The sequence below is a fragment of the uncultured Rikenella sp. genome (assembly GCF_910579375.1).
In the GTDB taxonomy this organism is placed as follows: Bacteria; Bacteroidota; Bacteroidia; order Bacteroidales; family Rikenellaceae; genus Rikenella.
This window is the reverse complement of record NZ_CAJTUJ010000002.1, coordinates 1-56302: the sequence shown is the minus strand read 5'-3', so window position 1 is coordinate 56302 and position 56302 is coordinate 1. Positions and strand designations below refer to the sequence as shown.

Annotated in this window: 57 protein-coding genes and 1 tRNA gene (1 of these 58 cut by a window edge); 39 read left to right on the top strand and 19 right to left on the bottom strand. The window is 57.0% G+C overall.

What is annotated here, in order from left to right:
- The 3 genes from QZ302_RS00570 to QZ302_RS00560 form a co-directional block, all read left to right on the top strand.
- Positions 1–2199, top strand: the 3' portion of a protein-coding gene (locus QZ302_RS00570) for a family 65 glycosyl hydrolase domain-containing protein (protein WP_294591323.1). 123 nt of this gene lie to the left of the window's left edge; only the last 2199 of its 2322 coding nucleotides appear in the window; its start codon lies beyond the left edge, outside the window; the stop codon is at positions 2197–2199.
- A 1-nt stretch (position 2200) separates the two neighbouring features.
- The gene (locus QZ302_RS00565; protein WP_294591321.1) at positions 2201–3532 is read left to right on the top strand and encodes an alpha-amylase family glycosyl hydrolase; all 1332 of its coding nucleotides are present in this window, start codon (positions 2201–2203) and stop codon (positions 3530–3532) included.
- Positions 3533–4178: 646 nt separating this feature from the next.
- The gene (locus QZ302_RS00560) at positions 4179–5015 is read left to right on the top strand and encodes a pentapeptide repeat-containing protein (RefSeq protein ID WP_294591319.1); all 837 of its coding nucleotides are present in this window, start codon (positions 4179–4181) and stop codon (positions 5013–5015) included.
- 91 nt (positions 5016–5106) lie between these two features.
- On the opposite strand, the gene dnaA is transcribed toward QZ302_RS00560, so the two are convergent.
- The gene (dnaA, locus tag QZ302_RS00555; RefSeq protein ID WP_294591317.1) at positions 5107–6516 is read right to left on the bottom strand and encodes a chromosomal replication initiator protein DnaA; all 1410 of its coding nucleotides are present in this window, start codon (positions 6514–6516) and stop codon (positions 5107–5109) included.
- A gap of 443 nt (positions 6517–6959) precedes the next feature.
- On the opposite strand from dnaA, the gene QZ302_RS00550 reads away from it, so the two are divergent.
- The 21 genes from QZ302_RS00550 (at position 6960) to nagA (ending at position 27956) form a co-directional block, all read left to right on the top strand.
- Positions 6960–8726, top strand: a complete 1767-nt coding sequence (locus QZ302_RS00550; RefSeq protein ID WP_294591315.1) for a phospho-sugar mutase — start codon at positions 6960–6962, stop codon at positions 8724–8726.
- A 13-nt stretch (positions 8727–8739) separates the two neighbouring features.
- Positions 8740–9513, top strand: coding sequence for an MBL fold metallo-hydrolase (locus QZ302_RS00545; RefSeq protein ID WP_294591313.1), 774 nt, complete (start codon positions 8740–8742; stop codon positions 9511–9513).
- Between the two features lie 444 nt (positions 9514–9957).
- Positions 9958–10761 carry an SDR family oxidoreductase gene (locus QZ302_RS00540; RefSeq protein ID WP_294591311.1) on the top strand — a complete coding sequence of 268 codons (804 nt, stop codon included), beginning with the start codon at positions 9958–9960 and terminating at the stop codon, positions 10759–10761.
- A gap of 36 nt (positions 10762–10797) precedes the next feature.
- Positions 10798–11262, top strand: a complete 465-nt coding sequence (gene bcp, locus QZ302_RS00535; RefSeq protein ID WP_294591309.1) for a thioredoxin-dependent thiol peroxidase — start codon at positions 10798–10800, stop codon at positions 11260–11262.
- Positions 11263–11579: 317 nt separating this feature from the next.
- Positions 11580–12650, top strand: a complete 1071-nt coding sequence (gene recA, locus QZ302_RS00530; protein ID WP_294591307.1) for a recombinase RecA — start codon at positions 11580–11582, stop codon at positions 12648–12650.
- A gap of 596 nt (positions 12651–13246) precedes the next feature.
- Positions 13247–13846 (top strand): hypothetical protein, encoded by a 600-nt coding sequence (locus QZ302_RS00525; RefSeq protein ID WP_294591305.1) that lies wholly within the window; start codon positions 13247–13249, stop codon positions 13844–13846.
- Between the two features lie 205 nt (positions 13847–14051).
- On the top strand, positions 14052–14303 hold the full coding sequence (locus tag QZ302_RS00520) for a hypothetical protein (protein ID WP_294591303.1): 252 nt from the start codon (positions 14052–14054) through the stop codon (positions 14301–14303).
- 19 nt (positions 14304–14322) lie between these two features.
- The gene (locus tag QZ302_RS00515; protein ID WP_294591301.1) at positions 14323–14958 is read left to right on the top strand and encodes a hypothetical protein; all 636 of its coding nucleotides are present in this window, start codon (positions 14323–14325) and stop codon (positions 14956–14958) included.
- Positions 14959–14967: 9 nt separating this feature from the next.
- Positions 14968–15666: a hypothetical protein gene (locus QZ302_RS00510; RefSeq protein WP_294591299.1), complete on the top strand. Its 699-nt coding sequence runs from the start codon at positions 14968–14970 to the stop codon at positions 15664–15666.
- A gap of 275 nt (positions 15667–15941) precedes the next feature.
- Entirely contained in the window at positions 15942–18152 is a 2211-nt protein-coding gene (locus QZ302_RS00505) for a RelA/SpoT family protein (protein WP_294591327.1), read from the top strand.
- A 27-nt stretch (positions 18153–18179) separates the two neighbouring features.
- Complete coding sequence (locus QZ302_RS00500; RefSeq protein ID WP_294591297.1) at positions 18180–18599, top strand: hypothetical protein; 420 nt, start codon at positions 18180–18182, stop codon at positions 18597–18599.
- Positions 18600–18633: 34 nt separating this feature from the next.
- On the top strand, positions 18634–19020 hold the full coding sequence (locus QZ302_RS00495; protein ID WP_294591295.1) for an HIT family protein: 387 nt from the start codon (positions 18634–18636) through the stop codon (positions 19018–19020).
- A gap of 499 nt (positions 19021–19519) precedes the next feature.
- Positions 19520–20038 (top strand): helix-turn-helix domain-containing protein, encoded by a 519-nt coding sequence (locus QZ302_RS00490; protein WP_294591293.1) that lies wholly within the window; start codon positions 19520–19522, stop codon positions 20036–20038.
- A 328-nt stretch (positions 20039–20366) separates the two neighbouring features.
- Positions 20367–20747: an START-like domain-containing protein gene (locus QZ302_RS00485; RefSeq protein ID WP_294591291.1), complete on the top strand. Its 381-nt coding sequence runs from the start codon at positions 20367–20369 to the stop codon at positions 20745–20747.
- A 95-nt stretch (positions 20748–20842) separates the two neighbouring features.
- Positions 20843–22132, top strand: coding sequence for an alpha/beta fold hydrolase (locus tag QZ302_RS00480; protein ID WP_294591289.1), 1290 nt, complete (start codon positions 20843–20845; stop codon positions 22130–22132).
- 44 nt (positions 22133–22176) lie between these two features.
- Positions 22177–23646: an LptF/LptG family permease gene (locus QZ302_RS00475; RefSeq protein WP_294591287.1), complete on the top strand. Its 1470-nt coding sequence runs from the start codon at positions 22177–22179 to the stop codon at positions 23644–23646.
- Positions 23639–24859: a bifunctional 3,4-dihydroxy-2-butanone-4-phosphate synthase/GTP cyclohydrolase II gene (locus QZ302_RS00470; RefSeq protein ID WP_294591285.1), complete on the top strand. Its 1221-nt coding sequence runs from the start codon at positions 23639–23641 to the stop codon at positions 24857–24859. The genes QZ302_RS00475 and QZ302_RS00470 overlap by 8 nt, the downstream gene beginning before the upstream one ends.
- A gap of 54 nt (positions 24860–24913) precedes the next feature.
- A complete protein-coding gene (locus QZ302_RS00465; protein ID WP_294591283.1) occupies positions 24914–25060 on the top strand; it encodes a hypothetical protein in 147 nt (48 codons plus the stop codon).
- Positions 25061–25309: 249 nt separating this feature from the next.
- Positions 25310–26299 carry a methionyl-tRNA formyltransferase gene (fmt, locus tag QZ302_RS00460; RefSeq protein ID WP_294591281.1) on the top strand — a complete coding sequence of 330 codons (990 nt, stop codon included), beginning with the start codon at positions 25310–25312 and terminating at the stop codon, positions 26297–26299.
- Between the two features lie 111 nt (positions 26300–26410).
- The gene (locus QZ302_RS00455; RefSeq protein WP_294591279.1) at positions 26411–26683 is read left to right on the top strand and encodes a hypothetical protein; all 273 of its coding nucleotides are present in this window, start codon (positions 26411–26413) and stop codon (positions 26681–26683) included.
- An 85-nt stretch (positions 26684–26768) separates the two neighbouring features.
- Positions 26769–27956, top strand: a complete 1188-nt coding sequence (nagA, locus tag QZ302_RS00450) for an N-acetylglucosamine-6-phosphate deacetylase (protein ID WP_294591278.1) — start codon at positions 26769–26771, stop codon at positions 27954–27956.
- A gap of 25 nt (positions 27957–27981) precedes the next feature.
- On the opposite strand, the gene QZ302_RS00445 is transcribed toward nagA, so the two are convergent.
- Genes QZ302_RS00445 through QZ302_RS00430 form a run of 4 tightly spaced genes read right to left on the bottom strand, consistent with a single transcriptional unit; the run spans position 27982 to position 31064 of the window.
- The gene (locus tag QZ302_RS00445; RefSeq protein WP_294591276.1) at positions 27982–28269 is read right to left on the bottom strand and encodes a septum formation initiator family protein; all 288 of its coding nucleotides are present in this window, start codon (positions 28267–28269) and stop codon (positions 27982–27984) included.
- Positions 28270–28307: 38 nt separating this feature from the next.
- Positions 28308–29108 (bottom strand): bifunctional hydroxymethylpyrimidine kinase/phosphomethylpyrimidine kinase, encoded by an 801-nt coding sequence (gene thiD, locus QZ302_RS00440; protein WP_294591274.1) that lies wholly within the window; start codon positions 29106–29108, stop codon positions 28308–28310.
- Positions 29109–29110: 2 nt separating this feature from the next.
- Positions 29111–30088: a thiamine-phosphate kinase gene (gene thiL / locus QZ302_RS00435; RefSeq protein ID WP_294591272.1), complete on the bottom strand. Its 978-nt coding sequence runs from the start codon at positions 30086–30088 to the stop codon at positions 29111–29113.
- A gap of 4 nt (positions 30089–30092) precedes the next feature.
- Positions 30093–31064 (bottom strand): nitronate monooxygenase, encoded by a 972-nt coding sequence (locus QZ302_RS00430; protein WP_294591271.1) that lies wholly within the window; start codon positions 31062–31064, stop codon positions 30093–30095.
- Between the two features lie 124 nt (positions 31065–31188).
- Between QZ302_RS00430 and QZ302_RS00425 the strand changes: the two genes are divergently transcribed.
- The 3 genes from QZ302_RS00425 (at position 31189) to QZ302_RS00415 (ending at position 36790) form a co-directional block, all read left to right on the top strand.
- Positions 31189–32217 carry an ATP-grasp domain-containing protein gene (locus QZ302_RS00425; RefSeq protein ID WP_294591269.1) on the top strand — a complete coding sequence of 343 codons (1029 nt, stop codon included), beginning with the start codon at positions 31189–31191 and terminating at the stop codon, positions 32215–32217.
- 7 nt (positions 32218–32224) lie between these two features.
- Positions 32225–34171: a 6-phosphogluconolactonase gene (locus QZ302_RS00420; RefSeq protein WP_294591267.1), complete on the top strand. Its 1947-nt coding sequence runs from the start codon at positions 32225–32227 to the stop codon at positions 34169–34171.
- 252 nt (positions 34172–34423) lie between these two features.
- Positions 34424–36790, top strand: a complete 2367-nt coding sequence (locus tag QZ302_RS00415; RefSeq protein ID WP_294591265.1) for an ABC transporter permease — start codon at positions 34424–34426, stop codon at positions 36788–36790.
- Between the two features lie 86 nt (positions 36791–36876).
- Here QZ302_RS00415 and QZ302_RS00410 read toward each other — a convergent pair whose 3' ends face one another.
- Together QZ302_RS00410 and QZ302_RS00405 are read right to left on the bottom strand one after the other, a co-directional pair.
- On the bottom strand, positions 36877–37782 hold the full coding sequence (locus QZ302_RS00410) for an alkaline phosphatase (RefSeq protein ID WP_294591263.1): 906 nt from the start codon (positions 37780–37782) through the stop codon (positions 36877–36879).
- 48 nt (positions 37783–37830) lie between these two features.
- Positions 37831–39027: a PatB family C-S lyase gene (locus QZ302_RS00405; protein WP_294591261.1), complete on the bottom strand. Its 1197-nt coding sequence runs from the start codon at positions 39025–39027 to the stop codon at positions 37831–37833.
- A 79-nt stretch (positions 39028–39106) separates the two neighbouring features.
- Here QZ302_RS00405 and QZ302_RS00400 point away from each other — a divergent pair, with 79 nt between their 5' ends.
- Positions 39107–40237, top strand: a complete 1131-nt coding sequence (locus tag QZ302_RS00400) for a pseudouridine synthase (protein WP_294591259.1) — start codon at positions 39107–39109, stop codon at positions 40235–40237.
- Positions 40238–40330: 93 nt separating this feature from the next.
- On the opposite strand, the gene QZ302_RS00395 is transcribed toward QZ302_RS00400, so the two are convergent.
- Positions 40331–40831, bottom strand: coding sequence for a DNA-deoxyinosine glycosylase (locus QZ302_RS00395; protein ID WP_294591257.1), 501 nt, complete (start codon positions 40829–40831; stop codon positions 40331–40333).
- Positions 40832–40874: 43 nt separating this feature from the next.
- Here QZ302_RS00395 and QZ302_RS00390 point away from each other — a divergent pair, with 43 nt between their 5' ends.
- The 6 genes from QZ302_RS00390 to QZ302_RS00365 all read left to right on the top strand — a co-directional run bounded on the left by QZ302_RS00390 (position 40875) and on the right by QZ302_RS00365 (position 45110).
- Positions 40875–43100, top strand: coding sequence for a heavy metal translocating P-type ATPase (locus tag QZ302_RS00390; RefSeq protein WP_294591255.1), 2226 nt, complete (start codon positions 40875–40877; stop codon positions 43098–43100).
- Positions 43101–43169: 69 nt separating this feature from the next.
- Positions 43170–43319 (top strand): hypothetical protein, encoded by a 150-nt coding sequence (locus QZ302_RS00385; protein ID WP_294591253.1) that lies wholly within the window; start codon positions 43170–43172, stop codon positions 43317–43319.
- Positions 43320–43388: 69 nt separating this feature from the next.
- Positions 43389–43604 (top strand): heavy-metal-associated domain-containing protein, encoded by a 216-nt coding sequence (locus QZ302_RS00380; RefSeq protein WP_294591251.1) that lies wholly within the window; start codon positions 43389–43391, stop codon positions 43602–43604.
- Positions 43605–43611: 7 nt separating this feature from the next.
- Positions 43612–44022 carry a secondary thiamine-phosphate synthase enzyme YjbQ gene (locus QZ302_RS00375; RefSeq protein ID WP_294591249.1) on the top strand — a complete coding sequence of 137 codons (411 nt, stop codon included), beginning with the start codon at positions 43612–43614 and terminating at the stop codon, positions 44020–44022.
- 11 nt (positions 44023–44033) lie between these two features.
- Positions 44034–44495, top strand: a complete 462-nt coding sequence (locus tag QZ302_RS00370) for a GNAT family N-acetyltransferase (protein WP_294591247.1) — start codon at positions 44034–44036, stop codon at positions 44493–44495.
- A gap of 9 nt (positions 44496–44504) precedes the next feature.
- A complete protein-coding gene (locus tag QZ302_RS00365) occupies positions 44505–45110 on the top strand; it encodes a manganese efflux pump MntP family protein (RefSeq protein WP_294591245.1) in 606 nt (201 codons plus the stop codon).
- Between the two features lie 247 nt (positions 45111–45357).
- Here QZ302_RS00365 and QZ302_RS00360 read toward each other — a convergent pair whose 3' ends face one another.
- Positions 45358–45588: a hypothetical protein gene (locus tag QZ302_RS00360; RefSeq protein ID WP_294591243.1), complete on the bottom strand. Its 231-nt coding sequence runs from the start codon at positions 45586–45588 to the stop codon at positions 45358–45360.
- A 16-nt stretch (positions 45589–45604) separates the two neighbouring features.
- On the opposite strand from QZ302_RS00360, the gene QZ302_RS00355 reads away from it, so the two are divergent.
- On the top strand, positions 45605–46636 hold the full coding sequence (locus QZ302_RS00355) for an endonuclease/exonuclease/phosphatase family protein (RefSeq protein ID WP_294591241.1): 1032 nt from the start codon (positions 45605–45607) through the stop codon (positions 46634–46636).
- A 63-nt stretch (positions 46637–46699) separates the two neighbouring features.
- Here the strand turns inward: QZ302_RS00355 and QZ302_RS00350 are convergent.
- The 4 genes from QZ302_RS00350 to QZ302_RS00335 form a co-directional block, all read right to left on the bottom strand.
- Positions 46700–46774: transfer RNA gene (locus QZ302_RS00350), tRNA-Pro, on the bottom strand.
- Positions 46775–46833: 59 nt separating this feature from the next.
- Positions 46834–47610, bottom strand: coding sequence for an inositol monophosphatase family protein (locus QZ302_RS00345; RefSeq protein ID WP_294591239.1), 777 nt, complete (start codon positions 47608–47610; stop codon positions 46834–46836).
- A gap of 4 nt (positions 47611–47614) precedes the next feature.
- On the bottom strand, positions 47615–48235 hold the full coding sequence (locus QZ302_RS00340; RefSeq protein WP_294591237.1) for a 7-carboxy-7-deazaguanine synthase QueE: 621 nt from the start codon (positions 48233–48235) through the stop codon (positions 47615–47617).
- A 19-nt stretch (positions 48236–48254) separates the two neighbouring features.
- The gene (locus QZ302_RS00335; protein ID WP_294591235.1) at positions 48255–48833 is read right to left on the bottom strand and encodes a phosphoribosyltransferase family protein; all 579 of its coding nucleotides are present in this window, start codon (positions 48831–48833) and stop codon (positions 48255–48257) included.
- A gap of 68 nt (positions 48834–48901) precedes the next feature.
- On the opposite strand from QZ302_RS00335, the gene purE reads away from it, so the two are divergent.
- The 4 genes from purE to QZ302_RS00315 all read left to right on the top strand — a co-directional run bounded on the left by purE (position 48902) and on the right by QZ302_RS00315 (position 51013).
- Positions 48902–49414 (top strand): 5-(carboxyamino)imidazole ribonucleotide mutase, encoded by a 513-nt coding sequence (purE, locus tag QZ302_RS00330; RefSeq protein WP_294591233.1) that lies wholly within the window; start codon positions 48902–48904, stop codon positions 49412–49414.
- A gap of 136 nt (positions 49415–49550) precedes the next feature.
- Positions 49551–50378 carry a zinc transporter ZupT gene (zupT, locus tag QZ302_RS00325; protein ID WP_294591231.1) on the top strand — a complete coding sequence of 276 codons (828 nt, stop codon included), beginning with the start codon at positions 49551–49553 and terminating at the stop codon, positions 50376–50378.
- 10 nt (positions 50379–50388) lie between these two features.
- Positions 50389–50544: a hypothetical protein gene (locus QZ302_RS00320; RefSeq protein WP_294591229.1), complete on the top strand. Its 156-nt coding sequence runs from the start codon at positions 50389–50391 to the stop codon at positions 50542–50544.
- 37 nt (positions 50545–50581) lie between these two features.
- Positions 50582–51013, top strand: a complete 432-nt coding sequence (locus tag QZ302_RS00315) for a hypothetical protein (RefSeq protein WP_294591227.1) — start codon at positions 50582–50584, stop codon at positions 51011–51013.
- A 24-nt stretch (positions 51014–51037) separates the two neighbouring features.
- On the opposite strand, the gene QZ302_RS00310 is transcribed toward QZ302_RS00315, so the two are convergent.
- From QZ302_RS00310 to QZ302_RS00285, 6 genes are all read right to left on the bottom strand, one after another.
- The gene (locus QZ302_RS00310) at positions 51038–51583 is read right to left on the bottom strand and encodes a 2-oxoacid:acceptor oxidoreductase family protein (RefSeq protein ID WP_294591225.1); all 546 of its coding nucleotides are present in this window, start codon (positions 51581–51583) and stop codon (positions 51038–51040) included.
- 9 nt (positions 51584–51592) lie between these two features.
- Positions 51593–52393 carry a thiamine pyrophosphate-dependent enzyme gene (locus QZ302_RS00305; RefSeq protein ID WP_294591223.1) on the bottom strand — a complete coding sequence of 267 codons (801 nt, stop codon included), beginning with the start codon at positions 52391–52393 and terminating at the stop codon, positions 51593–51595.
- Positions 52394–52396: 3 nt separating this feature from the next.
- A complete protein-coding gene (gene vorB / locus QZ302_RS00300) occupies positions 52397–53494 on the bottom strand; it encodes a 3-methyl-2-oxobutanoate dehydrogenase subunit VorB (protein ID WP_294591221.1) in 1098 nt (365 codons plus the stop codon).
- Between the two features lie 3 nt (positions 53495–53497).
- Entirely contained in the window at positions 53498–53728 is a 231-nt protein-coding gene (locus tag QZ302_RS00295; RefSeq protein ID WP_294591219.1) for a 4Fe-4S binding protein, read from the bottom strand.
- 181 nt (positions 53729–53909) lie between these two features.
- Positions 53910–55169 carry a DUF1015 family protein gene (locus tag QZ302_RS00290; protein WP_294591217.1) on the bottom strand — a complete coding sequence of 420 codons (1260 nt, stop codon included), beginning with the start codon at positions 55167–55169 and terminating at the stop codon, positions 53910–53912.
- Between the two features lie 4 nt (positions 55170–55173).
- Complete coding sequence (locus tag QZ302_RS00285; protein ID WP_294591215.1) at positions 55174–56097, bottom strand: 3-phosphoglycerate dehydrogenase; 924 nt, start codon at positions 56095–56097, stop codon at positions 55174–55176.
- Positions 56098–56302 lie beyond the last annotated feature (205 nt).

The following is a 56302-nucleotide window of genomic DNA, read 5'->3' as shown; positions in this document are numbered from 1 at the left end:
GGACGGGCCAATTTCGAGGAGTTTTTCAGCGGAGAGTCCTTGCAGGGGAACTATATCGGCGGGGTGTACTATCCGGATAAGACGCGGGTGGGGTGGTGGAAGAACGGCTATCCGGAGTACTTTGCCAAGGTGCTCAACTCGGCGTTCTGGCCGGGAGTGGATCTATATATAGGTGGCGAGCGGCTGGATTTGGCGGCTCCGGGGGCGGTGGTCGGCGATTTTCGGCGCGAACTGGATATGCGGCGGGGGCTGTTGACGCGGGAGTTTACGGTGGTGCTGCCGAAGAGCGGCGTGCGGGTGGCGGTGGAGGCGAGGAGGCTCGTCTCGATGTCGGAACCGGAGTTGGGGGCGGTATCTTATAAACTGACATTGCTGTCGGGGGATGATGTGGAGGTGGCGGCGACGGTGTTTGTCGAGGGCGATGTGCGGAACGAGGATGCCAACTACGACGAAAAATTCTGGGAACTCTCGTCTTTGGATCGGGACGCTCGTGCGTTGACGATGCGGACGCGGAAGACGGGATTCGAGGTGTGTTGGGGGCAGCGGGTGGCGGTCTCTTGTGCGGATCGGAGGCTGAGCGGCGAAAATTTGTCGGCGGGAGAGCGGGTGGCGGAGCGTTTTGAAGCGGTTTTGTCGGCGGGGCAATCTGTTATCATTGAGAAGTTTGTGGGGGTGGTTTCTTCGCTCAATCATCCGGCGGGGGAACTGGCCGATGTGGCGTGCGGAGTGGCGCAACGGGCTCTTGAACAGGGGTTTGAGGCGGTTTTGATGGCGCACGAGGCGGCTTGGGCGGAACGGTGGGAGGGGTGCGATGTGGTGATCGGCGGCGACGAGCGGGCGCAACAGGGAATCCGGTTTTGCATTTTCCAGCTGCTTCAGACCTATACGGGGCGGGACAGCCGCTTGAACGTGGGGCCGAAAGGGTTTACGGGCGAGAAGTACGGCGGGAGTACCTATTGGGATACGGAGGCGTACTGTCTGCCGTTCTACCTGGCGACGTGCGGCGAGGAGGTGGCGCGACAGCTGCTTCTGTATCGCTACAAACAGCTGCCGCAGGCGATCGAGAATGCCCGCAAGCTGGGATTTTCGGGCGGGGCGGCGCTCTATCCGATGGTGACGATGACGGGCGAGGAGTGTCACAACGAGTGGGAGATCACCTTCGAGGAGATTCACCGGAACGGGGCGATTGCCTATGCGATCTACAATTTCTGTCGCTATACGGGGCGGCAGGACTATCTTTTCGAGGGCGGGGCGGAAGTTTTGATTGGGATTGCGCGGTTCTGGGCCCAGCGGGCTACGTGGTCGGAACCGAAAGGGAGGTTCGTGATTCTGGGGGTGACGGGGCCGAACGAGTATGAGAATAATGTCAACAACAACTGGTATACCAACTACTTGGCGGCGTGGTGCCTGAAATATGCGATTGATGCGGTGGGGTATGTCGCGTCCCGTGATCCGAAACACCGGGCGGCGGCGGTTTCGGCGGTCGAGTTGGCGCGGTGGGCGGAGGTGGCGGAGGGGATGTTTTTGCCGGTATGGCCGGAATCGCCGGTGGATAAGGAGGGGATATTCCTGCAACAGGAGGGCTATATGGACAAGGAGCAGGTGATGGCGGAGGATATTCCTGTGAGCGAACGTCCGATCAACCAGCACTGGTCGTGGGATCGGATTCTGAGGAGCTGTTTCATCAAGCAGGCGGATGTGCTTCAGGGGTTGTATTTCTTTCAGGAGTTTTTCGACAGGGATGTCATTGCGCGGAATTTCGACTTTTACGAGCCGCGGACGGTGCACGAATCGTCACTGTCGCCGTGCGTGCACTCGATCCTGGCTTCGTTGACGGGGCGGGCGGAAAAGGCGTATGAGCTGTACCTCCGGACGGCGCGTTTGGATTTGGACGACTACAACCGCGAGGTGCATGAAGGACTGCACATTACGAGCATGGCGGGGTCGTGGCTCTCGGTGATCGAGGGTTTCGGCGGCGTGAGGATCGGGCTGGACGGAAAGTTGCATATTGCGCCTCGGTTGCCGGAGGGGTGGAGCTCGCTGGCGTTTCGGCTACACTATCGGGGGGCGATTCTCTCGATTCGCGTGGCGGCGGGCGAGGTGGCGGTCTCTTCGGAAAATGGCGGGGAGGCGGAGGTGGTGATCGGTGGGGATTTGTATAAGGTGGGGCATGAACGAATTATTGTAAAAATCGGATAGAATGGGGCAGTTGTTGTATCGTTGTCAGCCGCCGGTATGCAAGCGGCATCCGGAGTGGGCTTCGCGGGCGGTGATTTATGAGTTGAACGTGCGGCAGTTCTCGCCGGAGGGGACTTTTGCGGCGGTGCGGGAACAGCTGCCTCGCTTGCAGGCGCTCGGGGTGGATATTTTGTGGCTGATGCCGATCTACCCGATCGGCGAGGAGCGGAGGAAGGGGACGCTGGGCAGTTACTACTCGATTCGGGATTATTGTGCGGTGAATCCGGAGTTCGGGACGTTCGAGGAGTTCCGGGCGTTGGTGGAGGCCATCCACGAGGCGGGGATGCGGATCATTTTGGACTGGGTGCCGAACCATACGTCGCGGGATGCGGTGTGGGTGACGGAGCATCCGGAGTGGTACAAGCGCGATCCGGAGACGGGGGAGATCGCTACGCCGTATGACTGGACGGACACTGCGCAGCTGGACTACGACTCTCCGGCGATGCGGCGGGGGATGACGGAGGCGATGCTGTTTTGGCTGCGCGAGACGGCGATCGATGGGTTCCGGGTGGATATGGCGATGCTCGAACCGTTGGCGTTTTGGGAGGCGTGTGTGCCTGAGCTGGAGGCGTTTATGGATGCGCAGTCGCGCGGGTTGTTCGTGCTGGCGGAGGCGGAGGGGCCGGAGTTTCACCGGGTGGCGTTCGATGCGACTTATTCGTGGGAGGTGCACCACCTGATGGTGGATATCGCACAGGGCAAGGTGCCGGAACCGGCGTCGGCGTTGCGGGGGAGGCTGCAATACGAGGCGGAGCTGTATTCGCCGGCAGCTTTGCGGATGCGGTTTACGTCGAATCACGACGAAAATTCGTGGAATGGCTCTGAATTTCAACGCTTCGGGGGGGCGGTGCGGATGATGGCGGCGCTGACTTATCTGTTGCCGGGCATGCCGCTTATCTACAACGGGCAGGAGGCGGGATCGGATCGGCAGTTGGCTTTCTTCGACAAGGATTGCATCGATTGGTCGGCTCTCGGAGGCGAGTGGACGGGTTTCTATCAAGAGTTGAATGCTTTGCGGCATTCTCAGGCGGCTTTGCGGGGCGGAATGGAGGGGGGAGATGTGTATGCGATGGATAATTCGTTGTTGAACAGGGTTTTGTCGATCAAACGAAGGGTGGGGGATTCGCTTGTGATGGGGCTCTTCAATCTTTCTGCGGAACACGCGGATTTCGAGGTCTACGATGAAGATTTCAACGGTTCGTTCCGGCAGGTGGGCTCTCCTTCGCTGGCGGAGTTGCGCGGCCATTCGCATTTCTATCTCCCGCCGTGGGGCTTCTTTGTCTATTATCTGTAACCGTTCGATTATCTGTACTTGCCCTTGAGGGTACTGTTCTTTTTAACTTCGCTGCGCTCGTTTTCCTCCTCGCCGCTCGGCAATTTGCAAACTTCGTTTGCATTGCTCTCGCTGGCAGCGTCGGTTGTGAACAAAAAGAACCCAAAAAAACTTCAGAGCGCATCCCTGCGGGATGCGCTGGCCGTGTCTGCCCGGTAGGTTGGGCTGGATTTCTCGGTGTGGCGCGCTATTATGTAGCGAACTACCTTTAAGCGCGCCCACCGGAAAAATCCCAGCCCAACGAAACAAGGCGGAGATAACCCGTGGTCGGCCCAACGGGACGACCTCTGCAAAAGTTCTTTGGGTACCTTTCTTTCAAGAAAGGTACGGTTCTATCCGGGTAGACACGGATAATCGAAGGATTAAAAAAAATAAAAAAGGGGATGTTTGAATCCCCTTTTGGCTTTCATTGTACCACACATTCGGCGATTGCTTGCGCAGGCGCGATCGTGTTTTACTATGAAGAAGTGTAATATGTGCTTACTTGCCATCGGTGAGAAGGTCGTGTTGGCTCTTCCAGACCGGTGAGTTGAAGCGTTACCCGATTAGTTACAAACCTCGTGCCAAAAGAGAAATTTGATAGAAATAAAAAATATCGGAAAGGAATATGAAGTCGGATTGTCAGAAGATATGGATGGGAGATTTTGAGGGGAAAGAGGTAAAAATCGGTCGTTCTTTTGATGCGGTTATGGTGTGTCAGTTTCGAGGGGCTGATTTCAGTCGTGGGGGACGGAGCGAACGATGGCGGAACAAGACGTTCAGTGAATGCGACTTTACGGAGGCGGATTTAACCGGGGTGCATGCGTATGGGTGTCGGTTCGAGTGGTGCGATTTTGTGCGGACGAGATTGGCGGAGTTCGGCATGGGGAGCGGGCGGAAACCATCCGTGTATGAACACTGTCTGTTTCAGGAGGTGAAACTGCGGGAGGTTGGACGGTGTACGTTTATTGATTGTAGGTTTGTCAATTGTGATTTCGAGGGAGTGGATTTCGGGTGGTCGTATTTTAGGGATGTTGTTTTTATGGGAGAGGTTGCGAACTGTGTGTTCGGTGTCGGCGAGGCGACGCGAGGAGGAGAGAGCAATCGTATGGAGGGCGTCTCGTTTGAAGAGGCTGTGTTGCGGGGCGTACGCTTTAGCGGAGGTGTCGGGTTGGATGGAGTCGGGTGGCCGAAGAGGGGCGTGTATGCCTATTTTTCGGATTTCCGGACCCGGTGCGATAGTCTGATCGGGCAGGCGGAGAGCAGATCCGTGGAGGGTGAGGAATTGAAAAGATTTTGGGAAATTTTTGCCAGAGATGAGAGGCAGAGAACGTATTTGATCAATCTGGAGGAGCTGAGCGACTCGTTGGGTTTTCAGGAGCGGACGATTCGGTTGATTTGGGATTGTGCCGATTGGGTGTTGCTCGATGGGGAAAAATTACCGGCGATGGCGGGCGTGGAATAGCGTGTGCCGGTCTGTAAAAAAGACAACAAAATCCTGAATATTTTGTTGTCTCAAAGATATAGACTGATTCGCGTAATAAATGCGGAATCGATCATCGCAACAGAACCCGTTCGATCTCTTCGACCTGTTGCCGGATAATCTTGTCCGTCTCGATCAAGTTCGGAATCGTTTTGCAAGCATGCAAAACCGTGGCATGGTTCTTTCCCCCCAAAGCCAATCCAATCCCGGAGAGCGGAGTCTTCGTATGCCGTTTGCAGAGGTACATGGCAATCTGTCTCGCCTGTGCCACCTCGCGTGTGCGTTGTGCCGACAAAAGTACAGACTTGTCGATTTTCAATGTAGAGCAGGTCAATTCGATAATGGAATCCACCGTAATCTCCCTGGTCTCGATCTTCACGATGTCCCGCATCACATTTTTGGTCAGCTCCAGCGTAATCTGCTTCCCGAGCAAGCGCGAATGCGCTTCCAACGAGGTCAAAGCCCCTTCAATCTCTCGCACATTGGCTTTGATGTTCTGCGCCAAAAAGTGAATCACCTCCTCGCCCACCTCCAGTCCCATCCGTCCGCACTTGTGGCGGATGATTTCGATTTTAGTGGTCGTATCCGGCACGGTAAGCTGTGCCGACAATCCCCATTTGAATCTGGTAATCAGCCGTTCTTCGATATCCGTCAACTCCACCGGCGGCCGATCCGAAGTGAGAATCAGCTGTTTTCCCAGCATCCTGAGGTGGCTGAATATGTTGAAGAAGATATTTTGCGTCCCCGGCTTCCCCGCGAGTTCCTGAATGTCATCGATAATCAGCACGTCGATCATCTGGTAGAACTGGATGAAGTCGTTGAGTTCCCCTCGCCAAGCCGCGGTCTGGAACTGGCTCTGGAACCGGTTTGCGCTGACATAAAGCACCTTGCACTCCTGATCCCGTTCCTTGATGGCCCATCCGATCGCCTGTGCGATATGGGTCTTCCCGAGACCCGACCCCCCGTAGATAAAGAGCGGGTTGAACGAAGTCTTCCCCGGCGCCACGCTAATGGATATTCCCGCCGATCTGGCCAGCCGGTTGCAGTCTCCTTCGATATGGTTTTCGAAGGTCAGTTCCGGATTGAGTTGCGGATCGACCGTCTCGCGCTTGATCCCCGGAATAATAAACGGGTTCTTGATCGTCGAGGTGTCGGTCTGACTATATAAAGATGCGTTGCTACTATTCCCTCCCCCCTGTTGTCCTTTCGGATGGGCGGTGGGAATGGCGTAGTGCAGCCTGGTTTTCACCCCGAACTCTTCGCGGATAATCGGTCGCAGCATCGAGATGTAGTTCTGCTCGATATACCGCACATGGCCCTGATCCGGCACCCGCACACGGAGATTCTCTCCGTCGAAGCTCAACGGAACCATCGGCTTGAACCATTTGACGAACTCATCGTCCGAGGTCTGACGCTTGATCAGACTCAGACAATGTTGCCAAATGGCGTGATACCGCTCTTCTAAAATCTCGCCCGAAGCCATGAGTGATGAGTGAAAAAAACAGGTCTTTCCGAACAGGGGAATTTCCCCTTTCAGCAGTGCAAAAGTGAGTAATAAATCGGAATAAAAAAAACATCCGGGAGTTGTTTTTTTTGAATGTTTGATTATGCCCGTTTCGGCCTTTTCGACAACCGTTTGGTAATAGACGATTTAAGGATTAATAGGTGAATTTATTGTAGATGTAAAAATTTTATTAGTCTGGTAATCATTCTATTGTTTATTTTTTAAATTCTCTTCCTTTTGGTCTTCAGCACATTGGGCAGCGGCGAAAAATGGCGGCCGGGGCGGCGACGGTTCGGGGTGGATTTCGGGGGTGAAAAGGGTTTTCGAACCGGGGGTTGCGGGTTCGGAGAAAAACGCTAAATTTGTAGGGAGCTAAGGGGAGATTTCGAGCGAAAACGAAGAATTTTTAAACCCACGATATTATGGAAAATCAGGTAGACAAAACGGTGATCGAACGGGCACAGCAGTGGCTCGACGGCGGATTCGACGAGGCGACCAAGGCGGAGGTGCGCCGGATGATGGAAAACGACCCGAAGGAGTTGACGGAGTCGTTCTATCGGACGCTGGAGTTCGGAACGGGCGGTTTGCGTGGGATTATGGGGGTGGGGACGAATCGGATGAATGTCTACACGGTGGGGATGGCGACGCAGGGGCTGGCGAACTACCTGAAAAAGTCTTTCCCGGGACAGGAAATCAAGGTGGCGGTGGCGCATGACTGTCGGAACAACAGCGACCTGTTTGCCAAGACCACGGCGGATGTCTTTGCTGCCAATGGCTTTACGGTCTATCTGTTCGACGCGCTGCGGCCGACGCCGGAGCTCAGTTTCGCGATCCGCTATTTGGGGTGTATGAGCGGTGTGGTGGTGACGGCGTCGCACAATCCGAAGGAGTACAACGGGTATAAGGCCTATTGGAACGACGGGGCGCAGGTGATTGCGCCGCATGATAAGAATATTATTGACGAGGTGAATAAAATCTCGGACGTGTCGCAGGTCAAATTCTCGGGAGCGGAGGCGGCCGGGGGGCGTATCGTGATGATCGGCGACGAGGTGGATAAGGCTTATCTGGATATGATCGCGGGGTTGTCGGTGTCGCCGGAGGCGGTGCGGGCCAATAAAGGGATGGGGATTGTCTATACGCCGATTCACGGGACGGGGGTGCGGCTGGTGCCGGAGTCTCTGGCGCGGTACGGGTTCGAAAATGTGATCCATGTGCCGGAACAGGACGTGAATGACGGGAATTTCCCGACCGTGGTGTCGCCCAATCCGGAGGAGCCGTCGGCTCTGAAGCTGGCGCTGGCCAAGGCGGACGAGACGGGGGCCGATCTGGTGATCGCGACCGACCCGGATGCTGACCGGATCGGGATCGCGGTGCGGCAGTCTTCGGAAGACGGGGGCGGGATGCTGTTGCTCAATGGGAACCAGACGGGGACGTTGCTCACCTATTATCTGCTGGAACGGTGGAAGGAGCTGGGGCGGTTGCATCCGAACGGGGGGAAGGAGTTTGTGGTGAAGACGGTGGTGACCACGGAATTGATAGCCCGGATTGCGGCTTCGTTCGGGGTGGAGTGCTATGATGTGCTGACGGGCTTCAAGTTCATTGCGGCGGTGATTCGCGAAAACGAGGGCAAGAAACAGTTTATCGGCGGGGGCGAGGAGAGCTACGGCTACTTGGTGGGAGATTCGGTGCGGGACAAGGATGCGGTGGCGAGTGCGTCGATGGTGGCCGAGTGTGCGGCGTGGGCGAAACATACGGGAAAGGGATCGCTGCTGGATTTGCTGAAGGCGATTTACGTGAAGTACGGTTTCTTCAAGGAGGGGCTGGTGTCGGTGGTGCGCAAGGGGAAGGAGGGGCAGGAGGAGATTCGGCAGATGATGGCGGATTTCAGAGCGACTCCGCCGACTTCGCTGGCGGGTTCCCGGGTGGTCGAGGTGCGTGATTACCAGGGGCAGTATAAAATTGTCAATGGCGTGAGGGAGGCGATGGATCATCTGCCGAAGTCGGACGTGTTGCAGTTCGTGACCGAGGATTCGACGATCGTTTCGGTGCGGCCGAGCGGTACGGAACCGAAGATCAAGTTCTACTTCGGGGTGCGGGAGCCGCTCGCGGATGTGGCGGCTTATGATGCGGTGAATGCGCAGCTGGGCGAGAAGATCGAACGCATCAAACGGGAGTTGAAGCTGGTCTGACACTTTTCCACTCATGACGGAACTGACTTTTTTGGGCACCGGCACCTCGCAGGGGGTGCCGATGATCGGATGCCGCTGCGGGGTTTGTGCCTCGTCGGATCGGCGGGATCGGCGGCTGCGGTCGTCGGTGCTGGTGACGGCGGAGAACGGGGCGCGGATCGTGATCGATACGGGGCCGGACTTCAGGTATCAGATGCTCCGGGCCGGGGTGGCGGGGATCGAGGCGATCCTCTACACGCACGGGCATATGGATCATGTGGGAGGGATGGACGATGTGCGGGGGTTCAACTATGCGATGGGACGGGCGGTGGATGTCTGGTGCGAACCGCGGGTGGAGGAGACGCTGCGGCGGGTGTTCGACTATGCTTTCGCGGAGCCGAAGTATCCGGGGGTGCCGGAGGTGGTTTTGCATTCGATTCGCTCGACGGACGAGGCGTTCGATGTGCACGGGGTGCGGGTGATGCCGGTGCGGGGGATGCACTATCGGTTGCCGGTATTGGGGTATCGGATCGGGAATATCTGTTATCTGACGGACATGAATGCGATCGAACCGGAGGAGATCGAAAAGTTCAGGGGGGTGGATATCTTGGTGGTCAATGCGTTGCGCAGGGAATCGCACCTCTCGCATTTTACGCTCGACGAGGCGTTGGCGGTGATCAAGGCGGCGAAGCCGGGGCAGGCTTATCTGACCCATGTTTCGCATCAGTTGGGGTTTTATGAACAGGTGAGCCGGGAGCTGCCGAAGGGGGTGTTTCTGGCTTATGACGGGCTGACGGTCAGGGCGTGATTTTGTGTGTGGCTTGAGTGCAGCTCCATCCTGTTGGGTAGAGGCTGCCACAGCGAAACGCAGTTTCGCCCGTCCACGGGACGTGGGGCCCGCGCGGGGCTCTACGAGCCGCAACTGCAATGCCTCATTTACCAACCAACTGTCAGGTTCGGCTGTGTGCTCCGGAGGTGGGCCAAAGGCCGAAACCTCCAATGAGGCTGCCAACAAAACGCCCTGGGCTTCCGTGATCCGGGCAATTATGGGCGATTAGGTGCTTTGGCGAGCGTCGGCGGCACCGGGTACAGTTGGTCGTCGGCGGTCAGCGGGACTAACGGGGTGTTCTTGGACTTCCGCCCGCAGTACCTCAGTTCCAGCTACGTGAACGGCCGTGGCCACGGTTTTCAGTTGCGTTGCCTCTCGGAATAAACGGAGAAAATACGATTTTTCAGAAAAACAAAGAGATACATGGATTTCAAAAACAAAGTCGTCGTCGTGACAGGAGCGTCGTCGGGGATCGGAGAGGCTCTGGCCCGGCGGTTCGCAGCTTTGGGAGCGCACGTGGTCGCCGGAGCGCGGACAGTGGACAAACTGGAAGCCGTGGTGAGAGGATTGCCCACGGAAGGGGAGGCGGTGGCGTGCGACGTGACGCGCGAGGAGGATTGCCGACGGTTGATCGATAGAGCCGTGGAACGATTCGGCAGGATCGATGTGCTGGTCAATAATGCCGGTATTTCGATGCGCGCTTTGTTCGACGATGTGGATTTGGACGTGCTGCGCAGGTTGATGGATACCAACTTTTGGGGGGCGGTTTATTGTACGAAATATGCACTGCCTTACATTCAATGCGCTCGGGGGAGTATCGTCGGGATTTCGTCGGTGGCCGGTTTTCACGGGCTGCCGGGACGGACGGGTTATTCGGCGTCGAAATATGCGATGCACGGCTTGTTGGAGACGGTGCGGATCGAGAACCTGAAAAAAGGGGTGCACGTCTTGATCGTGGCTCCGGGTTTTACGGCGTCGAACGTCCGGTTTGCGGCGCTCACGGCGGACGGGTCGCAGCAGGGAGTGTCGCCGCGCGAAGAGGGGAAGATGATGACCGCGGACGAGGCGGCGCGGCGGATCATCAAGGCGATCGGTCGGCGGAAACGGACTCTCCTGATGGATTTCGACGGCAAAGGGACGCGGATTCTGAAATTTTTTGTGCCGGGATTGCTGGACAAGATCTATTACCGGCACATGGCGAAAGAACCGGATTCGCCTTTTAAGTAGTCGAGCATACGATATATAATAGAAGACCGAGAAAATATGTTGAAAGCGGGAGATAAAGCGCCGGATTTCAAAGCGGCGGATCAGAACGGGAATATTGTATCTTTGTCCGGCCTGTTGGCGGAGGGGAAACGGGTTATTCTCTATTTTTACCCGAAGGACAATACGCCGGGGTGTACGGCCGAGGCGTGCTCGCTCCGGGACGGCTATGCCGAACTTTCGAAACGGGGGTTCGTTGTCGTGGGGGTGAGTGCGGACAGTGTGGCCTCGCATCTGAAATTCAGAGAGAAACACCAGCTTCCGTTCACCTTGCTGGCGGATGCCGACCATGCGATTGCGGAGGCATACGGAACGTGGGGCGAGAAACGTTTTATGGGAAGAACGTACATGGGGATGATTCGGACGACTTTTGTGATCGGTACGGACGGAGTGATCGGGCAGGTGTTCGAAAAGGTGGATACCAAACGCCATTTCGAACAGATAGTGGACGGACTGGGGCAATAGTTTGTTGCTCAGCTTTCGGGTAGAGGCTGCCATTAAAACATCCTGTGGGTGCGTTTATTCCGAGAGGCAACGCAACTGAAGACCGTGGCCTCGATAGTAGGCATAGCTGGAAAGAAGATATTGCATGCTGAAACTTAAATGTAGGCTGTATGTATCGTTTGTTTGGGCAGTCCAGCTGTGTCCATTGCTTCCGGTGCTCCAAAGAAGGCCTGTATCTCGGCTGCGGTAGCCCGGGGCGGGGCGGAAGGGAATCTTCTGAACGGAAGGCTTTTGCTTGAAATGATAAATAAATAGCTGATAATTACATAATAAGAACAATGGCAGAAGAAAAAGAAAAAGCAGCAGCGCCGGCAAAGGCGGCAGCTAAGACGGCAGGGAATAAACGACCGGAAATTCCGGCCGAGAAACTCAAGGTGTTGCAGGCGGCGATGGATAAGTTGGAGAAGGATTTCGGCAAAGGGTCGATTATGCGGATGAGCGACCATGTGGTCGAAGATGTGCCCGTGATCTCGTCCGGGTCGATCGGGTTGGACATCGCTTTGGGGATCGGGGGATATCCGCGGGGACGGATCGTGGAAATCTATGGGCCGGAATCGTCGGGGAAGACGACGCTCGCGATCCATGCGATCGCCGAAGCGCAAAAGGCAGGCGGGATTGCCGCATTTATCGATGCGGAACACGCTTTCGACCGTTTTTATGCAGAAAAACTGGGAGTGGACGTCGATAACCTCCTGATTTCGCAGCCGGATAATGGGGAACAGGCGTTGGAGATTGCCGACCACCTGATTCGGTCGAGCGCGATCGATATCGTCGTCATCGACTCGGTGGCGGCGCTGACGCCGAAGTCGGAAATTGAAGGCGATATGGGAGAAGCGAAGGTGGGGTTGCAGGCGCGTTTGATGTCTCAGGCGCTGCGTAAACTGACGGGGAGTATTAGTAAAACCAATACGTTGTGCATCTTTATCAACCAGTTGCGTGATAAGATCGGGGTGGTGTACGGGAATCCGGAGACGACGACGGGGGGGAATGCGCTGAAGTTCTATTCGTCGATTCGGGTGGATGTGCGCAAGGGGACGTCGCTGAAGGATGGCGACGAGGCGATGGGGAATCGCACGAAGGTCAAAATCGTGAAAAACAAAATGGCGCCGCCGTTCAGGCGGGCCGAGTTCGACATCGTTTTCGGCGAGGGGATTTCCAAAATCGGTGAAATGATCGACTGGGGGGTGGAGTTCAATATCATCAAGAAGAGCGGTTCCTGGTTCTCGTACGGGGATCGGAAGTTGGCTCAGGGACGCGAAGCGGTCAAGGCGATTTTGATGGAAGACGCGGAGCTGGCGCAGGAGATCGAAGAAAAGGTGCGTGCTGCTTTGGCGGAGGCGGACAAGTAGTTCGTTATTCATGTTCTTGAAGATTCGAGGGTGCGATTCTCTGTCAGAGAATCGCACCCTCGAATCTTACAGGATGTTGGTTGTGTGGGTCTGTGGGCTGTGGTCGTTTGGAGCGAGGCGGTCATTATCACTTTTGGGGGGGGGGCGAGGCTGTCATTTGTCCACCGCGGGCACGCGGCCTGTTTATTCCGAGAGGCAACGCAACTGAAAACCGTGGCTACGGTGGTTCGCGGTGCTGGGATTGAGAAGCTGCATACTGAAATTCAAATACACACCGAAAAAGACGTTGGCAGTGGCTGACCAATTGAATCCGTCGTTTCCGACACTGACCAGATCTCCCGATCGTCCGATACTGCCCCCGTCGCGGAGGCCCGGGGCGGAAAAAAGAGGAGGTGAGAATGATGAAATATAGTTCTGAATAGAAAAGTTAATATTTTTTGTTTTTTAAAATGATGTAAATCAGTTATTTGAAAATTTTTGTTTGTATTTGTTCGGCGTGATTGTAGAGAATGGCACAATAGTTGTCTTTGTAGTTGCAGGCAGGCTCAGGGAGCTGCTGAGAAAAACAATCATTAAAAATAAAAACAGAATACGATATGCGCTCTTCAGTTTTCACTCAGGCAAACGACACGCTGATCAAAAAGGCAAAAAGACAACTCGCCGAAGCGAGCAAATACCTCAATCAGGGGGATGGCGATCGGGCATTCTATCTCTTCAGTTGTTCGGTGGAGAACAGCTGCGGGCGGCTGGAACCGATGCTCAGAAAATATGCGACGCAGACCCATTTTACGGCAGAACAGTTGCAGCGGATCGGCGAACAATCGGATGCCGTGACCGAGTTGTTGCAGGCCATCGAACCGGATGATGAAAAACTGGATGTGCTGTATGATTTTCTGGCGGATTCTGAACGGGAAGTAGATGGGTATCAGCGGTTTCTTTATCGCCAAATGATTCTGAGTTTTATTGCCGGGATTGATAATCGGCCGGTTGCGGCGGCTGGGATGGCTTCGGCGGATCGTTTGGAAAAGGCGTTGGACCTGAAATTTGCGCTGGGAGCCTATCTCGAAACTTTTATCGCTTATCAGGAGTGGTGTCTGAACTTTGCCGAACGGCACGTGGTGTTGCCGGAAGAGATGAGAAGAACGCAACGCGGCGCCCGGTTTCACAAAGGTATGGCGATGGGCGTGAGCGCCTAAAGCGAGAATATTACTCCATCGAAGAGCATATAATTAAGGTATATTCTTGTTTATCAGGCGACCGATCCTTTAAAGGGTCGGTCGCCTTTCTTTTTGCGGGTGGGGGCGACCGGGCGGGTGTGTCGCCCGTTTATTCCGAGAGGCAACGCAACTGAAGACCGTAGGCGCGGTCGCTTGCGATGATGTTGAGGTTCTTCGTGCCGAAATGCACGCCTATTCCATTGTTGCCGCTGACGGACGCCGAATAATTGAATCCATTGTTTCCGACGCTGACCAGGGTTCCGCATCCTCCGTTGATCCCCGCGTCGCGGAAGCCCGGGGCGCGATCTGGTGGTTTGTTGGTGTGTTGTTGGCCGATATTTTTAATATTAAAACTCTGTTTTTTTTTTTTTTTTTGATTTTTCTTGTTGGATTTCCAGATGATTTTTGTATCTTTGAAAGCAGAGGGCGGGGTTGATGTGAAACAATTCGAGGTTATGGTGAAATCTTTGTTCGTATTGTGGCTTGTTCTTGCGGGGACGATGGGGGCTCGGGCGGCGCTTGTCGAGGGAAAGGTCTGGCTGAAAGGCGGGAAGGTGGTGGAGTGCACGGGAAACGATCGGATCGAGCTGCCCAGGCGGTCGGGACGGTTGAAAATCTGGCACGATGCTTTCCGCAAGACTAAAGATAAGGAGTGGATAGAACCGGAGGAGATCGATTCGATAGTCTGCTGGCACGTTCGGACGCCGGAACATCCCCGGCGATTCGTTTATGCGGAGCGGCCGGGATGGATGTGGGTCTATTTTACGACGCCGTATATGCAGGCGTGCGTCTATGCGAGGAAGGGATATGGGATCGATACGAACGGCGGAATACAGGTGTGGCAGCGGATACGGATTTTCAGCCGGTCGAGGGTCGCTTATTTTTTGAGAAAGTCGGGCGAGGAGGGGTTCGAGGATGTGGGTGGGGCTAACCGGAGGGCGAAGGATCGATTCCGGGAGCGGCTCGCACAGTATGTCGAGGATGATCCGGAACTGGCTCGACGGATTCTCCAATCGAGCATCGGGCGGGCGAAGACGGTGTTGATGTTGAGGGACTATTGTCCGATAATGAACCTGATTTCCAACGAATAAAGAATGCTTATGAAACGATTTGTGCTATTTGCAGCGCTCTCGCTGATGGCGGCGGGCGTTGATTTTCCGGAGGCGGCGGCCAAGAAAACGCAGGATCAGGAGTATCGACGCGTGGTGGTGACGCTTACGTCGGGCGACCGTGTCGAGGGGTATGTGCATCGCGGGTGGCATGCCGAGTCGTCGCTGTTCAAAAAGGAGAACTATTCGTTCAAGCTCACGGAGACGCCGGATGCAAAGGAGAAAGAGCCGGTGAAATATACGGCCGAGGAGGTCGAGAGCGTCGAATATGTCGAGAAGACCGAAGGCAATCCGGACGGAATCCGGTGGGAGGCGCATCCGCTGGCGGCGCCCAGTATTGCCGATCGTTATCGTACGCTTCGGAGGTTGGTTTGCGTGAACAAGGAGGGGGAGAATGCCACCGCCTATTGGTGGAAGATATGGACGTTCGAGCAGACGGGAAATATTCAGCGGCGGGTGCTGAAGACCATGTACGGCGTCCGTTTCCACGATGATCCGGAGGGGATCGTTTATCCGTATATGTTCGTCAACACGGTATTGATGGACAAGCAGTATCCGGGATTGAAAGAGTTCTGCAAAAAGTGGTTCAAGGGGCCCGAAGGGAAGGTGCACAAGAAGGAGGCCAAGGAGGACGATGCGTGGGTGCTGGATATGTACGATGCCTATCTGGCGCAGAAGAAGGAACAGTAGGGGGGCTTTGATGGGTTGATTTCCATTTGTTTATAGTAATTGGAGACAGTGCCGTGTCGCTCAGTTCTTGTCCGGTCGGACGGAATGGGCGATGCGGCTTTTTTAATGAAGAGGAGGGTAGGCGGGTGGAGCGTTTTTTCGGAGAAAAGTGACATCTTTTGCGAAAAAATCGTATCTTAGAGTGGTGAAAACGATCCAATATGGCTGATTCTACCCCGATTCCGGCCGAGGCGACGGTGCCTGCGGCCGACAGTTACGACAAGAAGGACGAATGGATGGTGCAACAGCAGTTCGACGAACTGTTGGAGTGCTGTGCGGCGATCTGTAAGAACGAGGAGGATTACGACCGAATCCGGAGCGCGTTCTATTTTGCCAACGAGGCGCACCGAGGGGTCAGGAGGAAGTCGGGGGAACCGTATATCACGCATCCGCTGGCGGTGGCGCGGATCGTGGTGACGGAGATCGGGCTGGGGGTCAAGTCGGTGCAGGCGGCCCTGTTGCACGATGTGGTCGAGGATACGGACTATACGGTGGAGGATATCGAACACCGCTTCGGACGGACGGTGGCGAAGCTGGTGGACGGGCTGACGAAGCTGGCGGGGGCGTTCGCGCAGGATATTTCGAGCCAGGCCGAGAATTTCAAAAAGATGATCCTGACGCTCTCGGACGATATCCGGGTGTGTCTCATCAAGATCGCCGACCGGTTGCACAACATGCGCACGCTGGGGTCGATGCCGAAGCATAAGCAGATGAAAATCGCTTCGGAGACGATCTATCTCTTTGCTCCGCTGGCACATCGGCTGGGGCTGTATCTCATCAAAACGGAGTTCGAGGACTTGAGTCTGAAGTACCGCTTTGCGGACGAGTACAACCAGATCAGCCAGAAACTGGCCGATACGGAGGTACAGCGATTGCAGTTCCTCGAAAAATTCAACCCGCCGATCATCGAAAAACTCAAGGAAAACAACATCGAGTTCGAGATTTCGGGGAGGGTGAAGTCGGTCTATTCGATCTGGAAGAAGATGAAACGGAAGCAGGTTTCGTTCGAGGAGATTTACGACCTGTTCGCCATTCGGATCGTTTTCAAACCCTCGCCGCTGATTCCCGAAAAATCGCAGTGCTGGCACCTCTATTCGCTCATTACCGATATCTATAAACCGAAACCGGACCGGATTCGGGACTGGGTCAACATTCCGAAGGCCAATGGGTATGAGGCGCTGCACTGTACGGTGATGGGGCCGGAGGGGGTGTGGGCCGAGGTGCAGATCCGGTCGGAGCGGATGAACGAGATTGCGGAGCGGGGATTCGCTGCGCATTGGAAATATAAGGCGGACGGCGCGGTGGCCGAGACCGACAAACGGAGCGAACGGGAGTTCGATCAATGGCTCGCAAAGCTCAGAGAGGCGCTCAATAGCCCGGCGGACGATGCGGTCGAGTTCATGGATAACTTCAAGATGAACTTGCAGGTCTCTGAAATCGTGGTCTTTACGCCGAGCGGCGAGGCGAGGACGATGCCGAAAGGGGCGACAGTGCTGGACTTTGCATACGACATTCACTCGAAAATCGGGAATCGTGCCATCGGGGCGAAGGTCAATTATAAAATTACGCCGCTCTATGCGGAGATCCATTCGGGGGATCAGATCGAGATTCTGACGTCGCAAAGTGCTCACCCTCAGGTCGAATGGCTCGGCCATATCACGACGGCGAAGGCGAGGGGGTATATCAAACAGTTCCTCAAACGAGACGGGGAGAATAATATCCGGCGGGGGCAGGAACTTTTCGAGGCGGAGATGAAGAAACTCGGCGTGCCGTTGCAGGCGCGGGTCTTTCGGAAGGTCTTGCCGGCCTATCACTCTTCCAACAAGGACGAGTTTTACAGCAAATTGGGGGCGGGGATCATTTCGATCGACGGGCTGGATAAGATTCTGAAGCAGAATGCGGCGAGCAAGTTGATGAAATACTGGACGTTGCAGTTTCCGAATCCGTTCCGTTTTCTGGGCGGGGGAGCGTCGGAGGGGGGACATCGGGAGGAGGAGCCGGCGGGGGACGGAGAGGAGTATCGGTATGTGATGGCGGAGTGTTGTAATCCGATTCCGGGAGACGAGGTGGTGGGGTTCAAGGGAGAGGACGGTACGGTGGAGGTGCACAAGAAAAACTGCCACCGGGCGGTGAAGCTTTCGGCGCAGCATGGGGAGCGGATCGTGCCAGCCAAGTGGTCGAGCGAAAAGGTGATGTCGTATCTGGCGGTGATCGAGGTGAGGGGGATCGACCGGCTGGGGATTCTGTACGACTTGGCGAAGATTATCAGCGGAGAGTTGAATATCAATATCCGGGAGTTGCATGTGCACAGCCACGACGGAATTTTCGAGGGGACGATCAGCCTCTATGTGCGGAACAGCGAAGACCTGAAACTGATTATGGATAAGGTGAAGGCGATCAAGGGGGTCGAAAAGGTGCATCGGACGGAGGCTTCGATGGTGGACTGAGAGCTTGGGGTTTGAAAAAAGATTTTTATGGATACGATTGAAATCATCCAAATTGTACTGGTGGCGGTGGCTATTTTGGTGGGTGCCTCGTGGAGTGCGGTGGGGGGAAAGAGCAAACGGAAAAGAACAGAGATCGAGCCGGAGCGGCGCGTAGAGCGGAGGATGGTGGCGGAAGGACCTGAAGAAGAGGCTGGACAGTGGGAGGTCGAGCAGCAACGGGAGTTGAAGCGTCAGGAGGAGCTGAAACAGGCGGTGGCGAGAGCGGAGGCGCGTCCGGTGTCTGTTTCGATGGCGGTTTCGGAGCTTGCGGATGGGGGCGATGAGTTGAATGGGGGAGCAGAAACGCTGGAGATGCTGCAGCGGGAGGAAGAAAGTTTTGTGGCGGTGGATTTGAAGACGATGATTATTGCGAGCGAATTGCTCAGACCGAAATGCGAGGAGTACTAACAGTCGATTTAACATAATTAAATCCAAATAAATCATGTCTACGATCTTCAGCAAGATCATCGGGGGAGAAATCCCGAGTTTCAAGGTGGCGGAGGATGAGCGGCATTATGCTTTTCTGGACATCAATCCGTTGGCGGAGGGACACACGCTGGTGGTGCCGAAACGGGAGGTGGACTATCTGTTCGATTTGCCGGAGGAGGAATTGAAGGAGTTGATGGCTTTTGCAGGGCGGGTAGCGATTCGGTTGCGGGAGGTGATGCCGTGTCGGCGGATCGGAATGGCGGTGATCGGACTCGATGTGCCGCATGCGCATATCCACCTGGTACCGATCAACGAGGGAGGCGATTTGGATTTCAGCCGACCGAAATTGAAACTGACGCCGGAGGAGTTTCAGGCGATTCAAGAGAAAATCCAGTTTTAGACTTCCGAGGATTGTGAATTCCGTTTGCCGCTCATAGAGGCGAACGGGTTTAGTTTTAGCCTTAGCTTTTTGCTAAGGCTTTTTTTGTTGGTGCACATAGTCATGGCGAGCTCGAAACGAGCTCGCCATTTTTGTTTTTATACCCTCAAAAGGGATTACAGATGTGGAAATACGAGTTGTAAATGTATTTCCCACAGCAGGAATGAACCTACATTATTTTGATATAATAAATGTGATTTTCAGCTTGTTATGTATTTTTAATTCGAGTATTAGTTCTTTGTTTGTTCGCTGATACAGGTGATAAAATACCTTAACGACATTTTCCTAGAATATATAGTTTATTTAGTACGCTGGATTTTAGTGTGTTGTGAATTTCATATAAACCTAATTTGTGCATTCAGTTTTTCCTTGTTGTGGAGGGTGGCAAATAAATCAAGGAGAGTTTCAAGGGAGTTTACAAGGAAGTATTATCTTTGTAAATGTGCTAAATGTTACGAATATGAAAGAAAGATTGGCTCAATTCCTCAAATTAGAGGGGCTTACAGCTGTAAAGTTCGCGGAGATTATGGAGGTGCAACCCTCCAGCATATCACACTTATTAGCCGGTAGAAACAAGCCGAATTTTGAGTTTATCTCCCGAATGCTGCTTCGTTTTCCCGAGTTGAATCCGGATTGGGTGATCAATGGACTGGGAGAAATGTATAAATCCGTAAATACTCCCAAGAATGATTTGTTTACCGATGTAAATAAAGGGAGTATTACAGAAGTAAATCAAGAGAAAATCGAAGAGAAAGCGAGTGTGGTTACAGGTGTAAATGACAAGCAAAATGCAGATAACCATAGCAATATAACACACACAGAGCCAACGAAACATCGAATTACAGATGTAAACTATGAAATTAGGGCGGATATACCACGGGAGGATTTATCGCACTCGGAAAAAGAGGCTCCGAAAAAAATTGCGCGGGTCATTATCTTTTTTGCGGATGGTACGCTGGAGGATTATCGCCCCGATTAAATCGAAAAAATTGCATGTAGTTATGTTAAATAACTTGGGTGGTAGATGGTTTTAATGATGTCTCTTTATTTGATTGTTATTTATATTATGTTAAATAATTGGTGGGGATAATTTAGGTGTGGCGGCTCAAACCAGCCTGTCGCTGCAATTGGATTTGTTGGCCGAACGATTCCATGTGGTGCGCAACCGGATAAAATGACGCTCGTGGAGGCGGATGTTTCCGAAACCGGGCAATGGGGAGATTCGACGATACGTTATAGGTTTTTAGGGAAAGATTCGCTATTTTGCGAAAAACCTTCTCGATCGACTCCTCTATATGCCTGCTGTTATGAAGAAAAAAATTGTCCTGGAATATCCTTTTTCCTGTACGCCCGGTTCGCTCTACCGGGCGATTACTACCCCGCTGGGACTCAGTAGCTGGTTTGCAGACCGGGTCGAGGTGACGGGAGAGCGTTATGTATTTTTCTGGAACAAAACGACTCAGACGGCTCGGATGGTGCGCCAGAAACCGAATGTCTCGGTGAGGTACGAGTGGCTGGACGAGGAGGGCCATGAATTCGAATTCCGGCTCTCGCACCAGGAGCTGACGGGGGATTTGATGCTGACGGTCATCGATTTTGCGGAGGAGGCGGAGGTGGAGGATTGCCGCACGCTCTGGAATGCGCAGGTCGAGAAGTTGAAACGGGCGATCGGTTGTCCGAAAAAATGATAAATTTGTACTTTTAATTGTCTGTTCGGTCTTTGGCGCGATTCTACGGGGGAGAAGGTACGTCATGGAGGGAATTGACGAATAAACCGATGAGGATGAAAAACATATGGATTGCGGTACTTGCCGTGCTCGGCGCAGGAATGGCCGGTGCGGCTGCCGACAATCATATCGTCGGTTCCTGGCAGGGGCGGCTCAAGGTGACGCCGCAGGTGGAGCTGAAACTGGTGTTTCATCTCGAAACCGATGCGGACGGCAGAGCTTCGGTAACATTGGATTCGCCGGATCAGGGGGTTTATGGGATAGTCGGCGAGGTTGACTGCCTGTCGGCGGATTCCATCCGGGTGTCGGTGAGGCGTATCGGTTTGTCGTATGTCGGACATCGGGAAGGGGACAAATGGGTCGGAAGGTGCACGCAGGGGGCGATGGATGAGGAGCTTATATTGTATGCGGGAAAAGCGGAGGCAGGCCGACCGCAGACGCCGCGGCCTCCGTTCCCTTACGGTACGGAAGAAGTTACCTTTAACAATCTGCGGGATCAGGTCGTTCTTGCCGGAACACTCACGCTGCCGGAAGGCTGCACGGCTGAGACGCCTGCTGTGGTGATGGTGACGGGGAGCGGACTGCAAAACCGGGATGAGGAGATTTTTGGGCATAAACCGTTTGCTGTGATTGCGGATTATCTGGCGCGGAACGGTATCGCCTCTTTGCGGTATGATGACAGAGGTTTCGGTGAATCTACCGGCGACGGGACAAATGCAACGACTGAGGATTTCGCGCAAGACGCAAAGGCGGGGGTGGAATATATGCGTCGGATCGGAGATTTCAAACATGTCGGTATCCTTGGGTATAGCGAAGGGGCTACGGTTGCGTTTATGTTGGGTGCCAAGAACGATCCGGTGCTTTGCGCCGGGCCCGATTTCATTATTGCCTTGGGGGCGCAGGCTGTTCGGGGCGACAGTATCCTGATAGACCAGAGCACGACTGCGTTGGAGCAGGGAAATATGCCCGAACGGGTCGTGTCTGACTATGCAGAGGCGTTGCGGAAGGTCTATGCCCTGAAAATGGAGAAGGGCGACGGCGAGGCATTTGACAGGGTGGAGACTATATGCGCTGGGTGGGAAACAACCCCTGTTCATGCCGCTTTGAAAGAAAATCTGAAGAAAATAGCCGGCGAACCGAATCCTTGGATCGGATACTTCATCGGCTTTTCGCCGGCCGGGAGTATCGCTGCGACCGACTGTCCGGCATTCGTGCTTTATGGAGAAAAGGATATTCAAATCCGGCCGGATTTGAATATGCCTCCGATGCGACGGCTCGCGCCCGATATGGCACGATTGAAGAGACCATCTCTCCCGAGGTGCTCCGCGATATTCAAAATTTTATAACCTCTTTATATGACGTAAGGCTTCGATCCGGAAGTTAGCATTACATGAAGACAGTTTATCGTTTCGTATTGAAAGCCTACGTGGGGCCTATGGTGCTCACGTTTTTTATCGTGATGTTCATCCTCCTGATGCACTATCTGTGGATGCACATCGACGAGCTGGTCGGAAAGGGGCTCGGCCCCGGGGTGATTATCGAGCTGGTGCTCTACGCCAGTGCGACCCTTGTGCCGATGGGGCTGCCGCTCGCGACGCTGCTGGCATCGATCATGACGATGGGGAATTTGGGCGAGAACAACGAACTGCTGGCGCTGAAGGCGGCCGGGATTTCGCTGCCCCGGATCATGAAGCCCCTTATTATCCTGATGACGGTGGTCTGCGTCGGGAGTTTCTTCGTGATTAACGACCTGACCCCTTATTCGTTCCGGAAAATGATCTCGTTGATGCGGGATATCTCCAAGCAGCGGCAGGAGATGAAGTTCCAGGACGGGATTTTCTTCAACGGCATTCCGGATCGGAGCATCCGGATCGGCCATCAGGACCCTGAGACCAACAAACTGACCGATATCCTGATCTACGACAATGCCAAGTACAGCAACATGCAGACGATCGTGGCCGATTCGGGGTATATCCGCATCTCGGACGACAAGAAATACCTGCTGGTGCTGCTCTATAACGGTCAGATTTACGAAGAGAACCGCGATTACCAGTGGTTCGAACAGAATGAATTGAGTCATCACCTGTTCGATGAACAGCAGCTGCTGATTCCGTTGTCGGGCTTTGCGTTCGAACGGTCGGAGGGCGAGTTCTCGAACCAGAGCGAGACCAAAAACATGCACCAGCTCTCGCACATGATCGACTCGCTGAAACAGGCTCAGGATTCGATCGTTACCCTGTTCGAGCATCGGCTCATCAAGTCGCACATCTTTCGGAATATGGCCTCGATGGAGCTCGATTCGCTGCTGCCGCTGCGGAAAGTTTCGGTGGCCGGGATGCTCGACACGATGAGCGTCGAGGCACGGAACGCGGTATTCACGCAGGCGTCGGCGTGGGCCGAGGAGGCGCGCGTCTATAGCGATTACGAGTCGGAATACATGCGTTATACGTCGCAGCTGCTCTATCGGGCGCAGGCCGATTTTCAACGAAAGATCGCACTACCCTTCTCTATCATGATCTTTTTCCTGATCGGGGCGCCGCTGGGGGCGATCATCCGGAAAGGGGGTCTCGGGATGCCGATCGTGGTCTCGGTGATCTTCTTCGTGGTCTACTACATCATTACGATTACGGGCGAAAAGTTTGTGAAAGACGGGGCGTGGTCGCCGTTCTGGGGGATTTGGGTGTCGAGTTTCATCCTCTTCCCGATCGCGATCTTCCTGACCTATAAATCGACGAACGACTCGGCGATTTTCAATCCGGATGCCTATAAAAAACGGCTGGAGCCGGCGATCGTCTGGGGACGACGGGTGTGGGAACGTTTCAAAGCATTTAAAAATCAAAAACATACATCGAATGAATAGGAGGCTCAATACCATCGAGGAGGCGATCGAAGATTTTCGTCGGGGCGAGTTCGTTATCGTTGTGGACGACGAGGATCGGGAGAACGAAGGGGATTTGATTATCGCGGCGGAAAAAATTACGCCCGAACAGGTCAATTTCATGCTCAAGGAGGCGCGGGGGGTGCTTTGTGCGCCGATCACGCTGTCGCGCTGCGCGGAGCTCGACCTGCCGCACCAGGTGACGGACAATACGTCGGTGCTCGGGACGCCGTTTACGGTGACGATCGATAAGCTCGAAGGGTGCAGTACGGGGGTTTCGGCGGCGGATCGGGCGGCTACGATCCGGGCGCTGGCCGATCCGGCTTCGACGCCGGCCACTTTCGGGCGGCCGGGGCATATCAATCCGCTCTATGCGCAGGACAAAGGGGTGTTGCGTCGGGCGGGGCACACGGAGGCGGCGGTCGATTTGGCGCGGCTGGCGGGGTTGTATCCGGCGGGGGCGCTGATGGAGATCATGAACGAGGACGGGACGATGGCGCGGTTGCCGGAACTGTTGCAGTTTGCGGAGAAGCACGGGTTGAAGATTATTTCGATCGCCGACCTGATTGCGTATCGTTTGAAAGAGGAGTCGATCATCGAACGGGGGGCGGAGGCGACGTTGCCGACCGAGTGGGGCGATTTCCGGATCGTGGCCTATCGGCAGAAGAGCAACGGGCTGGAACACATGGCGTTGGTGAAGGGGGAATGGGCGGAGGACGAGCCGGTGCTGGTGCGGATGCACTCGTCGTGTGCGACGGGCGATATCTTGGGGTCGTGTCGGTGCGATTGCGGGGCGCAGCTGCACAAGGCGATGGAGATGGTCGAACAGGCGGGGCGAGGAGTGATCGTCTACTTGAATCAGGAGGGGCGTGGAATCGGTCTGTTCAATAAAATCAAGGCTTACAAGTTGCAGGACGAGGGGCTGGATACGGTGGAGGCCAATTTGCAGCTGGGGTTCAAGGCGGATGAGCGGGATTACGGGGTCGGGGCGAGCATCCTGCATGATTTGGGGGTGCGGAATATCCGTCTGATGACGAACAACCCGCAGAAGCGGGCGGGGTTGGAGGGTTATGGCCTGAAAATCGTGGAAAACGTGCCGATCGTGATCGCTCCGAATCCGCATAATGCGCACTATCTGGAGACGAAGGAACGGGCTATGGGGCACACGTTGGGGTTGTTTGCCAAGGGGGATTAGTGGGGTGCCCCGGGCTTCCGCGACGCGGGACCCAGCGGGGGGTTGGGCGCACTGATGAGTGTCGGCAGCTACGGCTACAGCCTTTCATCGCAGGTGAACGCGATTAATGGAGTATGGATGGAATTTCGCCCAACATTGCTCGATCCCAGTTTTACTTTCAGCCGCGCCTACGGTCTTCCGTTGCGTTGCCTCTCGGAATAAACGGGGGCCGAGCAGCACCGCCCCGGGCTTCCGCGACGGAGGCAATAATGGGAGATTAGGGGACCTGGGCAATGTCGGTCGCGAAGGTAACAGCTGGTCTGCTTCCATTAACGACATAAATGGCATCTATTTGCTTTTCGACATGCAACGGCTACACATCAGTCCGGTTAATCGTTCCAACGGTTTCCAGTTGCGTTGCCTCTCGGAATAAACGGAGAGATGAGAGATACATTTCCACTACATATATAAATGGACGCGAAACAGTTACGGATAGTTTACATGGGGACGCCCGATTTTGCAGTCGAACCCCTCAGACGGTTGGTCGAGGGAGGATACCGCATCGTCGGAGTCGTGACGGTGCCTGATAAGCCGGCGGGACGGGGATTGAAAATGCAGCAGTCTGCCGTCAAACGGTATGCCGAAGAGGCTTTGCCGGGCGTGCCGCTGCTGCAACCGGTGAAACTGAAAGACCCTGAGTTTGTCGCGGCTTTCGAGGCGTTGGAGGCCGATCTGGCGATTGTGGTGGCTTTTCGGATGCTGCCGGAAGTGATTTGGGCGATGCCGAGGCTCGGGACATTCAACCTCCACGCTTCGCTGCTGCCGCAGTACAGGGGGGCGGCGCCGATCAATTGGGCGGTGATGAACGGGGAACGAAAGACCGGGGTGACCACGTTTTTGTTGGATCACGAGATCGATACGGGGGCGATACTGATGCAGAGGGAGTTGTCGATTTCGGACACCGATACGGCGGGGACGGTGCACGACGGGTTGATGGAGCTGGGGGCAGGATTGGTGGTGGAGACGGTGGAGGCGTTGGCTGCGGGGACGATTCGGGCACAGGCGCAGCTTGCGGATGGAGCCGGTGCGGGCGCACTGAAACCGGCGCCGAAGATTTTCAAGGAGGATTGCCGGTTGGTGGGCGAGGGGAAACGGTGGAGGGACTACTCTACCCGCTCGTTGTACGATAAGGTGCGCGGGTTGAGTCCCTATCCGGGAGCTTGGTGCGATTTTCCGGGGTCGGGCGAGGTGTCGGCGCCGAGGACAACGGCTAAAATTCTGGCGGCGCATGGCGAATCTTTTGCGCCTGGTGAGGTGGCGAAGACTGCTGATTTTGAATCCGATGGAAAACACTGGTTGCGGGTGGCCTGCGCAGACGGGTGGCTGTACGTCGACCGGTTGCAGGTGGCGGGGAAACGGGCTATGGAGGTCGAAGAATTTTTGAGGGGATACAGAATTTGAGGGGGAGGATTCCCGAAATTGTAACAAAGCTCAATCCAAATAAACAGAGTTATGGCAATCGTATTTACTATCTTTGTGGGAGTGGTCGTCGGCTTGATAGACGCGCTTCCCATGTTTCTGAAAAAGATGAACCGGGCCAATTGCTGGTCTGCTTTTCTTCAGTATGTGGTGGTCACATTCGTCGTTTTCAACACGACGCTTCCGCAGATAGGCGTAACTCATTGGTTGGTCGGCCCCATTGTGGCTGTTCTGATGGCCCTTCCGATGGTCGTGATGATAGCCAGAGAGGAGAAGAAGGCCGTTCCGTTCGTTTTGGTCAATGCGGTGGTGCTTGGTTTTATCATCTCGGCGATCAAGCATTTCACGGCATCGTTTTTTGCCTGAAAGATGAAACCGGCGAGCGGGTTGTTTATTCAAAAAAGAGAAGTAGCGTTGCAGTTATCGTTTGCATTTACAGGGAGATACAAGAATGTCGGTTAATGCTTGGGTGAAAATCGTAAACGGCCGGGTGGTGACGCCGGGAGGGATTCTGTCGCAGGGGCAAATCATCGTTACGGAGGGTAAAATCGCTGAGGTGACGGAGCGGAATGTCGAGTTGCCGGCCGATGCCGAAGTGTTCGATGCGGAGGGGTGTTATGTGGCTCCGGGGTGTATCGATATGCATGTGCACGGAGCGGCGGGGCACGATTTTTCGGAGGCGACGCCGGAGGCTTTCCGGGCGATCGCCCGGGCGCATGCCTTGCGGGGGACGACGGCGCTCTACCCGACGATTGCGGCTGATTCCGTGGAGGTTTTTCGGCGGGCGATTCGGACGTGCGAGGCGGTGATGACCGAACCGGCTGGCGATGGGGCGTGTATCCTGGGGCTGCACTTGGAGGGCAATTATCTGAATCCGGCGATGAAGGGGGCGCAGCATCCGGATCACATCTATCCCCCGAAGCCGGAAGAATATCACGAGCTGTTGGAGGGGACGACGTGTATCAAACGCTGGAGCGCGGCTCCGGAGCTGCCGGGGGCGTTGGAGTTCGGCCGGTATGCGTCGGAACGGGGCGTGGTGGTCTCGGTGGCCCATACGACGGCCGACTATCCGGCGGTGAGACGGGCTTGGGAGGCGGGATTCACGCATGCCACCCACTTCTATAACGCGATGACGGCGGTGCATAAGGAGGGGGTCTACAAGTACGAAGGGACGGTCGAGGGGATTTATCTGACCGAAGGGATGACGGTCGAGGTGATTGCCGACGGGATCCATGTGCCGCCGGCGATCTTGCAGCTCGTTTGCCGGATCAAGGGGACGGAGCGGGTGGCTCTGGTGACGGATGCGATGTCGGAGGCGTGCTCGGAGGGGGAAAAGGAGGGGATTTGCCGACGCGATTCGAGGCTGATGATCGAGGAGGGGGTTTGCAAGCTGGCGGACGGTTCAGCCATTGCGGGGAGTATTGCCACGGGGATTCGGCTGATTCGCACGATGGTGCGGGAGGCCGGATGTTCGTTGTCGGAGGCGGTGCGGATGGCGGCTGAGACACCGGCCCGCATTATGGGAATTTCGGAACGGAAGGGGGCGATTCGCCGGGGGATGGATGCCGACCTCATCGTATTCGATGACGATTTCGCGTTGCGGAGGACGATGGTCGGAGGGCGGTGGGTGCGAAAATAGGCTTTGCGCCTTTTCCGGAACGCGGTTACTTTTCGTCGATCAGGTAGATCACCTCGCCCGGGCGGTGCATCAGGAAGTTCTCCCGGGCGAAGCGTTCCAGAAACGCACTGTCTTTCAGCCCGGCGATCACGGCGCTGTCTTCCGCGATCTTGTGGATGTAGAATATCTTTTCCTGTTCCAATTCCCGGATTTTTCGATCCAGCTGCCGGCTGTCGAGGTAGTTGTTCCGGTCGAAAAAGACGATCCACGCGACGAATACCAGGGTCGCGCAGATGAAGATGTTCCGGTTGGAGAAAAGTCGCTCGAATTTCATGGCCTGCCGGGCAAAGATACGGTAAATTTCGGGCGGAGTCAGCGATTGAAAACGAAAAACGGATCGACCGGCCCGTGTCCCGAACCGATCGAACGGTCGCGGGCGGCGACGATCGCGTCGTGGATGAAGTCTGTCGCCTTTTCTGCCGCTTCGGCCAAGGGTAGGCCCATGGCCAGATAAACGGCCAGAGCAGAAGATAAGGTACAGCCCGTGCCGTGCGTGTTTCGCGTCTCGATCCGGGCGTGGGTGTAGGCATGCGCCGTCGGATCGCCGGTGGAAAAGAGCGTATCGGTGAGCCGGTCGCCCGTCAGGTGACCTCCTTTGAGCAGGACGGCCTGAGCCCCCATCGCCCGAAATCGTTCCCAAACAGTCTCGTAGTCGTCCGGCGAGGCGATGGAGAGCCCCGTTAGTCGTTGGGCCTCGGGAATATTGGGCGTCATGACCGTGGCTAACGGCATCAGGCGGTGTACGATAGCCTCCGTCGCGCTCCCGGCGGTCAGCACGTCGCCCGAGGTGGCGACCAGTACCGGGTCGAGCACGATGATCGGCGGACGGTACGTTTCCAGTAACTTGGCAACCCGCTCGACCACCTCTCTCGTGCCCAGCATCCCGATCTTCACCGCGTCCGTCCCGATGTCGTCCAGCACGGCGCGCAACTGTTTCTCAACGATATCCGGCGAGAGGAACTCCACATCCGTTACCCCCCTCGTATTCTGTGCCGTCACGGCCGTCAGGACGCTCGATGCGTAGCCCCCCAAGGCCGAAATGGTCTTGATGTCGGTCTGGATACCTGCGCCGCCGCCGCTGTCAGAACCGGCTATGGTCAATATGCGTTTCATGGTCAAAAGTGTTTGAATCCGCTGAAATCCAGCGGTTTTCCGTCGTATCGGATTTCGGCCGGCCCGGCGACGCAGCGTCCGATCACAGCCAAAGGTCGTCCGAACCGGGCCGTGAACCGGGCCTGAAGCTCTTCGAACCGCGCCGGAGCCACCGTCCCCAGCAAAACGTAGTCTTCGCCGCCGGTCAAAGCCAATTTCAAAGGCTTCCACCCCTGCTCCGTGGCCGTTTTTCGCAATCGGTCGGAGACGGGGAGAGACGCCGTGTCGATCTCCGCCCCGACCCCCGATGCGCGCAGAATGTGTCCCAAATCCGAGGCCACGCCGTCCGAAACATCCATCAGAGCGTGCACATCGGCTTCGCGTCCCAGCCACTCCCCTTCGGCCAGATGCGGTCGCGGACGGTGGTGGGCCTCGATCAGGGCGGCGATTTCCGGCGTGGTCGGCAAATCCGCCAGCAAGGCCTGTAATCCGGCTGCCGAGTCGCCCAGCGGCCCCGTGACGACGATCAGGTCGCCCGCCTCTGCCCCGTTCCGCCGCTTGATCCGGTCGTTTTCCGCTATTCCGAGTACTGTGACGTTGACGACGATACCTTGCGGAGAAGCGGTCGTGTCGCCTCCCAAGAGCGGTACGCCGAAAGAGCGGTAGCCCTCAAAAAAACGGTCGCACCACTCTACCCCGACCCCGTCGGCCGGCAGACCGAGGCTCAGGAAGGTGGCCGCCGGCGTGGCCCCCATCGCTGCTATGTCGCTCAGATTGACGGCTAAGACCTTGTATCCCAAATCGTAAGCCGAAATCCGGTCGCGCAGGAAATGGACATTCTCGATCAGCAGGTCGGTGGTGACGACCACCGACCTGTCGTCGCTCCACGGAATGACGGCACAGTCGTCGCCGATCCCCTCCCACCCTGTCGGTATGAGCGGCCGAAAAGCGGCGGCGATGCGGCCGATCAGTCCGAATTCTCCGATTTCGTCGATTTTCATCGCTCTATGCCTTTCCCGTATCGGTTTTCCATCGGCTGACCCGCTCTGCGGCGGCGTCGAATTCCGTCACCAGGCGGCGCATGATCTCCGCCACCGGCTCCACCTCGCGAATCAATGACGCGATTTGTCCGATCTCCAGCTCTCCTTCCGTCAGGTCGCCTTCGAAAATGCCTCGTTTCGAACGTTTTGCGCCCAGCAACTCTCGCAACTCTTCGGCCGAAGCCCCTCGCGCCTCGGCTTCGGCCACACGGCGGTAAAATTCGTTTTTAATCATCCGAACCGGGCTTAACTTCTTCAGCGCAAGCATCGTATCTCCTTCTCCGATAGTCACGCACAGCTGTTTGAAAGCCTCGTGGGCCGACGACTCCGCGGCCAGCGCAAAGCGCGTGCCCAATTGCACTCCGTCGGCTCCCAACGCCATGACGGCCAGCATGCCAGCTCCGGTCGCGATCCCGCCTGCGGCCAGCAGAGGCAGTCCGGTCGCCGCCCGTACCTGCGGAATCAGGGCCATGGTCGTAATCTCCTCCCGTCCGTTGTGCCCGCCGGCCTCGAACCCTTCGGCCACGATGGCGTCCACCCCCGCCGCCTCTGCTTTTTGGGCGAAACGGGCCGAGGCCACCACGTGCGCCACGGTAATCCCCGCCTCTTTGAGGCGGCCGGTGTAGAGTGCCGGGTTGCCGCCCGAGGTGAAGACGATCGGTACGCGTTCATCGATCAGCAGTTGAATCACCCGTTCGATCTCGGGGTAGAACAGCGGGACGTTCACGCCGAACGGTCGGCCGCTGTCGGCCAATGCGGCCCGGGTTTTGGCGATGTGTTCCGCCAGCGTCTCGGGGTGCATGGAGCCGGCCCCCAGCAGTCCCAGCCCTCCGGAGGCCGATACGGCCGAGGCGAGCCGCCAGCCGCTGCACCAGACCATACCCCCCGAAACGATGGGGTGTTCTATCTTAAACAGCTCTGTGACAGTAGTTTTCATGAGGAGGTGAGTTTTTGGATATTTATTGGATAAAGATAAAGCAAAAAATCCATAAATTTGTAGAGTGCAATACCGTTGTCGGCGGGTGACGGAAGGGCTGAAATTTTGTCGGGAACACGAAAAAATGGCTGAAAAAAAGATTATTGCGGTGATTGTCGGGGGAGATTCTTCCGAGGATGTGATTTCATACAAGAGCGGAGCGCAGGTGTGGAGCTGCCTGAACCGGGATGTTTATGAACCCTATGTGGTGGTGCTGCGGAAGGGGGTGTGGCGGGTGAATCCGGTGGATGCGACTTCGGAGGGGGCGACGGTGCCGGTGGATTTGAACGACTTCAGTTTCGTCGATCCGGCACAACCGGGGGCGGGCGGCAAAAAAAAGTTCGATTATGCGCTGATCGAGATTCATGGGACGCCGGGCGAGAACGGGATTTTGCAGGGGTATTTCGAATTGATGGGAATCCCCTACTCGACTTGCACGCCGGAGGTTTCGGCGCTGACTTTCAATAAGTCGCTCTGCAAGGCGGCTTTGCGGGGGAGGCCGGGGATCAATCTGGCGCGGGAGATCTTGCTGCGGCGCGGCGAGCCGCTGCCGGAGGCGGATGCTATTGCAGAGGAGCTGGGGTTGCCGTTTTTCATCAAACCGAATGCCAGCGGGAGCAGTTTCGGGGTGACGAAAATCAAATCGGCCGATCCTGCGGCGATCGAAGCGGCTATCGAGGCGGCTTTCGCGGAGAGCGATGCGGTGCTCTTGGAGCAGTTCGTCGACGGGCGCGAGGTGAGCTGCGGAATGATGGTGATCGACGGACGGGAGTGGATTCTGCCGGTGACGGAGTTGATCTCGGAGAAAGAATTTTTCGACTTCGAGGCCAAATACGAAGGGGCGTGTCGCGAGGTGACGCCGGCGATATTGCCAGAGGAGGTGGTACGTGCACTCAATACTGCGACGGCGGAGGCGTACCGTACTTTGGGATGCAGGGGGGTCGTGCGGGTCGATTTCATTATCGACCGACGGACGGGAGAGCCCTATTTTATCGAGGTCAACACCACGCCGGGGATGAGCGCGGCCAGTATCGTGCCGCAACAGTGGCGCGAGGCGGGCCTCACCATGGGCGAAGCGTTCGGAATGATTATCAACGAAACATCAAAACAATAAAACCGTTATGAGTACCAATTACAAGCTTAAGACCGAAGGAGGACTGAAAGCAGGGGCCGAACCGATGGAGATCGTCACCCGGTTCGAGCGCATTCCCACCTACATTGCGGCGACGGCGGAAGAGGGAGCGGTGCGTGTGGCGAACGAAATCGCGGCCACGATCCAGGCCAAAGCGGCGGCGGGAGAAAACTGCGTGCTGGCGTTGACTGCCGGGAAATCGCCCATCGGCGTCTATCGGGAATTGGTGCGGCGGCATAAAAACGAGGGGTTGAGCTTTAAGAATGTCGTGATTTTCACCCAGTTCGAATTCTATCCCATCCAGGCGAACGAACAGCAGAGCTATACCTATTCGTTGTACGAGGAGCTGATCAACCAGGTGGATATTCCGGCCGGACAGGTGCATATGCTGGACGGAACGGTGCCGGCGGAACGGGTCAGCGAATATTGCAAAACCTACGAAGCGGAGATTCTCGCTGCGGGAGGGATCGATATCCTGCTGCTCGGGATGGGCGATCAGGGCCAGGTGGCGCTGAACGAGGCCGGAACCTATCAGAATACCCGCACCCGGATCGTGGCGTTGAGCAATGCGTCGCGCAAACTGGTGGCATCGTCGTTCTACGGGATCGAGAATGTGCCGACGCGGGCGCTGACGGTCGGGATTGCCACTATTATGCAGGCCAAACGCATCATCCTGATCGGTTGGGGCGAGGATAAATCGAAAGTGGCTGTCAAAGTGATCGAGGGGGCTGTGGATGCGGCTGTGCCGGCTTCGTACTTGCAGAATCATACGGATGTCGAGGTGGTGTTGGACGAAGACGCGGCTTCGCAACTCACGCGGGTGGCGACACCGTGGCTCGTGGGGACGTGCGTGTGGACGAACCGGTTTATCCGGAAAGCAGTCTTGTGGCTTTGCCAGAAGGTCAACAAACCGATCCTGAAGGTGACCTATCAGGACTATATCGACAACAGCCTCGGGCAGCTGATCGAAGAGACGGGGTTGACCTACGATAAGATCAATATTCAGGTTTTCAACGATTTGCAGCATACCATCTCGGGGTGGCCGGGCGGCAAGCCGAATGCCGACGACTCGACGCGGCCGGCACGGTCGTTCCCGTTCCCGAAACGGGTGGTGATCTTCAGCCCGCATCCGGACGACGACGTGATTTCGATGGGGGGGACATTTATTCGCTTGGCGGATCAGGGGCACGACGTGCATGTCGCTTACCAGACTTCCGGGAATATCGCCGTGCACGACGATGTGGTGCTCCAGACTTTGGATACAGCGCGCGAGTGCGGGTTCGAGGACAAGTACGAACACTTCAAACAGCTGATTCAGAGCAAGGTGAAGGGACAGCCGGAACCGCTCGAGCTCAGAATGTTCAAAGGGGCGATTCGGCGCGGCGAGGCCAGAGCGGCTGACCGGAGTTTCGGCTTGAACGACGATACCAATGTGCATTTCCTCAATCTGCCGTTCTACGAAACCGGTTCGGTGAAGAAGGGGGCTATCAGTCAGGCGGATATCGACATTGTGGTGGCACTGTTGCGGAAGATCCAGCCGCATCAGATCTATGCGGCGGGCGACCTGTCGGATCCGCACGGCACGCACCGCGTTTGTATCGAAATCGTGCTGGCGGCGGTGAACCAGATCAAAGAGGCGGGGGATGCGTGGTTGAAGGATTGTGTGATGTGGCTCTATCGCGGGGCTTGGCAGGAGTGGGATTTGGATATGGTGGACATGGCGGTGCCGCTGAGTCCGGACGAGGTGATCAAGAAGCGTCATGCGATTTATCGCCACTTGTCGCAGAAGGATATCGTGCCGTTCCCGGGGGACGACAAGCGCGAGTTCTGGGAAAGGGCGGAAGACCGGACGCAGGCTACGGCGCAGCTGTATGACAAGCTCGGGATGGCGGAATATCAGGCGATCGAGGTGTTTGTGAAATACCCGATTTTCTAACCGCTTTTTCGACTGCATTCGAAACGAGGCCTCCGGGCGTGAATCTCTCTTTGCAGAGTTCACGTCCGGAGGTTTTGCATTTCCGGATGGCTTTCATCGGTGTGATTGTCAAAAAATTAGACAGTCGATGTCTAATTTTTTGACAACAGTCGGACGGTGTGTGTTCTGTAACAATTTGTTTATCAGCAAAATAAATAGTTTGGTATGGTTTCGGCATAACCCGGAGTATCTCTATAAAATTCTTGATTGACCATGAAGTTGATTTTACGAAATTTGCTGACCGTCTTGCGACGCTTTCGGCTGGCCTCGACCCTCAATATCCTGGGGTTGAGCGTGGCCTTTGCCGCCTTTACGATCATTCTGATACAGGTGAGCTACGACCGCTCGTTCGACCGGTTCCACCCGAAGAGCGATCGGATTTACCGGGTCGAGGTGAGCGAGGACAGCACCACTTATAATGCGCTGGTGGGGCGCAAATGGGCCGAACTGATCGAAAACCGGCTGCCGCAGATCGAGGCGATCGGCTTGCGGATGGAGTATGGGACGATCGGGAATCTGGCCAAGGTCGAACGCAACGGTGCGGTACAAGGCTATCGGGTCGATGCGCACCTGATCCATCCCGATTTTACGGAGATTTTCGACTTCGACATGGTCGAGGGTCGGCGCGAGGTGTTGCAGGAACCGGGACAGGTACTGATTCCGGAGAGCATGGCGCGGAAGTTCTTCGGCTCGGAGTCGGCCGTCGGACGGTCGATCACCTTCACCAGCAACCACGATACGCTGATGACCGTCGGAGGCGTCTACCGCGATTTTCCGCGGAATACGCTGGTGCAGAACGTCGTCTACAACGGGATCGACCCGCTGGCCTGGTGGCCGTGGGACGGCTGGCACTTCAATTATCAGTTGTATGTTACCCTCGCGGAGGGGAGCGATCCGAAAGAGGTCGAACGGCAGTTGTTGAACGAGGTGCTCCACTCGCCGGATATTCCGGGGTGGATTCGGGCTTACAAGGCCGTGCGGCTCCATCCGCTGGCCGACCTGCATTATGCAGCCGATACGCAGTACGACTCCGTGCCGAAAGGGAGTCGGGCCACGACCTCTGTGCTGCTGACTATCGCGCTGCTGGTAATCGGCATCGCGGCGGTGAATTTCGTGAATTTCGCCACGTCGCTTGTGCCGCTTCGGATCAAGAGTATCAATACGCAGAAGGTGTTCGGTTCGTCGGTCGGGATGCTCCGCACGGTGCTGGTCGGTGAGGCGGTGGGAATCGCGTTGCTGGCTTTCCTGGTTTCGTTGTTCTGGGTCTATGTGATTGGGCAGACCGGTTTTACGGCCTTTTTCGACGCCGAGTTGAACCTCGCAACCGAACCGAATATCGTCGCGATCTCGTTTGCAGTGGCTCTTGGAGTGGGGCTGCTGGCGGGACTCTATCCGGCGTTCTATGCCACCCGGTTTCCGCCGGCGCTGGTGCTCAAAGGGTCGTTCGGACTCTCGTTGCGGGGGCGGGCCCTGCGGACGGTGTTGGTCGGAATGCAGTATGTGATCTCGACGGGGCTGATTATCGCGGCTTTCTTCATGCAGCTCCAGAACGGCTATCTCCGTGCCCGCGATACGGGATATAATACTGAACAGGTGGCGGTGCTCGAGCTGAACGAGGCGCTCACCCGGGAGAACCGGACGAGGCTGGTGAACCGCCTCAAGGAGAGTCCGCAGATCGAGCACGTGGCTTTCTCGCAGTTCCTGTTCGGCACGGGCGGGGCGCAGGCCAACGAAACGAAGCTGGGTGGCGAGACGCTCCGATTCGCCTACCTGCCGGTGTCGCCCGAGTTTCTGGACGTCATGCGGATTCCGGTCACCGAAGGGCGCGATTTTCAGGAGAATGACCTGACCTCCGATCGGATGCACTTTATTATGAACGAAGCCGCGCGGCGCATGTATCCGGTGATCGAACCGGGACTCGATCTCGGGGGCTACGGCGAGGTGGTCGGAATCATGCCGGACATCAATTATCAACCTTTGCAACTCACCAGTTCGGGAGCTTTCTGTCTGAGTGTCGAGCCGTTGAGGGCGCGTTATGTCTCGACGTTGCCGTGGACTTACGTCTGGATCAACGGCGATGTAGAGCGGGCGGTGGAACATATCCGCCGGACGGTGGCCGAGTTCGATCCTACGTATCCGGTGTCGGTGCAGTTCTACGACGAGGTCTTCAACAGTGTCTACCAGAAGGAGCGGAAGACGACGGCGCTGATTACGACTTTCTCGTTGTTGGCGGTGGTGATTTCGCTGGTGGGTGTTTTCGGGCTGGTGGTCTTCGAAACCCAGTATCGGCGCAAGGAGATCGGGGTGCGGAAGGTACTGGGGGCGACGGTGGCGGAGGTTTTAGGGATGTTCAACCGGTCGTTCGTGCGGTTGGTGTTGATCTGCTTCGTAGTGGCGGTGCCGTTGGCGTGGTACGGGGTGACGAGATGGCTGGAGGGGTTTGCCTACCGGACGCCGGTTTACTGGTGGGTTTTCGCGGTGTCGCTGCTGATTGTGCTGACGATTACGCTGGCTACGGTGACGGTTCAGAGTTGGCGGGCGGCGACGGCCAACCCGGTGGATGCGTTGAAGACGGAATAGGTGCGGCGGAGGCGCGATCAAAAAAACAGGGAGCACGCTTACGATAAAGCGTGCTCCCTGTTGCTGTTCAGAAGGTTGCGGGTAAACTACCGCAGAATAGATTTCCCGTACCAGGCCTCCGGTGCGTCGAGCCGCAACAGATCCGCAATGGTCGGCGCGTTGTCGTATTTCATCACGATGCGGTCGATTTTCTGTCCGGCCGGAATCTTGGGCCCGATGACGATATAGGGCACCTGCATCTCGCTCATGGTCTTGCCGCCGTGTCCCGTTCCTTTTCCGCCGTGGTCGGAGGTGAAGATGACGGCGGTCGTCTTCATATCCATGTTCTCCCGCACGCAGTCGTAGATGACGCCCACCAGCGAGTCGACTTTTTGGCAGGAGGCGATGTATTCCGGCGATCTCCATCCGCGTGTGTGTCCCGTGTGATCCGGTTCGCTGATGTACATAAAGGCCAGAGTCGGTTGCTGCTCTTTCACGAAGTCGCAGAAGAGCTGGGTTGCTTCGTCATCGTCGTCGCGAGTCGCCCGGACAAAGTCGACGGCCTCTTTTTCAAACAGATAGCCGATCCCTTCCCACGAATAGACCACGCCGGTCACCGCCTCCGGCCGCTGGTCGCGCACGACGCTGAAAATCCCCGGAAACATCCCGTATTTGGTGGTGCAGATCGGTTCCACCTCCGGGGTCTTGCTCCCCCACTCGGTGAATCCGTGCATTTCGGAGCCGGCCCCCATCAGCAGGGTGGCCCAATTGATGGCGCTCGACGAAGGCAGTACGCTCCGCGCTTCGGTGGTGTAAGAGCCCGCTTTCATCATCCGTTCTATGTTGGGGAACGCACCGGGATTTTGGGTCAGTATCTCAGCGCTGAAGCCGTCCGTACCGATCAGGATGACGTGTTTCACCTTCGGTGCCCGTGCCGTGGCCGACTCGGCCGTCAGAGAGGCCCCTCCGACGAACGCTGCTGTCAGAAAGAGTGCGATTGTTTTGTTTTTCATATGAAGTTAAATTTGGGTTAGTCGTTCTGTTCACACGGAAAAAGAGGGTCACAATCCCCGCTTCCGCACTGCTTCGGCGAGCTGGTTCAGGGCGCGTTCGAGCACCGACCGCGGTGTGCCGATGTTGAGCCGTTCGAATCCGGTTCCCTCGACGCCGTAAATAGAGCCGTCACCCAAGCCCAGTCCCGCCTCTTCCACGAGGAAACGGTTGAGCTCCTCCTGGGTCATCCCCCAGGCGCGGAAGTCGAGCCACATCAGGAAGGTCGATTCCGGTTTGTAGCACTTCACCGACGGTAGCTCCTTCTGTATGAATTCATAGACGAAATCGACATTTCCCTGCAAGTACTCCAGCAACTGGTTCATCCACTCGTCGCCCTGCTCGTAAGCGGTCTGCAAGGCCACAGCACCGAAGATATTGCCGTTTTCGATATGGATTTTGTCCACTTCGGCCTGATAGGCAGCGCGGCGTTCGGCATTCGGAATCACGGCTGCCGCTGTGGAGAATCCGGCCACGTTGAAACTCTTGCTCGGCGCGATCAGAGTCACCGTTCGGTTGGCCAGATCGTCGTTCAGTGCAGCGATGTGCAGGTGCCGATGGGGCCGGAAGATGAAGTCGCAGTGGATTTCGTCCGAAATGATCGTGACGTCGTGTTTGCGGCACAACTCGCCGATTTTCAGGAGTTCGCCTTTCGTAAAGACCCGTCCGGTCGGATTGTGCGGGTTGCACAGAATCATCGCGCGCGCCTGCGAGAGCTTGGCGTCCAGATCTTCGAAGTCGATCCGGTAGCCGCCGCAGCCGCCCTCTCCTTCCGGATCCTGAATCAGCGGGTTGTTCAGCACCTTGCGTCCGTTGTTCCGGATGGTGTTGGCGAACGGGTGGTAGACCGGCGGCTGAATGACGACGCCGTCGCCCGGCTCGGTGCAGCTGAGCATGGCGAAGGTCACCCCCGCCACCACGCCGGGCGAAAAGGCGATCCACGACGGGTCGATCTGCCATTCGCCTCGTCGTGCCATCCAGCCGCAGATCGCTTCGTGGTAGCAACGAGGACGGAAAGTGTAGCCGAAAATCGGATGTTGCATCCGTTTGTGCATCGCTTCGACGATGAAGTCGGCCGTGGCGAAGTCCATGTCGGCGATCCAGAGCGGAATCACCCGGTCGGTGCCGAAAATGGTCATCAGGTCTTCGTATTTCTCGCAGGCGGTGCCGCGGCGGTCGATGCAGGTGTCGAAGTCGTATCTTTTCATGGTTCGTTGAAAATGCGTACAAATTTAGAGAATAAGGGGTATCTTTGCAACGTTTTCAGCACTGTTTTGCAAGTATATTATGGATCAAAAGCATACGAATAAGAAGCGTCCGTTCGGCGGACGCGACGGCCGGAGCGGTCGTTCTTTCTTCCGGACGCGGCGCGAGGAGGCGCTGCGCAGCGAGGAGGAGGCCGAAGAAGAACGCGGAGACGAACGGACGGAGGGGCCGGTGTTCAAGGATTTTCGGAACGACTTCAAGAAGAAGGGGCCGAAAAAGGAGTTCAAACAGAAAGAGTTCGGCCCGCGGCGGGATGCGACGCGGAGCGAGGAAGATCGTCCGGAAGGGAGGAAGAAACGGGCGTATGACTCGGATAAACGGCAGCCCTACTCCAAGAACAATAACAACAAGAAGCAGGCCTATTCCGATAAGCGCTCCTCCGACGAGGGGCGGGAACGCAGGCGGCGGTATGAGGAGTCGGCGCAGGCGATGCCGGCGGAGATGCGGCTCAATCGGTTTATCGCGATGTCGGGCGTCTGTTCGCGGCGCGAGGCGGATCAACTGATCGAGGCGGGCGAGGTGACGGTGAACGGGGTGCGGGTCGATCAGCTGGGTTCGAAGGTGCGGCCGGGAAAGGACGAGGTGCGGCTCAACGGGGAGTTGCTCAAGGGGGAGAAAAAGGTCTACATCATCCTGAATAAGCCGAAGGGGTATGTGACGACAGTGGACGATCCGCATGCGGATCGGACGGTGATCGACCTGTTGAAGGGCGAGTGCAAGGAGCGGGTCTATCCGGTGGGGCGGCTGGACAAGAATACGACGGGGGTGCTGTTGTTGACCAACGACGGCAATCTGACCAAGGAGCTGACCCATCCGAGCTACAATAAAAAGAAGATCTATCACGTTTTTCTCGATAAGCCGTGCAGCGAGGAGGATATCGAGAAATTGACCGCCGGGATCGAGCTGGAGGACGGGCCGATTCGGGCCGACGAGGTGAGCTGGGTGGAGGGGAATATGCGCGAGGTGGGGGTGGAGCTCCATTCGGGGCGCAACCGGATCGTGCGGCGGATGTTCGACGCGCTGGGATACGAGGTGGTGAAGCTGGATCGGGTCTATTTCGCCGGTCTGACGAAGATGGGGCTGCGGAGAGGCTTCTGGCGTTATCTGACGCCGAGGGAGGTGGGGATTCTGAAGTCGAACGCTTACGATTGACGTTTTTTCTTGTGCAGATAGAAAAATCCTGCGGACACATAATCATCAAAGTGTCGTCCGCGGGATTTTTCGTTTTCAGGCGGTGTCGGTCTTTCAAAGCCACTCGCGCAAGGCCGACCAGGCGGCGAGCTTCCGTTCATACGACCACGAGGCGTTGGCCGGGCTGGTGGACGGCAGGGTCAGCACGGCCCTCCCCTCGCCTATCGTGTCGAGACCGATGTGCTTCTTGAAGAGCCGGAAAGCAGGGCCGCCGTTGAAGGCCACGGCCCGAATCGAGGGGTGGGCCGTCAGCAGAGCCGGTATGTCGTTCGGGGCCTCGTCTACGATGTGGCTGTCCAGACTCCCCGCCCGGCGGCAACTGTGACACACGTCCCACAGGGCGATTCCGGTGCGGCGCAGCAGGGCTAATTTGTCGGCATAGCATTCCGGCACACCGTCCGCTCCGCCCAATGCGGCCATGATGCGCCAGAAGGCGTTGTGCGGAAAACCGTAATACTCTTGTTTGGCGAGCGATGCGACGCCCGGCATCGTGCCGAGGATCAGAACTCGGCTCGTCGGGGTGACGACGGGGGCGAAACTATGCAGGATTTCCATTATTTTTGTATCGGGGCCTTGTGGGGCTCCGTTGGACGAAATTATGAAAAATCGGGTAAAGAAGACCGTTCCGGTCTTGGAAATGAGTTGCGCCGTCTGTGCGGCGAGCGTGGAGAGCACGGTGAGGGCGTTGCCGGGGATATGCGAGGCGTCGGTCAATTTTGCGGCCGGTACCTTGGGGGTCGAATACGATCCGTCCGAGATCACTCCCGAACAGATGCGCGAGGCGGTGCGGGTGATCGGTTACGACCTGATTATCGACGAGGAAAATGCTGTCGAGGCGCAGGAGCGGGAGCAGCGGAGGCACTATCGGGCGTTGCTGCGGCGGACGCTTTGGGCCTGGGCGTTGTGTGTGCCGTTGATGGTCGTGGGAATGGGGTGGATGCATGCGTCGTGGTCGCCGTGGGTGCAGCTGGGGCTGACGGTGCCGGTGCTTTTCGTCTTCGGGCGCGGATTCTATGCGACGGGGTGGCGGCAGGCTAGGCATGGAAAGGCCAATATGGATACGCTGGTGGCGTTGAGCACCGGTATCGCCTTTCTATTTAGCCTCTTCAATACGCTGTTTCCGGAAGTGTGGCGGGTTCACGGGCTGGAACCGCATGTCTATTACGAGGCGGCGGCGATGATCGTGGCTTTCGTCTCGGTGGGCAAGTTGCTCGAAGAGCGGGCCAAGGGGAGCACCTCGTCGGCTATTCGGGGGTTGATGGGCTTGCAGCCGAAGAGGGCGCGTCTCGTCGGGGAGGACGGGACGGAACGGGAGGTGCCGATTGCGCAGCTCCGGCCGGGCGATCGGATCGCAGTGCGTCCGGGCGACCGGATTCCGGTGGACGGACTGGTGGTCGAGGGGGCTTCGTATGTGGATGAGAGTATGATCAGCGGCGAGCCGCTGCCAGTGTCGAAAAATCCGGGCGATGGAGTGTGGACGGGGACGATTAACCAGCGCGGCGCGTTCGTTTTGGAGGCGCGGGCGGTGGGTGCGGCGACGGTGCTGGCGCGGATTGTGGAGATGGTGCAGCTGGCGCAGGGAAGCAAGGCGCCGGTGCAACGGATGGTGGATCGGGTGAGCGCGATTTTCGTGCCGACGGTCATCGGTATCTCACTCGTGACGTTCGCGGTGTGGATCGCTTTCGGGGGCTGGGCGAATTTGACTTATGCCCTGTTGGCGGCGGTATCGGTGCTGGTGATCGCCTGTCCGTGCGCACTGGGGCTGGCGACGCCGACGGCGTTGATGGTGGGGATCGGACGGGCGGCCGAACGGCAAATCCTGATTAAGGACGCGTTTGCGTTGGAGAATATGTGCCGGATTGATACGGTGGTGCTGGACAAGACGGGCACGCTGACCGAGGGGAGACCGGCGGTGACGGAGTGGCTCTGGCTGGCTCCGGAGGCTGCGCGCGGGCGGTTGCAGGCAGTTCTGCTGGGGGCGGAACTGCGGTCGGAGCATCCGTTGGCGGCAGCTGTGGTGGCGGCGCTTTCGGAGGCTGGGATTGCGGCGGCGGAGGTGACCGATTTCCGCAGCCTGACGGGGAAAGGGATTGCGGTGCGGGGAGAGGACGGTGAAACGTATTGGGTCGGAAGCCGGGCGCTGGCTGCGGAGTATGGAGCGGAGGTGTCGGAAAAGGCGGGACGGCAGATCGAGGCGTGGCAGGCGTCGGGAAAGAGCGTGATCGGATATGGGCGGGGGAATGAACTGTTGGCCGTGGCGGCGATCGCCGATCCGGTGAAGCCGACTTCGGCGGAGGCGGTGCGGGAGTTGGAGCGGATGGGGATCGAGGTGCATATGCTGACGGGTGACGGGCGGAAGACGGCCGAGGCGGTGGTTCGGGAGCTGGGCATCGGGCATCTCCAGGCAGAGGTGCTGCCGGACGATAAGGAGCGATACGTGCGGGAGTTGCAGGAGCGGGGACGGCGTGTGGCGATGGTAGGCGACGGGATCAACGATTCGCAGGCTCTGGCGCGGGCGGATGTGAGTGTGGCGATGGGGCGCGGGACGGATATTGCGATGGATGTGGCGATGGTGACTTTGATGAGTTCCGACCTGGCGCGTTTGCCGCAGGCAGTGCTTTTGTCCCGGCGGACGGTGCGGGCGATTCGGCAGAATCTCTTCTGGGCGTTCATTTACAACCTGATCGGGATTCCGCTGGCGGCGGGTGTGCTCTATCCGGCTTACGGAATCCTGTTGAGTCCGATGCTGGCGAGTGCGGCGATGGCGTTCAGTTCGGTGTCGGTGGTGCTCAACAGCTTGAGGCTCAAGTGGAGCCGGTTTTAAAACGGATCGGAATACTTTCGGCTGTCGAACGGCCCCGCCCCGGGCGATCGCCCCGCACACTCAGGCACGTTGGGCAGTGTAGGCTATCTCGGATACTGCTATTCTTCATCGGCGGAAGGCAGCAATGGAGTCAACCTGGCTTTCCACGCGACGGCACTTGGTCCCAACAACGCGAGCAGCCGCGGCCTCGGTTTTCAGTTGCGTTGCCTCTCGGAATAAACGGGCTGCGTGAAAAGCCGGGGCTACTCTACCCTAAAATCCGAAGATTAATTTTTACATTTACATAAAATGACGATTCATAAATTCAAAACCAATGCGAAATGCGGCGGGTGCGCGGCTGCCATCGGCACTGCGCTGGAGAAAAATGGAGTGGCGACGGGGGCGTGGTCGTTGGACTTGACGGGGCCGGATAAGGTGTTGACCGTCGAGAGCGATTTGACGGCGGCAGACATTGTGCGTATCGTGACGGAGGCTGGTTTCCGGGCCGAGCCGCTGGAACGGTAGGTGCGATATGGTCGAGCAAGTGGTTTTTACCCTCCGCGCACGTCCGCGCGGCTTTCATCTGATTACCGACGAGGTGATGGCCGCGCTGCCTGCGTTGCCGGAAGCGGGGCTCCTGCATCTGTTTATTCGCCACACGTCGGCGGCCCTGACGATCAACGAGAATGCCGATCCGGATGTCCGGGTCGATTTGGAGGCGATCTTCGATCGGCTGGTGCCGGAGCGACAACCCTATTTTCGGCATACGCTCGAAGGGGACGACGATATGCCGGCTCATGCCAAGGCGTCGCTCGTCGGGTCGGGCGTGACGGTTCCCATCGCAGGCGGTCGGCTGGCGTTGGGGCGGTGGCAGGGAATTTATCTGGGCGAATTCCGAGACTGGGCGCAAGGACGGGAGGTGGTTGCCACCATCGTGGGATAAAACGCGAAAATATGGAATTGACATCGGTGACAGAGGCGGAATATCCTGCCTTGATTGCTTTGTGGGAGGCTTCCGTGCGGGCGACGCACGATTTCCTGTCGGAGGCGAATCGGCTGTTCTATCGGGAACGGATGCCGGGGTATCTGCGGGCGGTGCGGTTGGTGGCGGCACGGGACGACGGAGGGCGGATCGTGGCTTTTCTCGGGACGGCCGGGGCGACGGGGAGTATCGAGATGCTTTTCATCGCTCCCGAGTGGCGTGGGCGGGGAATCGGCGCACGATTGGTACGCTATGCGGTCGACGAACTCGGTTGCAGCCGGGTGGAGGTCAATGAACAAAACACGCAGGCGGAGGGATTTTATCGCCGGATGGGGTTCGTCCGCAGGGGGCGATCGGATTTTGACGGAGAGGGGAAACCGTATCCGATTTTGCAGTTGGAACTGGCTGACGATGAGGAGGGTTTTCGAAAATAATCGAATGATATGAATTTGACGATTCTGTTATTGCTGGCTCTGAGTCTCTGTTTCGACTCGTTTGCCGTATCGCTTTCGTGCGGGATGGCAGTGCAGGAGGAGGGTGCGGTGCGGGGGCGGATGTTTCGTTTTGCGGTGGTATTGGCTGTGTGTCAGGGCGTGGCGCCGCTGATCGGATGGACGGTTGCGGCGAATTTTCGGGCGGCGATCGAAGCGTATGACCATTGGGTGGCTTTTGTGCTGCTGGCGGTGTTGGGCGGGAAGATGATTTTCGACGCTTTCGGAACGGACGAGGGGGAGGATGGCGGCGAGGCGGAGCAGCTGTTCGGTTGGGGGCGGAATGTGACGCTGGGGATTGCGACGAGTATCGATGCCGTGGTGGCGGGGGTGGCGATGGCGATGTTGCCGCTGACGATCGTGCCGAGCGATTCGCAGTGGATCAATATGTTGGCGGCGGTTTTGGTGATTGCGGCGGTGACGCTGACGGCTTCGTTGGCGGGGTTGCTGCTGGGGCGACGCAGTCGGGATCGGATCGGTTGGCGGGCGGAGCTGGTCGGCGGGGTGATTTTGGTGTTGATCGGCGTGAAGGTGCTGGTGGAACATTTGACGGAATAGATACTCCGTTTATTCCGAGAGGCAGCGCAACGGAAGACCGTGGGCGCGGGTGTCAGAAGTGGTGGTGTCGAACCATGACATGCCGAAACTTGCACTTATGCCATAAGTATCTTTGGCAGAACAAGACCAGTGGGAACCGCTGCCGCCGATGAGTCTGAACGCGCCGTCCGTGGGGTGGCGGAAGCCCGGGGCGCGCCCACAGGGCGTTTTACTGGCAGCCTCTACCCTAAATGCCTCTGCCTCCCATTTATTCCGAGAGGCAACGCAACTGAAAACCGTGGGTACGACCGTGCGTATGGCTGGGATTGAGCCATGTTGGTTTGAAGTCGAGCCAAAAACAGTGGGAATTGTTGAACGAAGCAGAGTAGCTGTACCCGTATCCGCCGGGACCTACCAGTTCACCATTGGAACGTTCGCGGTAGCCCGGGGCGGGGCCCGATGAGAGGTAGGCAAAGGGAGGTAAAAATTCGAATGACAAAGTAAAACATAGAAAAATGAGACGTTTTTTCATCTGTTTGGTCGGCCTGCTTTGGGGAGTAGGCCTTGCCGCTGCGCGAGAACTCAAAGTATTGCAAATCAATATCTGGCAGGAGGGAACGGCTGTGCCCGGCGGTTATGACGCACTGGTCAGCGAGATCGAGTATGCCGATGCTGATTTCGTGATGCTCAGCGAGGTGCGGAACTACAACGGCACCCGTTTTTGCGACCGGATCGTCGAGTCGTTGCGGGCGAAGGGAAAGAACTACTATTCGTTCAAAAGCAAAGATTCGGGGCTGTTGAGCCGCTTCCCGATTTCGGACAGCGTGACGATCTTTCCGGAGAAAGACGACCACGGGAGTATGTACAAATTGGTTGCTACCCTGCCGGAAGGGCAAAAGGTGAGCGTCTATACGATCCATCTGGACTATCGGAATTGCGCTTACTATCGGGTGCGGGGATACGACGGGAGCACGTGGGCGGAGTTGCCGGAGCCGGATACCGATTTGGCGAGCATCCTGGCGGATAATGTGGCGTCGCAGCGGGACGACGCGATCCGGTTATTCTTGGCCGATGCGGCCCGGGATGCGGCGGCGGGCCATCTGATTTTGCTGGGAGGCGATTTCAACGAGCCGTCGCATTTGGACTGGACGGAGGCGACGCGCGACAGTGCCGATCATCGGGGAATGGTGGTGCCGTGGACGGTGACGACGCTGCTGGACGGAGCGGGATACGCGGATGCCTATCGGGTGAAATATCCGAATCCGGTGACCCATCCGGGCTATACCTATCCGGCGGACTGTCCGGGGGCGGAGATGCGCCAGTTGCTGTGGGCGCCCAAGGCGGATGAGCGGGAGCGGATCGATTTCATCTTCTACCGGCCGGACAAGCGGCTGAAGTTGCGGGAGGTGACGATTTTCGGGCCGCGGGGCTCGGTGCAGCGGGGGAGGCGGATGGTGGAGCATTCGCAAGACCCGTTCCTGCTGCCGGCGACGGATAACTGGCCGACGGATCACAAGGGGGTGCTGGCGACTTTCCGGGTACGGTAATTCGGCAGTGAAAAAATTAGAGGGGGTGGAATTTCCTTAGGAAATTCCACCCCCTCTCGATTGTCGGGGTACCAGGATTCGAACCTGGGACCCCCTGCTCCCAAAGCAGGTGCGCTAACCGGACTGCGCTACACCCCGAACGTTGAATGTGGCGTAAAGATAGTGCTTTTTCCTGCGCTGACCAAACCCGAGGGCGGTTATTTGTTCAGCATAGCGATCGCGGTCTCGTGCAAAGCCTGTGCGGAGGCGATGATAGAATCGCCCGTCTCCGGCTCGCCGCCGTAGTAATCGGTAATGGTTCCGCCGGCTCCGCGAATCACCGGAATCAGGGCGGCGATGTCCCACCGGCTCATAATCGGGTCTACCAGTATATCGGCCCGGCCCGTCGCCAGCAGGCAGTAGCCGTAAGCGTCGCCCCACGTCCTCAGGAGTCGGCATTCGCGTGCCAGCTCTAAAAAGGAGGGCAGGTTCCGATGCAGTTCGATGTCGAGCAGGTCGGTGGTCAGCAAAGTCGCGCCGGCCAGCGAGTCACAGTCGCGCATCCGTGTCGGCACGCCGTTCCAAAGCGCCACCCGGTTGTCGCCCACGATCAGGTCGTCCAGCAACGGGTTGTAGATGGCACCGTAAACCGCTTTCCCGCCGACCATAATGCCGATCAGGGTGGCGAACAGCGGGACGCCGTGGATGAAACTTTTCGTGCCGTCGATTGGGTCGATGATCCATTCGACCTGCGATTCGGTGTCGGGCGAGGTCGCCGGATGCGTGCCACTCTCCTCGCCCACGATCGTGCCGCCCGGAAAACGGGTTTCGATCTGCGAGACGATATACTGTTCGATCTCTTTGTCCGCCAGCGTCACCGGCGAGCGGTCGGATTTGTACTCCACTTGGACGCGACCGATGTATTTCTCGACCGTCTCCCGAATCGTCGGGGTCAGCGAACGGACGAAATCCGAAAATGCTTCGAATGTGAACATAGTACTATGGAATGTGCATGAATTTATGGGTCTGGATGGAGATGTTCCACCGCGGATCGGCTTTGGCATACTCCACCAGCACGGGGGTGATCTCCTGATAGCGGCTCCACTCGGGTTGCAGGTAGAGGCGGCAATGCGTCGAAACCTGCGTGGCATTCTCTTCGGCCCATTGCAAATCCTTTTCGGTCTCGATAATGACCTTGAGTTCGTCCGCCCGCAGGAGTACTTCGGTCAAAGGCGGTTGTTGCCGCTTCGGCGAAAGACACACCCAATCAATCGTACCCGACAGCGGGTTGGTTCCCGACGTTTCGATAAAAATTTCCAGCCCCCTCGCCTTGAGTGCACTGGTGAGCGGTTCGAGTGGATACAAGGTCGGTTCGCCGCCCGTAATGACAATGGCCTGTGCCGGCAAGGCCGCCGCCCGCTCGACAATCTCGGTCACCGGCGTCGGCGGATAGAGCCGGGCGTTCCAGGTGAATCTGGCGTCGCACCACCGGCACCCCACGTCGCACCCCCCCAATCGGATAAAGTAGGCCGGTTTACCCGCGTGGTACCCCTCGCCCTGAATGGTGTAGAAGTCTTCGACCAGCGGCAGCAGGCGGCCGCCGTCCAGAAGATCGTCCATATGCGTGTGATCTGTCATGTTATTCGTTGTCGCAAACGGCATAGAGCGCACCGAGGTTTCGCCCGGCCCCGTCGTAGTCCATCCCGTAGCCGACCAGAAAGAGGGGTTCGGTCTCGAAAGCGGCGTAGTCGATCCGCAGCGGGTTCGACTGTTCGGTCTGTCGGTAGTAGACGCTCGGTTTCAGGAGCAAAGTCGCCACTCGCACACTTCGCACCCCGCGCTCACTGAGCATGTGGTACAGCGTGCCGATGGTTCTGCCCGTCTCCACGATGTCCTCGGCGATCAGCACGTCCCGCCCTTCGACCGCTGCCGTAATGGGCACATCGACCGATACGGTTCCCGACGAGGTCATGCCCGCGCCGTATGAGCCGAGTTTGACGAAAGCGACTTCGAACGGCCCTTCCAGCTGCCGGAACAGCTCCCCGGCAAAGACGAAAGCGCCGTTGAGGGTGACCAGCAGCAACGGTCGTTCGGCGTCGGCATAGTCGTGGTTGATCGTCGCGGCAAGGCGCGAAATCGCGCTCCGGATCGCGTCGCCGGAGAGGTAGGGCCGGAAACGGCGGTCGCGGATCGTTATCGTTTCGGTTTCGGAAGTCACTGCGGGTGTAGGCGTTTTGCCGAAAAATTTATACTTTCGCAAAAATACGAAATAAATACCCTATTCCTATGCAACCGAAAGTTTCGATTATCATGGGCAGCACATCGGACTTGAAGATCATGTCCGAGGCGGCCAAATTCCTGGACGAAATGGGCATCCCGTTCGAGATCAATGCCCTCTCGGCGCATCGCACGCCGGATCTGGTGCTCGATTTCGCCCGGAACGCTCATACGCGGGGGGTGAAGGTGATCATCGCGGGTGCGGGCGGCGCGGCGCATTTGCCGGGGGTGGTCGCTGCGCTGACGCCGCTGCCGGTGGTCGGGGTGCCGATCAAGTCGTCCAATTCGATCGACGGGTGGGACAGCATCCTCTCGATGTTGCAGATGCCGTCGGGCATTCCGGTGGCTACGGTGGCGCTGGACGGGGCTAAGAATGCGGCGATTCTGGCCATGCAGATCATTGCGACGGGCGAACCGGAGTTGCAGGCCAAAATGCTGAAGTTCAAGTCTGAACTGGCGGATAAGATTGCGCAGGCCAATAAAGAGCTGGCCTCGGTGGAGTTCAAAAACCGGGTGCGGTAGGCGGACGGAGGTTGATTGGGAAAGAGAGCGGCGCTTTTCGCCCGTCCGGCGAAAAGCGGTCGATTTTGCGCGAAATTTGCTGGAATGCGCTGTCGGGAGCGGGCTCGCTCCATGGAAAATCAACCGAATGTAACGCATGGAATCGAATGTAATTTCAGCTTTTGTACTCACGCTGCTGGCCGGTCTCTCGACGGGGATCGGCAGCCTGATCGCTCTGTTGGCCCGGCGGACGAATCGGCGTTTTCTGTCGTTTGCGCTGGGTTTTTCGGCGGGGGTGATGATCTATGTGTCGTTTGTGGATCTTTTTCCGCAGTCGATGCGTATCCTCGGCGAGGGCTATGGCGAGCATTGGGGAGGGGTGGCGACGACGGCGGCTTTTTTCGGAGGGATTCTATTTATCGCTCTGATCGACCGGCTGGTGCCGTCAGTGGAGAACCCGCACGAGGTGCGCAGTGTCGAAAGTATGCGGCTGGAGTTGCGGAATCGGGACGGAGGGCGGCTGGCCAATCCGAAGCACATGATGCGGACGGGGCTGATGACGGCGCTGGTGATCGGGATTCACAACTTTCCGGAGGGGATCGCCACTTTTATGGCGGCGCTGGAGGATCCGCGGATGGGGCTGGCGATCGCCGTGGCGATTGCGATTCACAACATCCCGGAGGGGATTGCGGTTTCTGTGCCGGTCTACTATGCGACGGGGAGCCGGAAGCGGGCGTTTAAATTTTCGTTCCTCTCGGGGTTGGCGGAACCGGTGGGAGCGGTGGTCGGGTATCTGATTTTGGCGCCGTTCCTGACGCCGGAGATGCTGGGCTATATCTTCGCGGCGATTGCGGGGATTATGGTCTATATCTCGCTGGACGAGTTGCTGCCGGCGGCGCATGAGTACGGCGAGCACCATGTGGCGATCTGGGGGTTGATTATCGGGATGGCGGTGATGGCGGCGGGTATCGTGGCGTTTCATTAACGAAAAAGGTATGGGAAATCGGGTGACACGGTGGTGGAAGGGGCATTCGATGAACGAAAAACTGATGTATCTGTTGATCGTGGCGTTGGTGATGGGGATTGCGACGCGGTGGCGTTTCGTGTTCGGCGAGGCGGCGGAGGCGTTTCGGCATATTTTTGTTTCATAAAATATAGCGGAGAGCGGGATGTTTTCTGAATGAAACGATGAAAAGGATTTTTGTGATCGATTGGGTGTTGATTCCGGCTTTTGCCTTTTCATTCTTCACCGGACTGGGATTGCATACGGTAGGGCATGGACATCACCACGGAGGATGGCATGTGTGGACTTTCCTGCACATCTTGACGAGTCTCGCGTTTTTGATTGCGGTCGTGTTTCATGTGACGACGCATCAGGCTTGGTATCGTGGGATTGTCAGGGGCGGAATCGGCCGAAAGAGTAAGTGGACGGCAGGATTGTCGCTGCTGTTTCCGGGTTTGGTGATTACGGGGCTTGTGCTGCTCGGTGTGAAAGGGATGCACTCGCCTGTCGGACTGTGGCACTACAAAATCGGAATCGCCACCGGTGTGGTGGCGATTGGACATGGGATTGTGCGGTTCCCGATTTTGCGCCGGTCGCTGAACCGGTCAAAATCTTGAGATTCAGGCGGGGGGGGCGAAGAGTTACTCCGCCTTTTTCACCAACTCCATCCCTTTGCGCAGAGCCGCCTCGTTGGCCGGTATCATCTTGTGTGCCCGCTCCGGCAGCGAGTGTCGGAGGCCTTCGATGACATTTTCGATCGTCACCAACGGCTTGATTTTCAGAAAAGCTCCTAAGACGAACATATTGAATACCTTGGCATTCCCGCTCCGGGCCGCTTCGACCGCCGCGTCAATGGTATAGATATCCAGATCCGTTCTGCGCGGCGCCCGGGTGATGCCGTTCGGGTCGTAGAGCAAAGTCCCGCCCGGCTTGATCGACTCTTCGAATTTGTCTAACGACTGCTGGTTCAGCACAATTCCCGTGTCAAACTCCTGCAAGACCGGCGAACTGATCTTCCGGTCGCTCAGAATCACGGTGACGTTGGCCGTCCCGCCCCGCATCTCCGGCCCGTAGGATGGAATCCAGCTCACCTCCTGACCCTGCATCACGCCCGAGTAGGCCAAAATTTTGCCCATCGACAAAACGCCCTGACCTCCGAAACCGGCTATAATGATCTCTTCTTTCATAGTGTGTCGTTATTTTTCAACAGCCGCCCCTACTGAGGTCGTGTCTTTCAAATCCCCCAACGGGTAGGTGGCGTGCATGTTCTCTTCCATCCACCGATTGGCCGCCACGGGCGACAGTTTCCAGCCTGAATTGCAGGTCGCTACGATCTCGACGAAGGAGAATCCTTTGTTGTTGATGGAATTCTCGAACGCTTTTTTAATCGCTTTCTTCGCTCGCCGCACATTGGCCGGAGAATTGACGCTCTGCCGCGTCACATAGGTCACCCCGTCCAGCAAAGCGAGCATGTCGGCCACTTTGAACGGATAACCGTTCAGCTCCGGCGTCCGTCCCATCGGCGTAGTGGCGGTCTTCATCCCCAACAACGTGGTGGGTGCCATCTGTCCGCCGGTCATCCCGTATATCGCGTTGTTGATGAAGATAATCGCAATGTTATCCCCCCTATTCGCCGCATGGATAGCTTCGGCCGTCCCGATGGCCGCCAGATCGCCGTCCCCCTGGTAGGTGAAGACGAGTTTGTTGGTGCAAAGCCGCTTCACGGCCGTAGCCACCGACGGCGCCCGCCCGTGCGATGCCTGAATCCAGTCGATGTCGATGTAGTTGTACAGAAAAGCCGCACATCCCACCGGCGTAATCCCGATGGCTTTGTCCTCCGCGCCGAGATCGTCGATCGCTTCGGCCACTAGCTTATGCACCGTCCCGTGCGAACACCCCGGACAGTAGTGCATCGTGGCGTCCAGCAACAAGCGCGGACGGTCGTAAACCCGATTGGCGTCGGTTTCGGCTATTTCGAATATAGGTGTCTCTGCCATAGCTTACAATCCTCCAGTTTCAGTCATAAATTGCTTGAGGGCTTCGTAGACTTCGCGCGGCGAGTGGATGATCCCTCCGGTACGTCCGAAGTGTTGCACCGGTATTTCGGCGTTCCCTACCGCCATCCGCACGTCTTCGATCATCTGTCCCATACTCAACTCCACAGAGAGGAATCCTTTGGCATGCTGTGCCGCCCGCCGGATCGCTTCGCTCGGGAACGGGAACAGGGTGATCGGACGGATCAGCCCGACCTTTAATCCCGCTGCGCGTGCGTCTTCGACCACCTTGGCGCAGATCCGCGACGAGGCGCCGTAAGCCACCAAAATATACTCCGCATCGGAGACCTCCATCTCTTCGACCCTCACCTCTTCGCGCTCCATCCGCTCGTATTTCGCCTGCAACTTGTGGTTGTGCCGCTCCATGGTCTCCGGATCGATGTAGCACGACGTCACGATATTCCGCTCTTTCCTGTGTGCGCCCTTGCCGATGGCTGCCCACGGACATTCTTTACGAATTTCTTCCTCGGTGCGTCTGGGTTTTTGCGGGCTCAGCCGCACTTTCTCCATCATCTGCCCGATCACGCCGTCAGCCAGAATCATGGCCGGATTCAGGTACTTGAAAGCCAGTTCGAAAGCTAAATCCACGAAATCGTTCATCTCCTGCACCGAGTTCGGCGCCAGCACCGGCATGCGGTAGTCGCCATGTCCTCCACCCTTCACAACCTGGAAATAGTCGGCTTGCGACGCCTGAATCGTCCCCAGCCCCGGCCCGCCGCGCGATACGTCGATCACGACGCACGGCAGCTCCGCTCCCGCCAGATAAGAGAGCCCTTCGCACATCAGCGAGAGTCCCGGGCTCGATGTCGAGGTCAGGACGCGTTTCCCCACCGACGCGCCTCCGTAAACCATATTGATCGATGCTACCTCACTCTCGGCCTGCAATACGACCATGCCGGTGGTCTCCCAAGGCCGCAGTTCGGTCAGTGTCTCCAAGACCTCCGACTGCGGGGTGATGGGGTATCCGAAGTAGCCGTCAGCCCCGCACCGCACAGCGGCGTAGGCGAGCACTTCGTTCCCTTTCATCAGTTTGATATCTTCCATCTCTTATGCTTCTTTTTTCTCGCGGTAAACGACGATGCAGCTGTCCGGACATACCACGGCGCACCCGGCGCATCCGATGCAGGCGTCGGGTGCTGCCATATAACAGTAGTTGTACCCTTTGGAGTTGACTTGCGGGTTCAGTTCGATGGTTTGTGTCGGACAGGCCTCGATGCAGACGCCGCAACCTTTGCAACGTTCGATGTCTACGACGATCTTTCCTTTTATTTTGGCCATGGCGTATGTTCTGGAGTTTGTGCTCAATACTAACGTACAAATGTACTCGGAATGTTGTTCGGCACAGGGGCTAGTTTGAGTTCGGATACGGAGGCCAAAAGCATAAAAAATAGGGTAATGATCTGTTACCCTATTTTTTAAGGATCGACTTATTTCGATATCCAAACTTCTGTGCTCCGTTCTACTCGTCGAGCGAGTGGATCACCAGTCCCGACCGCAGTTTCGGTTCGAACCAGGTGGTTTTCGGCGGCATGATATTTCCCGTATCGGCAATGTCGATCAGTTGTTTCATCGAGACCGGATATAAAGCGAACGCCACGGCCATCTCCCCGCTGTCCACGCGGTCGGCCAACTCCTTGAGGCCCCGAATCCCGCCGACGAAGTCGATGCGTTTGTCTGTCCGCAAATCCTTGATTCCAAGGATTTTGTCTAATGCCAGATTCGACAGGATCGTGACATCCAATACCCCGATCGGATCGCTATCGTCGTAGGTTCCGGGTTTGGCCTTGAGTTCGTACCACTGTCCGTCCAAATACATGGCAAAGTCATGTAATTCAGCCGGTTTGTAAATCTCTTTGCCTTTTTTCGTCACGATAAAATCGGCTTCCAAAGCTGAGAGGAGTTGTGCCGGCGTCAAGCCGTTCAAATCCCGCACCACTCGGTTGTAGTCAATGATTTTCAGCTGGTTGTCCGGGAAAATCACTGCCAGAAAATAGTTGAATTCTTCCGTACCGGTATACGTCCCCCCGGCTTTGAGAAGAGCCTCCTTTTTTTCGGCCCCTACCCGCGCCGCGGCAGCTGTCCGATGATGTCCGTCCGCCACATACAAAGCCGGAATTCGGGCAAAAATTTCTGTAATCTGCGCAATCGTGTCCGGATTGTCGATCACCCAAAATTTATGGCCGAACCCGTCCCCCTCGGCAACGAAATCATATTCAGGTGCTTTCAAAGCCGTAATTTGGCGGATGATGGTATCCATCTCATCCTGTGCGGGATAGGCGAAAAATACCGGTTCGATATTGGCGTTCTGGTTCCGCACGTGGATCATGCGGTCTTCCTCCTTGTCCGGCCGGGTCAGTTCGTGCTTCTTGATCTTGCCGTCGACGTAGTCCTGAAAATGGCACGCTGCCACCAGGCCGTACTGCGTCCGTCCGTCCATCGTCTGGGCATAGACGTAGTAATGTTCCTTGTCGTCCTGCACGAGCCAGCCGTTTGCTTTCCACGTTTTAAAATTGGCCACAGCTTGGTCGTAAGCCTGAGTGGAGTGTTCGTCGATGATCGGGTCGAAGTCGATCTCCGGTTTGATGATATGGAGCAGCGACTTCTCCCCCGCTTCCGCCTTGGCTTCTGCGGAGTTCAGCACGTCGTACGGGCGCGAAGCGACCTCTTTGGCCCAGGCTGCCGGCGGCCGTATTCCCTTGAAAGGTTTGATCTGTACCATAAGTCTATTTATTCACCTGAAATTTAGTCACTCCGTCTTTCAGGAACGACACGATCTGCCGTGCCGCCGCCAATCCGGCATTCACGTTGGCCTCTGCGGTCTCCGCTCCCATCTTTTTCGGGGTGGTGAAGAAACGTTTGTCGAATTTCTCGGCCAGTTCGGCTGCGGTGTCCGGCAAAATGTCGGTGATGTATTTCAAATCGGGGCGTTCCGTCAAGGCCTTTGCCAAGCCTGCTTCGTCGATCACCTCCTTGCGGGCCGTATTGACCAGTGTAGCGCCCTTCGGCATCGACATCAGCAGGTCGTAGCCGATGGAGCCCTTGGTCTCTGCCGTCGCCGGAATGTGCAGCGACAGGTAGTCGCTATTCCGGTACAGTTCGGCCACGGACGAAGCCATCTTCACTCCGTCGTTGGCGAAGATGGCCGGGTCGGTAATGAACGGGTCGTAGGCAGATACCTCCATCCCCAATGCCTTTCCGTACCGCGCCACGATCCGCCCCACGTTTCCGTAAGCGTGGATCCCCAGCCGTTTGCCGCTGATTTCGGTTCCTGTTCCCGGCGTGAACTGGTTGCGGGCCATGAAGATCATCATCGCGATGGCCAGTTCAGCCACTGCATTGGAGTTCTGTCCCGGGGTGTTCATCGCTACGATCCCGCGTGCGGTGCAGGCCGCCAGGTCAAGGTTGTCATACCCTGCCCCGGCCCGAACCACGATTTTCAACTTCGGCGCTGCTGCAATTACATCTGCTGTCACTTTGTCCGACCGCACGATCAGCGCGTCGGCGTCCGCGACGGCGGTTTTCAGTTCGTCAACGGAGGTATATTTTTCGAGTAAGGCGCACTCGTATCCTGCTTCGCGGGCAATAGCTGCGATGCCGTCGGTGGCTTGTTTCGAAAATGGTTTCTCGGTCGCTACTAATATCTTCATAACAAATCGTTTAACGTACATTTATTGTCATTGATTTACCGCCTCGAACTGTTCTTTTTCTGAAGAAAAAGAACCCAAAAGACTTTCGACGGATGCTAACGCATCCTCCCGCTGCCGGCGGCCCAAATCTCGGTTTGTTCGTTGGGCTGTGGTTTTCCGGCGCAGCGCGCTTGGGTTATTTGCCCGTTATTTAGCGCGCTCGCCG

Bases quoted from the DNA above. Each gene is read 5' to 3' on its own strand.
- QZ302_RS00565 (WP_294591321.1), top strand. From the start codon at position 2,201: ATGGGGCAGTTGTTGTATCGTTGTCAGCCGCCGGTATGCAAGCGGCAT.
- QZ302_RS00560 (WP_294591319.1), top strand. From the start codon at position 4,179: ATGAAGTCGGATTGTCAGAAGATATGGATGGGAGATTTTGAGGGGAAA.
- dnaA (WP_294591317.1), bottom strand. From the start codon at position 6,516: ATGGCTTCGGGCGAGATTTTAGAAGAGCGGTATCACGCCATTTGGCAA.
- QZ302_RS00550 (WP_294591315.1), top strand. From the start codon at position 6,960: ATGGAAAATCAGGTAGACAAAACGGTGATCGAACGGGCACAGCAGTGG.
- QZ302_RS00545 (WP_294591313.1), top strand. From the start codon at position 8,740: ATGACGGAACTGACTTTTTTGGGCACCGGCACCTCGCAGGGGGTGCCG.
- QZ302_RS00540 (WP_294591311.1), top strand. From the start codon at position 9,958: ATGGATTTCAAAAACAAAGTCGTCGTCGTGACAGGAGCGTCGTCGGGG.
- bcp (WP_294591309.1), top strand. From the start codon at position 10,798: ATGTTGAAAGCGGGAGATAAAGCGCCGGATTTCAAAGCGGCGGATCAG.
- recA (WP_294591307.1), top strand. From the start codon at position 11,580: ATGGCAGAAGAAAAAGAAAAAGCAGCAGCGCCGGCAAAGGCGGCAGCT.
- QZ302_RS00525 (WP_294591305.1), top strand. From the start codon at position 13,247: ATGCGCTCTTCAGTTTTCACTCAGGCAAACGACACGCTGATCAAAAAG.
- QZ302_RS00520 (WP_294591303.1), top strand. From the start codon at position 14,052: ATGCACGCCTATTCCATTGTTGCCGCTGACGGACGCCGAATAATTGAA.
- QZ302_RS00515 (WP_294591301.1), top strand. From the start codon at position 14,323: ATGGTGAAATCTTTGTTCGTATTGTGGCTTGTTCTTGCGGGGACGATG.
- QZ302_RS00510 (WP_294591299.1), top strand. From the start codon at position 14,968: ATGAAACGATTTGTGCTATTTGCAGCGCTCTCGCTGATGGCGGCGGGC.
- QZ302_RS00505 (WP_294591327.1), top strand. From the start codon at position 15,942: ATGGTGCAACAGCAGTTCGACGAACTGTTGGAGTGCTGTGCGGCGATC.
- QZ302_RS00500 (WP_294591297.1), top strand. From the start codon at position 18,180: ATGGATACGATTGAAATCATCCAAATTGTACTGGTGGCGGTGGCTATT.
- QZ302_RS00495 (WP_294591295.1), top strand. From the start codon at position 18,634: ATGTCTACGATCTTCAGCAAGATCATCGGGGGAGAAATCCCGAGTTTC.
- QZ302_RS00490 (WP_294591293.1), top strand. From the start codon at position 19,520: ATGAAAGAAAGATTGGCTCAATTCCTCAAATTAGAGGGGCTTACAGCT.
- QZ302_RS00485 (WP_294591291.1), top strand. From the start codon at position 20,367: ATGAAGAAAAAAATTGTCCTGGAATATCCTTTTTCCTGTACGCCCGGT.
- QZ302_RS00480 (WP_294591289.1), top strand. From the start codon at position 20,843: ATGAAAAACATATGGATTGCGGTACTTGCCGTGCTCGGCGCAGGAATG.
- QZ302_RS00475 (WP_294591287.1), top strand. From the start codon at position 22,177: ATGAAGACAGTTTATCGTTTCGTATTGAAAGCCTACGTGGGGCCTATG.
- QZ302_RS00470 (WP_294591285.1), top strand. From the start codon at position 23,639: ATGAATAGGAGGCTCAATACCATCGAGGAGGCGATCGAAGATTTTCGT.
- QZ302_RS00465 (WP_294591283.1), top strand. From the start codon at position 24,914: ATGAGTGTCGGCAGCTACGGCTACAGCCTTTCATCGCAGGTGAACGCG.
- fmt (WP_294591281.1), top strand. From the start codon at position 25,310: ATGGACGCGAAACAGTTACGGATAGTTTACATGGGGACGCCCGATTTT.
- QZ302_RS00455 (WP_294591279.1), top strand. From the start codon at position 26,411: ATGTTTCTGAAAAAGATGAACCGGGCCAATTGCTGGTCTGCTTTTCTT.
- nagA (WP_294591278.1), top strand. From the start codon at position 26,769: ATGTCGGTTAATGCTTGGGTGAAAATCGTAAACGGCCGGGTGGTGACG.
- QZ302_RS00445 (WP_294591276.1), bottom strand. From the start codon at position 28,269: ATGAAATTCGAGCGACTTTTCTCCAACCGGAACATCTTCATCTGCGCG.
- thiD (WP_294591274.1), bottom strand. From the start codon at position 29,108: ATGAAACGCATATTGACCATAGCCGGTTCTGACAGCGGCGGCGGCGCA.
- thiL (WP_294591272.1), bottom strand. From the start codon at position 30,088: ATGAAAATCGACGAAATCGGAGAATTCGGACTGATCGGCCGCATCGCC.
- QZ302_RS00430 (WP_294591271.1), bottom strand. From the start codon at position 31,064: ATGAAAACTACTGTCACAGAGCTGTTTAAGATAGAACACCCCATCGTT.
- QZ302_RS00425 (WP_294591269.1), top strand. From the start codon at position 31,189: ATGGCTGAAAAAAAGATTATTGCGGTGATTGTCGGGGGAGATTCTTCC.
- QZ302_RS00420 (WP_294591267.1), top strand. From the start codon at position 32,225: ATGAGTACCAATTACAAGCTTAAGACCGAAGGAGGACTGAAAGCAGGG.
- QZ302_RS00415 (WP_294591265.1), top strand. From the start codon at position 34,424: ATGAAGTTGATTTTACGAAATTTGCTGACCGTCTTGCGACGCTTTCGG.
- QZ302_RS00410 (WP_294591263.1), bottom strand. From the start codon at position 37,782: ATGAAAAACAAAACAATCGCACTCTTTCTGACAGCAGCGTTCGTCGGA.
- QZ302_RS00405 (WP_294591261.1), bottom strand. From the start codon at position 39,027: ATGAAAAGATACGACTTCGACACCTGCATCGACCGCCGCGGCACCGCC.
- QZ302_RS00400 (WP_294591259.1), top strand. From the start codon at position 39,107: ATGGATCAAAAGCATACGAATAAGAAGCGTCCGTTCGGCGGACGCGAC.
- QZ302_RS00395 (WP_294591257.1), bottom strand. From the start codon at position 40,831: ATGGAAATCCTGCATAGTTTCGCCCCCGTCGTCACCCCGACGAGCCGA.
- QZ302_RS00390 (WP_294591255.1), top strand. From the start codon at position 40,875: ATGAAAAATCGGGTAAAGAAGACCGTTCCGGTCTTGGAAATGAGTTGC.
- QZ302_RS00380 (WP_294591251.1), top strand. From the start codon at position 43,389: ATGACGATTCATAAATTCAAAACCAATGCGAAATGCGGCGGGTGCGCG.
- QZ302_RS00375 (WP_294591249.1), top strand. From the start codon at position 43,612: ATGGTCGAGCAAGTGGTTTTTACCCTCCGCGCACGTCCGCGCGGCTTT.
- QZ302_RS00370 (WP_294591247.1), top strand. From the start codon at position 44,034: ATGGAATTGACATCGGTGACAGAGGCGGAATATCCTGCCTTGATTGCT.
- QZ302_RS00365 (WP_294591245.1), top strand. From the start codon at position 44,505: ATGAATTTGACGATTCTGTTATTGCTGGCTCTGAGTCTCTGTTTCGAC.
- QZ302_RS00355 (WP_294591241.1), top strand. From the start codon at position 45,605: ATGAGACGTTTTTTCATCTGTTTGGTCGGCCTGCTTTGGGGAGTAGGC.
- QZ302_RS00345 (WP_294591239.1), bottom strand. From the start codon at position 47,610: ATGTTCACATTCGAAGCATTTTCGGATTTCGTCCGTTCGCTGACCCCG.
- QZ302_RS00340 (WP_294591237.1), bottom strand. From the start codon at position 48,235: ATGGACGATCTTCTGGACGGCGGCCGCCTGCTGCCGCTGGTCGAAGAC.
- purE (WP_294591233.1), top strand. From the start codon at position 48,902: ATGCAACCGAAAGTTTCGATTATCATGGGCAGCACATCGGACTTGAAG.
- zupT (WP_294591231.1), top strand. From the start codon at position 49,551: ATGGAATCGAATGTAATTTCAGCTTTTGTACTCACGCTGCTGGCCGGT.
- QZ302_RS00320 (WP_294591229.1), top strand. From the start codon at position 50,389: ATGGGAAATCGGGTGACACGGTGGTGGAAGGGGCATTCGATGAACGAA.
- QZ302_RS00315 (WP_294591227.1), top strand. From the start codon at position 50,582: ATGAAAAGGATTTTTGTGATCGATTGGGTGTTGATTCCGGCTTTTGCC.
- QZ302_RS00310 (WP_294591225.1), bottom strand. From the start codon at position 51,583: ATGAAAGAAGAGATCATTATAGCCGGTTTCGGAGGTCAGGGCGTTTTG.
- QZ302_RS00305 (WP_294591223.1), bottom strand. From the start codon at position 52,393: ATGGCAGAGACACCTATATTCGAAATAGCCGAAACCGACGCCAATCGG.
- vorB (WP_294591221.1), bottom strand. From the start codon at position 53,494: ATGGAAGATATCAAACTGATGAAAGGGAACGAAGTGCTCGCCTACGCC.
- QZ302_RS00295 (WP_294591219.1), bottom strand. From the start codon at position 53,728: ATGGCCAAAATAAAAGGAAAGATCGTCGTAGACATCGAACGTTGCAAA.
- QZ302_RS00290 (WP_294591217.1), bottom strand. From the start codon at position 55,169: ATGGTACAGATCAAACCTTTCAAGGGAATACGGCCGCCGGCAGCCTGG.
- QZ302_RS00285 (WP_294591215.1), bottom strand. From the start codon at position 56,097: ATGAAGATATTAGTAGCGACCGAGAAACCATTTTCGAAACAAGCCACC.